Annotated in this window: 53 protein-coding genes and 1 other annotated feature (2 of these 54 cut by a window edge); of the genes, 8 read left to right on the top strand and 45 right to left on the bottom strand. The window is 54.8% G+C overall.

All coding sequences use genetic code 11. From position 1 onward, the window contains the following. Together COHPA_RS0121595 and COHPA_RS24700 are read right to left on the bottom strand one after the other, a co-directional pair. Nucleotides 1-56: the start of a homocysteine synthase gene (locus COHPA_RS0121595; RefSeq protein WP_027088230.1), read on the bottom strand. The gene continues 1,237 nt to the left of window position 1, outside the view; only the first 56 of its 1,293 coding nucleotides appear in the window; it begins with the start codon at nucleotides 54-56; its stop codon lies beyond the left edge, outside the window. A gap of 91 nt (nucleotides 57-147) precedes the next feature. After that, on the bottom strand, nucleotides 148-651 hold the full coding sequence (locus tag COHPA_RS24700) for a ComEA family DNA-binding protein (RefSeq protein ID WP_027088229.1): 504 nt from the start codon (nucleotides 649-651) through the stop codon (nucleotides 148-150). A 115-nt stretch (nucleotides 652-766) separates the two neighbouring features. On the opposite strand from COHPA_RS24700, the gene comER reads away from it, so the two are divergent. Continuing rightward, nucleotides 767-1,597 carry a late competence protein ComER gene (comER, locus tag COHPA_RS0121585; RefSeq protein ID WP_027088228.1) on the top strand — a complete coding sequence of 277 codons (831 nt, stop codon included), beginning with the start codon at nucleotides 767-769 and terminating at the stop codon, nucleotides 1,595-1,597. Nucleotides 1,598-1,772: 175 nt separating this feature from the next. On the opposite strand, the gene COHPA_RS0121580 is transcribed toward comER, so the two are convergent. The 4 genes from COHPA_RS0121580 to COHPA_RS0121565 form a co-directional block, all read right to left on the bottom strand. Further along, nucleotides 1,773-2,066 (bottom strand): hypothetical protein, encoded by a 294-nt coding sequence (locus COHPA_RS0121580; RefSeq protein ID WP_027088227.1) that lies wholly within the window; start codon nucleotides 2,064-2,066, stop codon nucleotides 1,773-1,775. 84 nt (nucleotides 2,067-2,150) lie between these two features. Then, nucleotides 2,151-2,447, bottom strand: a complete 297-nt coding sequence (locus COHPA_RS0121575) for a hypothetical protein (protein ID WP_156926720.1) — start codon at nucleotides 2,445-2,447, stop codon at nucleotides 2,151-2,153. A gap of 135 nt (nucleotides 2,448-2,582) precedes the next feature. After that, the gene (gene leuS, locus COHPA_RS0121570) at nucleotides 2,583-5,018 is read right to left on the bottom strand and encodes a leucine--tRNA ligase (RefSeq protein WP_027088225.1); all 2,436 of its coding nucleotides are present in this window, start codon (nucleotides 5,016-5,018) and stop codon (nucleotides 2,583-2,585) included. Nucleotides 5,019-5,070: 52 nt separating this feature from the next. Beyond that, nucleotides 5,071-5,321, bottom strand: a binding site (T-box leader). 55 nt (nucleotides 5,322-5,376) lie between these two features. Then, nucleotides 5,377-6,000 carry a TetR/AcrR family transcriptional regulator gene (locus tag COHPA_RS0121565; protein WP_027088224.1) on the bottom strand — a complete coding sequence of 208 codons (624 nt, stop codon included), beginning with the start codon at nucleotides 5,998-6,000 and terminating at the stop codon, nucleotides 5,377-5,379. A gap of 125 nt (nucleotides 6,001-6,125) precedes the next feature. Here COHPA_RS0121565 and COHPA_RS0121560 point away from each other — a divergent pair, with 125 nt between their 5' ends. After that, the gene (locus COHPA_RS0121560) at nucleotides 6,126-8,351 is read left to right on the top strand and encodes an MMPL family transporter (RefSeq protein ID WP_027088223.1); all 2,226 of its coding nucleotides are present in this window, start codon (nucleotides 6,126-6,128) and stop codon (nucleotides 8,349-8,351) included. 75 nt (nucleotides 8,352-8,426) lie between these two features. Here the strand turns inward: COHPA_RS0121560 and COHPA_RS0121555 are convergent, their stop codons facing one another. The 16 genes from COHPA_RS0121555 to spoVAC form a co-directional block, all read right to left on the bottom strand. Next, the gene (locus COHPA_RS0121555) at nucleotides 8,427-10,373 is read right to left on the bottom strand and encodes an ATP-dependent DNA helicase (protein ID WP_027088222.1); all 1,947 of its coding nucleotides are present in this window, start codon (nucleotides 10,371-10,373) and stop codon (nucleotides 8,427-8,429) included. Nucleotides 10,374-10,502: 129 nt separating this feature from the next. Beyond that, nucleotides 10,503-11,288, bottom strand: coding sequence for a class I SAM-dependent DNA methyltransferase (locus tag COHPA_RS0121550; protein ID WP_027088221.1), 786 nt, complete (start codon nucleotides 11,286-11,288; stop codon nucleotides 10,503-10,505). A 30-nt stretch (nucleotides 11,289-11,318) separates the two neighbouring features. Then, nucleotides 11,319-12,236, bottom strand: a complete 918-nt coding sequence (locus COHPA_RS0121545) for a CvfB family protein (RefSeq protein ID WP_027088220.1) — start codon at nucleotides 12,234-12,236, stop codon at nucleotides 11,319-11,321. Then, nucleotides 12,233-12,577, bottom strand: coding sequence for a ribosome silencing factor (rsfS, locus tag COHPA_RS0121540; protein ID WP_027088219.1), 345 nt, complete (start codon nucleotides 12,575-12,577; stop codon nucleotides 12,233-12,235). Before rsfS ends, COHPA_RS0121545 begins: the two co-directional genes overlap by 4 nt. 3 nt (nucleotides 12,578-12,580) lie before the next feature. Next, nucleotides 12,581-13,180, bottom strand: a complete 600-nt coding sequence (gene yqeK, locus COHPA_RS0121535; RefSeq protein WP_027088218.1) for a bis(5'-nucleosyl)-tetraphosphatase (symmetrical) YqeK — start codon at nucleotides 13,178-13,180, stop codon at nucleotides 12,581-12,583. Further along, entirely contained in the window at nucleotides 13,170-13,757 is a 588-nt protein-coding gene (locus tag COHPA_RS0121530; protein ID WP_027088217.1) for a nicotinate-nucleotide adenylyltransferase, read from the bottom strand. Before COHPA_RS0121530 ends, yqeK begins: the two co-directional genes overlap by 11 nt. 20 nt (nucleotides 13,758-13,777) lie before the next feature. After that, complete coding sequence (gene yhbY / locus COHPA_RS0121525) at nucleotides 13,778-14,071, bottom strand: ribosome assembly RNA-binding protein YhbY (protein ID WP_027088216.1); 294 nt, start codon at nucleotides 14,069-14,071, stop codon at nucleotides 13,778-13,780. 26 nt (nucleotides 14,072-14,097) lie between these two features. Continuing rightward, nucleotides 14,098-14,937, bottom strand: coding sequence for a shikimate dehydrogenase (aroE, locus tag COHPA_RS0121520; RefSeq protein ID WP_027088215.1), 840 nt, complete (start codon nucleotides 14,935-14,937; stop codon nucleotides 14,098-14,100). A gap of 47 nt (nucleotides 14,938-14,984) precedes the next feature. Then, the gene (yqeH, locus tag COHPA_RS0121515) at nucleotides 14,985-16,121 is read right to left on the bottom strand and encodes a ribosome biogenesis GTPase YqeH (protein WP_027088214.1); all 1,137 of its coding nucleotides are present in this window, start codon (nucleotides 16,119-16,121) and stop codon (nucleotides 14,985-14,987) included. A 2-nt stretch (nucleotides 16,122-16,123) separates the two neighbouring features. Continuing rightward, nucleotides 16,124-16,654, bottom strand: a complete 531-nt coding sequence (locus tag COHPA_RS0121510; RefSeq protein ID WP_027088213.1) for a YqeG family HAD IIIA-type phosphatase — start codon at nucleotides 16,652-16,654, stop codon at nucleotides 16,124-16,126. A gap of 118 nt (nucleotides 16,655-16,772) precedes the next feature. Next, the gene (locus COHPA_RS0121505; RefSeq protein WP_027088212.1) at nucleotides 16,773-19,007 is read right to left on the bottom strand and encodes a DUF4129 domain-containing transglutaminase family protein; all 2,235 of its coding nucleotides are present in this window, start codon (nucleotides 19,005-19,007) and stop codon (nucleotides 16,773-16,775) included. Beyond that, complete coding sequence (locus COHPA_RS0121500; protein WP_027088211.1) at nucleotides 19,004-20,242, bottom strand: DUF58 domain-containing protein; 1,239 nt, start codon at nucleotides 20,240-20,242, stop codon at nucleotides 19,004-19,006. The genes COHPA_RS0121505 and COHPA_RS0121500 overlap by 4 nt, the downstream gene beginning before the upstream one ends. Nucleotides 20,243-20,244: 2 nt before the next feature. Then, nucleotides 20,245-21,198 carry an AAA family ATPase gene (locus tag COHPA_RS0121495; protein ID WP_027088210.1) on the bottom strand — a complete coding sequence of 318 codons (954 nt, stop codon included), beginning with the start codon at nucleotides 21,196-21,198 and terminating at the stop codon, nucleotides 20,245-20,247. Nucleotides 21,199-21,380: 182 nt separating this feature from the next. Continuing rightward, nucleotides 21,381-21,731: a stage V sporulation protein AE gene (gene spoVAE, locus COHPA_RS0121490; protein ID WP_035121648.1), complete on the bottom strand. Its 351-nt coding sequence runs from the start codon at nucleotides 21,729-21,731 to the stop codon at nucleotides 21,381-21,383. 46 nt (nucleotides 21,732-21,777) lie between these two features. Beyond that, a complete protein-coding gene (spoVAD, locus tag COHPA_RS0121485; protein WP_035119722.1) occupies nucleotides 21,778-22,791 on the bottom strand; it encodes a stage V sporulation protein AD in 1,014 nt (337 codons plus the stop codon). Beyond that, nucleotides 22,775-23,287, bottom strand: a complete 513-nt coding sequence (gene spoVAC / locus COHPA_RS0121480; protein ID WP_027088207.1) for a stage V sporulation protein AC — start codon at nucleotides 23,285-23,287, stop codon at nucleotides 22,775-22,777. Before spoVAC ends, spoVAD begins: the two co-directional genes overlap by 17 nt. A gap of 254 nt (nucleotides 23,288-23,541) precedes the next feature. Here spoVAC and sigK (COHPA_RS0121475) point away from each other — a divergent pair, with 254 nt between their 5' ends. Beyond that, on the top strand, nucleotides 23,542-24,243 hold the full coding sequence (gene sigK, locus COHPA_RS0121475; protein ID WP_027088206.1) for an RNA polymerase sporulation sigma factor SigK: 702 nt from the start codon (nucleotides 23,542-23,544) through the stop codon (nucleotides 24,241-24,243). 168 nt (nucleotides 24,244-24,411) lie between these two features. Here the strand turns inward: sigK (COHPA_RS0121475) and COHPA_RS0121470 are convergent, their stop codons facing one another. The 5 genes from COHPA_RS0121470 to COHPA_RS25900 all read right to left on the bottom strand — a co-directional run bounded on the left by COHPA_RS0121470 (nucleotide 24,412) and on the right by COHPA_RS25900 (nucleotide 31,581). After that, nucleotides 24,412-24,612 carry a hypothetical protein gene (locus tag COHPA_RS0121470; RefSeq protein WP_027088205.1) on the bottom strand — a complete coding sequence of 67 codons (201 nt, stop codon included), beginning with the start codon at nucleotides 24,610-24,612 and terminating at the stop codon, nucleotides 24,412-24,414. 238 nt (nucleotides 24,613-24,850) lie between these two features. Next, nucleotides 24,851-25,525 carry an HNH endonuclease gene (locus COHPA_RS24690; RefSeq protein ID WP_027088203.1) on the bottom strand — a complete coding sequence of 225 codons (675 nt, stop codon included), beginning with the start codon at nucleotides 25,523-25,525 and terminating at the stop codon, nucleotides 24,851-24,853. Nucleotides 25,526-25,626: 101 nt separating this feature from the next. Then, a complete protein-coding gene (locus COHPA_RS0121455) occupies nucleotides 25,627-30,477 on the bottom strand; it encodes an AAA domain-containing protein (RefSeq protein ID WP_027088202.1) in 4,851 nt (1,616 codons plus the stop codon). Between the two features lie 350 nt (nucleotides 30,478-30,827). After that, the gene (locus tag COHPA_RS0121450) at nucleotides 30,828-31,412 is read right to left on the bottom strand and encodes an ATPase (protein WP_027088201.1); all 585 of its coding nucleotides are present in this window, start codon (nucleotides 31,410-31,412) and stop codon (nucleotides 30,828-30,830) included. Beyond that, nucleotides 31,405-31,581: a hypothetical protein gene (locus COHPA_RS25900; RefSeq protein ID WP_169733289.1), complete on the bottom strand. Its 177-nt coding sequence runs from the start codon at nucleotides 31,579-31,581 to the stop codon at nucleotides 31,405-31,407. The genes COHPA_RS0121450 and COHPA_RS25900 overlap by 8 nt, the downstream gene beginning before the upstream one ends. A 154-nt stretch (nucleotides 31,582-31,735) precedes the next feature. Between COHPA_RS25900 and sigK (COHPA_RS0121440) the strand changes: the two genes are divergently transcribed. The 3 genes from sigK (COHPA_RS0121440) (at nucleotide 31,736) to COHPA_RS0121430 (ending at nucleotide 33,503) form a co-directional block, all read left to right on the top strand. Beyond that, on the top strand, nucleotides 31,736-32,245 hold the full coding sequence (gene sigK, locus COHPA_RS0121440; protein ID WP_245590362.1) for an RNA polymerase sporulation sigma factor SigK: 510 nt from the start codon (nucleotides 31,736-31,738) through the stop codon (nucleotides 32,243-32,245). 107 nt (nucleotides 32,246-32,352) lie between these two features. After that, nucleotides 32,353-32,697 carry a helix-turn-helix domain-containing protein gene (locus COHPA_RS0121435; RefSeq protein ID WP_027085583.1) on the top strand — a complete coding sequence of 115 codons (345 nt, stop codon included), beginning with the start codon at nucleotides 32,353-32,355 and terminating at the stop codon, nucleotides 32,695-32,697. Beyond that, entirely contained in the window at nucleotides 32,619-33,503 is an 885-nt protein-coding gene (locus tag COHPA_RS0121430) for an IS3 family transposase (protein ID WP_084760875.1), read from the top strand. The genes COHPA_RS0121435 and COHPA_RS0121430 overlap by 79 nt, the downstream gene beginning before the upstream one ends. An 80-nt stretch (nucleotides 33,504-33,583) precedes the next feature. Here the strand turns inward: COHPA_RS0121430 and COHPA_RS0121425 are convergent, their stop codons facing one another. The 4 genes from COHPA_RS0121425 to COHPA_RS0121410 all read right to left on the bottom strand — a co-directional run bounded on the left by COHPA_RS0121425 (nucleotide 33,584) and on the right by COHPA_RS0121410 (nucleotide 37,205). Next, nucleotides 33,584-35,386, bottom strand: a complete 1,803-nt coding sequence (locus tag COHPA_RS0121425) for a GmrSD restriction endonuclease domain-containing protein (RefSeq protein WP_027088197.1) — start codon at nucleotides 35,384-35,386, stop codon at nucleotides 33,584-33,586. A gap of 201 nt (nucleotides 35,387-35,587) precedes the next feature. Further along, complete coding sequence (locus COHPA_RS25895) at nucleotides 35,588-35,881, bottom strand: acyltransferase family protein (RefSeq protein ID WP_027088196.1); 294 nt, start codon at nucleotides 35,879-35,881, stop codon at nucleotides 35,588-35,590. Between the two features lie 11 nt (nucleotides 35,882-35,892). Beyond that, entirely contained in the window at nucleotides 35,893-36,243 is a 351-nt protein-coding gene (locus tag COHPA_RS25890) for a hypothetical protein (protein ID WP_027088195.1), read from the bottom strand. A 233-nt stretch (nucleotides 36,244-36,476) separates the two neighbouring features. Then, nucleotides 36,477-37,205 carry a PP2C family protein-serine/threonine phosphatase gene (locus tag COHPA_RS0121410; protein WP_027088194.1) on the bottom strand — a complete coding sequence of 243 codons (729 nt, stop codon included), beginning with the start codon at nucleotides 37,203-37,205 and terminating at the stop codon, nucleotides 36,477-36,479. A 122-nt stretch (nucleotides 37,206-37,327) separates the two neighbouring features. Here COHPA_RS0121410 and COHPA_RS0121405 point away from each other — a divergent pair, with 122 nt between their 5' ends. Both COHPA_RS0121405 and COHPA_RS0121400 read left to right on the top strand, forming a co-directional pair. Then, nucleotides 37,328-38,902, top strand: a complete 1,575-nt coding sequence (locus COHPA_RS0121405; RefSeq protein ID WP_027088193.1) for a hypothetical protein — start codon at nucleotides 37,328-37,330, stop codon at nucleotides 38,900-38,902. A gap of 64 nt (nucleotides 38,903-38,966) precedes the next feature. Continuing rightward, nucleotides 38,967-39,770 carry a hypothetical protein gene (locus tag COHPA_RS0121400; RefSeq protein ID WP_156926719.1) on the top strand — a complete coding sequence of 268 codons (804 nt, stop codon included), beginning with the start codon at nucleotides 38,967-38,969 and terminating at the stop codon, nucleotides 39,768-39,770. A 63-nt stretch (nucleotides 39,771-39,833) separates the two neighbouring features. Here the strand turns inward: COHPA_RS0121400 and COHPA_RS0121395 are convergent, their stop codons facing one another. From COHPA_RS0121395 to COHPA_RS23965, 14 genes are all read right to left on the bottom strand, one after another. Then, nucleotides 39,834-41,501, bottom strand: coding sequence for a hypothetical protein (locus tag COHPA_RS0121395; protein WP_027088191.1), 1,668 nt, complete (start codon nucleotides 41,499-41,501; stop codon nucleotides 39,834-39,836). Nucleotides 41,502-41,803: 302 nt separating this feature from the next. Next, nucleotides 41,804-43,897: a phage tail protein gene (locus COHPA_RS0121390; protein WP_027088190.1), complete on the bottom strand. Its 2,094-nt coding sequence runs from the start codon at nucleotides 43,895-43,897 to the stop codon at nucleotides 41,804-41,806. A 36-nt stretch (nucleotides 43,898-43,933) separates the two neighbouring features. Further along, nucleotides 43,934-46,153, bottom strand: coding sequence for a putative baseplate assembly protein (locus tag COHPA_RS0121385; RefSeq protein ID WP_027088189.1), 2,220 nt, complete (start codon nucleotides 46,151-46,153; stop codon nucleotides 43,934-43,936). 35 nt (nucleotides 46,154-46,188) lie between these two features. After that, nucleotides 46,189-49,293 (bottom strand): baseplate J/gp47 family protein, encoded by a 3,105-nt coding sequence (locus COHPA_RS0121380; protein ID WP_027088188.1) that lies wholly within the window; start codon nucleotides 49,291-49,293, stop codon nucleotides 46,189-46,191. Between the two features lie 18 nt (nucleotides 49,294-49,311). Next, nucleotides 49,312-49,713: a GPW/gp25 family protein gene (locus COHPA_RS0121375; RefSeq protein ID WP_027088187.1), complete on the bottom strand. Its 402-nt coding sequence runs from the start codon at nucleotides 49,711-49,713 to the stop codon at nucleotides 49,312-49,314. Nucleotides 49,714-49,737: 24 nt separating this feature from the next. Continuing rightward, a complete protein-coding gene (locus tag COHPA_RS0121370; protein WP_084760871.1) occupies nucleotides 49,738-50,466 on the bottom strand; it encodes a phage baseplate assembly protein V in 729 nt (242 codons plus the stop codon). Further along, nucleotides 50,466-51,575, bottom strand: coding sequence for a phage late control D family protein (locus COHPA_RS0121365; protein ID WP_027088185.1), 1,110 nt, complete (start codon nucleotides 51,573-51,575; stop codon nucleotides 50,466-50,468). The genes COHPA_RS0121370 and COHPA_RS0121365 overlap by 1 nt, the downstream gene beginning before the upstream one ends. Nucleotides 51,576-51,583: 8 nt before the next feature. After that, complete coding sequence (locus COHPA_RS0121360) at nucleotides 51,584-52,210, bottom strand: CIS tube protein (RefSeq protein ID WP_027088184.1); 627 nt, start codon at nucleotides 52,208-52,210, stop codon at nucleotides 51,584-51,586. 27 nt (nucleotides 52,211-52,237) lie between these two features. Beyond that, the gene (locus tag COHPA_RS0121355; protein ID WP_027088183.1) at nucleotides 52,238-55,570 is read right to left on the bottom strand and encodes a hypothetical protein; all 3,333 of its coding nucleotides are present in this window, start codon (nucleotides 55,568-55,570) and stop codon (nucleotides 52,238-52,240) included. Between the two features lie 337 nt (nucleotides 55,571-55,907). Continuing rightward, a complete protein-coding gene (locus COHPA_RS0121350; protein WP_027088182.1) occupies nucleotides 55,908-56,360 on the bottom strand; it encodes a phage tail protein in 453 nt (150 codons plus the stop codon). A gap of 6 nt (nucleotides 56,361-56,366) precedes the next feature. After that, nucleotides 56,367-56,621, bottom strand: coding sequence for a DUF6760 family protein (locus COHPA_RS26360; RefSeq protein ID WP_211237911.1), 255 nt, complete (start codon nucleotides 56,619-56,621; stop codon nucleotides 56,367-56,369). Next, nucleotides 56,561-56,941 (bottom strand): hypothetical protein, encoded by a 381-nt coding sequence (locus COHPA_RS0121340; RefSeq protein ID WP_027088181.1) that lies wholly within the window; start codon nucleotides 56,939-56,941, stop codon nucleotides 56,561-56,563. The genes COHPA_RS26360 and COHPA_RS0121340 overlap by 61 nt, the downstream gene beginning before the upstream one ends. A 98-nt stretch (nucleotides 56,942-57,039) precedes the next feature. After that, nucleotides 57,040-57,474 (bottom strand): phage tail protein, encoded by a 435-nt coding sequence (locus COHPA_RS0121335; protein WP_027088180.1) that lies wholly within the window; start codon nucleotides 57,472-57,474, stop codon nucleotides 57,040-57,042. A 66-nt stretch (nucleotides 57,475-57,540) separates the two neighbouring features. Next, nucleotides 57,541-57,671, bottom strand: the 3' portion of a protein-coding gene (locus COHPA_RS23965; RefSeq protein ID WP_027088179.1) for a phage tail sheath family protein. 1,009 nt of this gene lie beyond the right edge of the window; only the last 131 of its 1,140 coding nucleotides appear in the window; the start codon falls outside the window, past its right edge; its stop codon occupies nucleotides 57,541-57,543.

Raw genomic sequence — 57,671 nt, 5'->3', positions numbered from 1 at the left:
TGCTGTCCTGCGTGTACGGCCAGTGTTTCCAATGAGTACGAGTTTTCCTTCGTCATTTGACAAGCCTCCTATATTTGAGAAATCAATGCCATCTCTCGTATTCTCTCACATTTTCCCGCAAGTGCAAAGCCTAGTTTATCGCTCGGATTAAGGGACATAAACCTCGGGCAGCAATTTCTCCAGCATTTTCGGGCCGATCCCTTTAACGTCAAGCAATTCGTCGACTGAACGATAACCTCCGCGGAGGTCTCGAAAAGCGATAATCGCTTTGGCTTTCGACGGTCCGATGCCCGGCAGGCTTTCCAGTTGAGTCGTCGTCGCTTCGTTCAAATTAAGCCGGGTTTCGAGTGTCGATACTGCGTCGCTTGGTTCGGACTGTTCCGGGGAGGGCGCCGGGCTGGGCTGTACAGTGTCAATAGTTGGTTCAGGTGTTGGCAGGACGGTTGCGGGAACGGATGCAGGTTCGATTTCAGGTTTGGCCGGATCTGTTGCGCTCAGTGATTCCAACGCATCGGTCAGTTGCGAGTTGATCGGCTGCCATTGTCCCGACAAAGAATCAGGCTTGCTTGCCATGTACCATCCGACCGCGATCGACGCGATTCCAATCAACGCCAACCCTATCGCCAGACGAGTTCGCATGTTGCGTGTCATCCGTTATCACCCTTCTCTCGGAATTTTGTTAGCGGCTTCGAAAACCGTCATGTCGGCCAACCTTATCTTCATACAATGAGGTGAAGATCAGAGGTGCCGGAGGAGGTCTGCGGAAATGAGAATCGGATTTATCGGCGCGGGAAGCATGGGAAGTCTGCTCATGGGCGCCTTCATACGCAGCGGCGCTTTGCAGCCAACCCAAATCGTAGCGAGTTCCCGCACCCGCTCCAAACTCTCGGCTCTCGCGGAACGCTATCCGGGTTTGCAGCTTGCAAGCTCCAATCGGGGAGCCGTAATGGACTCCGACTTTGTCGTGCTCTGCGTGAAACCTATGGATTATCGGAGAGTCATCGAGGAGATTGCCTCTTCGCTAACGCCGGACCAGATCGTCATCTCGATCACGAGCCCAGTGAAGCTGTCTCAACTGGAAGAACTTCTCCCTTGCAAAGTCGCCAAGATCATCCCCAGCGTCGTGAACGGCGTTGGAAGCGGAGCTACGCTGTTCATGTGGGGTTCGCGGCTGAGTGCCGGCGACAGGGAAGAGCTGCTGCGCTTATTCTCTTCGATTAGCCGTCCGATCGAGATCGAAGAGGAAGAAGTCCGCGCGGCATCGGACTTGTCGAGCTGCGGGCCGGCGTTCCTCGCTTACTTGCTCGATGATTTCATCCTCGCGGCCGTATCGATGGGCATGGACCGTCAGACCGCGACATCGCTGGCCAGCGAGATGATGCTCGGGACGGCCCGGTTGCTGCTGGAATATCCTTGCACCCCCGCCGAGCTTCAAGCGAAAGTAACCGTCCCCGGCGGCATAACCGAAGTCGCGTTGGATGTACTCCGCAAGTCGACGCGCGGCGCCTTCATGGATGTGCTGAACACCACCCACGAGAAATTCGCCGAAGACCTCGACCGCGTCGAAGGCTCCTTGTTCCCTCGGGAACGAACATAGAGGAGAGAGCATAGGCTCTATCGCTTGCGATAGAGCTTTTTTGTTGGACAGAAACTCGGTCTCTCCGCGCTATTTCGTGCATCGCCGCCACTTACGTTCCAGTAACTCGGTCTCTCCGCGCTATATTCGTGCATCGCCGCCACATAGGTCTTTGTAACTTGATGGGATCGCACAATCACCCGAATAGGTAATCCTTTGCTAGGGGCATTATCTGGTAGGCATGATTTCTTTGCTTACCGGCGCGAATTGGACTGAGCAATTTTTTGTCTACCAATGCTCTGACTATCTTTCTAGCAAACTCATGAGCGCACCCCAAACAATACTTCACGTCCTCCAGCTTGAGCGGGCGCATCAATCGAAGGCCGTAGCGGAGCACTTCGCGTTCGTAGACCGAGAGCTGTTCCATCGCCCGGCTGCCAGCGACACTTCCATGAATACCGATGATTTCGCGCAGGTCTTGACGACACATCTCGGGCTCGTTGTCCAGCTCGTCTTTGCTGAACGGATAGTAGACGATCCGAAGCTTCGCTTGTCTGCGAACGCGGCGCCTTTCCTAAGAAAACCTGCGTCTCGTGATCGTCTCCGCGTGAGGGACGAACCCTTCGCATTCGAAGCCGATCGCGAGCGGTTCGTAATACACGTCAATGTAGTTGCGCTCGCCGTTCGCTCCGACAAATTCGTACTCGAGCGTAATCCCCTCGAATGATACCAGAACCGTCCACAAATGCTCGAGCAATTTCTTCGTCCCGGTCAAGTCGCGTTCCAGCAACTCCTTTCTCTGCCCCCGCGCGCTTGCGCGCTGTTCCTCAATATACTTGTCAATGATTTCCTCCAGCACCGCCAGACCCACTCTCCCTACGCCAGAAAATAAAAACGCCGCCTGCCCCGACAAGGGACAAACGGCGTGTGCTTCACGCAATGCCAATATGCGATTGAATGTTCCTCAGGTTTGCCTCAGCAACGCGGCTTGCAGAACTGCCTAGCCTCAGTTAGCCACGATGTTAACGAGCTTGCCTTTGACGGCGACGACTTTGCGGACGGTTTTGCCGGCGATGAGCGCTTGCACCTTCTCGCTGTCCATCGCGATCGCTTGCATCCCCGCTTCGTCGAGGTCGGCTGCGATGCTGACGCGGTCGGCGATTTTGCCGTTCACTTGCACGACGATTTCGACTTCGGCATCGACGACCAAAGACGGATCATACTCCGGCCACGGAGCGTAGGTGACGGAGCCTTGCTCGCCAAGCTTCTCCCACAGCTCTTCGGAGATATGCGGCGCGATCGGCGACAGCATCTGCACGAAGTTCTTCAACGCTTCCTTAGGAAGCACTTCCGTTTTGTAGGCGTCGTTGACGAAAATCATCATCTGGCTGATCGCCGTATTAAAGCGAAGCGCCTCGTAGTCCTCGCCGACTTTCTTCAGGCTCTTGTGCCACGTGCGGCGGAACGAATCGTCGCCCGGTACGTCTTGGATCCGCTCGTTCAGCTTGCCGCCCTCGTCCACGATCAACCGCCAGACGCGAGCGAGGAACCGGTAAACGCCTTCCACTCCGTTCGTGTTCCACGGCTTCGTCGCCTCGAGCGGGCCCATGAACATCTCGTACATCCGAAGCGTATCGGCGCCGAATTCCCCGACGATGTCGTCCGGGTTAATGACGTTGCCGCGGGATTTGGACATTTTCTCGTTGTTCGTGCCGAGGATCATGCCTTGGTTAACGAGCTTATGGAACGGCTCCTTCGTGTTCACGACGCCGATATCGTACAGCACTTTATGCCAGAAGCGCGCGTACAGCAAGTGCAGGACGGCGTGCTCCGCGCCGCCGATGTACAGGTCGACCGGCAACCATTCCTTCTGCTTCTCCGGCGAGCAGATCGCGTCCGCGTTCTTCGGATCGATGAATCGCAGGTAGTACCAGCAGCTTCCAGCCCATTGCGGCATCGTGTTCGTCTCGCGGCGGCCCTTCTTGCCCGTAACCGGATCGACGACGTTCAGCCATTCTTCAACGTTCGCAAGCGGCGATTCGCCCGTGCCGGACGGTTCGATCGCATCGACGTCCGGCAGCAAGAGAGGCAGCTCCGACTCGTCGACCGTGCTCATCGTGCCGTCTTCCCAGTGAATGACCGGGATCGGCTCGCCCCAATAGCGTTGGCGGCTGAACAGCCAGTCGCGCAGACGGTAAGTGACTTTGCCTTTGCCCTTGCCGATCTTCTCGAGGTGCGCGATCATCGCGGCAATCGCGTCCGCCATGTTCTTCCCGTTCAGGAACTCCGAGTTCACCAGCGTGCCATCGCCTGTGTACGCCGCTTCCTCGACATTGCCGCCCGCCACGACTTCCACGATCGGCAAGCCGAACTTCTTCGCGAACTCCCAGTCGCGCTCGTCATGGCCCGGTACGGCCATGATCGCGCCCGTGCCGTAACCCCCGAGGACGTAATCAGCGATCCAGATCGGGACTTTGTTGCCGTTAACCGGATTTACGGCATAAGCTCCGGTGAATACTCCGCTCTTGTCCTTAGCCAGATCCGTACGCTCGAGATCGCTCTTGCGCGCTGCCGCTTCCACGTAAGCATCGACCGCGGCTTTCTGCTCGGCCGAGGCGATGGCGCTCACGAGTTCATGCTCCGGAGCCAGCACGCAATACGTCGCGCCGAACAGCGTATCCGGACGAGTCGTGAACACCGTAAGCGCGGCGTCATGGCCGTCGATGGCGAACGTAACTTCCGCGCCCGTCGATTTGCCGATCCAGTTGCGCTGCATGTCCTTGATGCTCTCGGACCAATCGAGCTCCTCGAGATCTTCGAGCAGACGCTCCGCGTATTCGGTAATCTTGAGCATCCATTGGCGCATCGGCTTGCGGATAACCGGATGGCCGCCGCGCTCGCTCAGTCCGTCGATGACTTCCTCGTTCGCGAGCACCGTGCCCAGCGCCGGACACCAGTTCACCGGCACTTCCGCGACGTACGCCAATCCTTTTTTATACAATTGAATGAAAATCCACTGCGTCCACTTGTAGTAATCCGGATCGGTCGTGCTGAATTCGCGGTCCCAATCGTACGAGAAGCCGAGCGATTTGATCTGACGGCGGAAGTTGTTGATGTTCTCCACCGTTATTTCGCGCGGATGGCGTCCCGTCTGCAGCGCGTATTGCTCGGCGGGCAAGCCGAACGCGTCCCATCCCATCGGATGCAGGACGTTGAAGCCTTTCATCCGTTTGAAGCGGCTAACGATGTCGGTGGCCGTGTATCCTTCCGGGTGGCCGACGTGCAGCCCCGCTCCGGACGGATACGGGAACATATCGAGCGCGTAAAATTTCGGCTTGGCAGCATCCTCGGTCGTGCGGAACGTCTTATTCTCATCCCAATACTTTTGCCATTTCGGTTCAATGGTCTGTGGCCTGTAGCCTTGCTGATTATCCTGTGACATGTGCGTAAACCCCTCTCGAAATGTAAAAAAACCCCGCGTCGCTAGCGTTATCGCTAGGGACGAGAGGTTAAGTTCCCGTGGTACCACCCTAGTTGACGAGCACCCTGCTTGGGCGTCCGTCCACTCGTTCCTCTTAACGCGAGGCGTACGTCCGGCCTACTCGAATCCAAGCGCAACGCGCGCCGATCCTTCTCGGTCCGGAAGCTCCAAGGCGAGTTCATCGTCCGCGTTAACCGGCTTGCACCATCCGCCGGTTCTCTAGGTAACGCGTTGTCGATTACTGCTCCTTTTCTCAGCCAAAGTATGCCATGATTATAGCTAATCGAATCGATCGATGTCAAGCCGGCGAAGCGCCCGCCTAATGCCTCGCGGCCCCGTTCAGGAACAGCTCGACAAGCTCCGAGGATAGCTCCTCCGCAGTCGGTTTCCGGTCTCCGAGCCGTTCCCGGTTTCCGAGCATCAAGAGCGCTGAGAATGCATGAGCCAGCAGCATCGAATCCCCTTCCGCCAGCTCCCCCCTAACCATTGCCGCGCGGAACGCCTCGTCAAGCGCCCCGTGCAGTCCATGCTCGGCTTGCCGAATGCCCTGCAACTGAATCTCGCTTAAGGATGGCTCGGCTTCCCGCATCATGCTCTCGAAGTCCGTATGCGAGGCTGACAGCTTAACCCGGGCCAAACGAATCAACCGTTCCTTCAAATCGCCGTCCGCGTCTAAAATGGCTTTCGTCCGCATCCGGATGCGGACGAACATCTCGATGACGGCCGTCGCGAACAGCTCGGCTTTATTCGAAAAGTAGTAGTACACCGACGCTTTCGTGACGCCCGCGCGACCCGCGATCATCTTGAGGGAAACCGGCTCGTACCCGAGCTCCATGAATAATCGGGAAGCGGTGTTCAAGATTGTTTCCCGCATCGGCGTGCCGTCGGTTTCCTGCTTAGGCCGGCCTGGCGATCGCTTGAGCTTACCTTCTGTCGGACTCATGATGAGGACCTCCTGCTAACTTCACAATTTGTCTATTTGTATAATTAACCTTCCGGTATATATAATAAGTCGTATACCTGTATTATATCTTATTCCGTTAAAAATGCCGAGGAGGAAACACGAGCATGAACGATAACGCCGGAATTTCGAAATGGGTGGCCGGAAAGCGTTCCAGATGGGCGACGCTGCTCATCTGGATCGTCGCTGCCGGGCTGCTGAGCGCGCTTCTTCCCAGCGCAAGCAGTCATGAGAACAACAACGCGCCGAACTTAAGCCAGGGCAAGCCATCCGTACAGGCGGAAGCGGTCGCGGATCGGGAGTTCTCGAGCGGGGCCGACGTGCCCGCGCTTTACGTCTGGCATCGCGAAGGCGGTTTAACCGACGAAGATCTCGCAAGCATTGGGCAATGGGCCGCCAAGCTGACGGAGACGAAGGCTCCGTATCAAACCGCGATGCCTCCGCTGCATCAACTTCCGCCAGAGGCTTTGAAGGCCGAGCTGTCCTCCGATTCAAGCACGATCGTCGTTCCCGTTCTCTTCGATAAGGAAGCGGACGCCGAGCAGTTGAAGGAAGGCATAGAGCATATTCGCGATACGACGGCTGCTCTCCTCGGCACAGATCCGTTCGAAGCACCGACATCGGAGCCCGGCAAGCTGAGCATCCGCGTAACCGGCCCGGTCGGCATCCAGATCGACGCGACGGGCTTGTTCAAGAACGCCGACGTCTCGCTGTTGATCGGAACGGTCTTGCTCGTGCTCATTCTCCTCTTGCTGATTTATCGCTCGCCGATCCTTGCGCTTATCCCGCTTGTCGCAGTCGGCTTCGCCTATGGCGTCATCAATCCGGTGCTCGGGTGGATGGCAAGCGAAGGATGGATCGTATACGATTCCCAAGCGCTGTCGATCATGACGGTATTGCTGTTCGGCGCGGGAACGGACTACTGCCTGTTCCTCATCTCCCGGTTCCGCCAGCTCCTTAAGACGGAGGAAAGCGCCGGCAAGGCGCTTCTGTCGGCCATCACCGGTTCGTCCGGCGCGATCGCGATGAGCGGACTGACCGTCGTTCTCTCATTGTTCGCGTTGCTCTTCGCCGAATACGGCGTTTATCACCGATTCGCCGTGCCGTTCGGCATCGCGATTCTGATCATGGGCATCGCCAGCCTTACGCTCGTGCCCGCCCTGCTCGCCATTATCGGCCGAAGCGCTTTCTTCCCGTTCGTCCCCCGCACGCCGGCGATGCGCGCCGAGCGCGCGAAGCGCAAAGGTCTGCCTGCGCCGGTCGATGCGCCTGCCCGCGAGCCGCGCAACTGGGCAGGACGCTCCGTCGTCGCGAAACCCGGGTTGATCATCGCCATCTGCGTCATCGTACTTGGCGGCTTCGCGGCGTATGCGACTCAGATTAAAGTCACTTACGATATTCTGTCTTCTTTCCCGAAGGATATGGCTTCGCGTGAAGGATTCGCCTTGATCGGCGACAAATTCTCGCAAGGGGAGCTCGCGCCGGTCAAGGTCATCGTAGACACGCAAGGAAAAGACGTCGCGCTCGGGGACAAATTGGCCGGGTTGCCTTACGTGGATCGCGTATCCGAACCGCAAGTCGGGACGAACGATCCGAATATCGTGCTCTACGAGGCGCAATTGTCCATGAATCCTTACTCCATCGAAGCGATGGATTTGATTCCGGATTTGCGCAAAGCCGCCGAGCAAACCTTAGTCGAGGCAGGCGTAGCGGATGCCGCCGACCGTGCATGGATCGGCGGACCGACCGCGGAGCAGCACGACGCCAAAGCGGCAGGCGATCGGGATACGGTGCTGATCATTCCGATCGTCATCGGACTCATTACGCTGCTGCTGCTCGCCTACCTCCGCTCCGTCGTCGCGACCGCCTATTTGGTGCTGACCGTCATTCTGTCCTACTTCTCGGCGCTTGGCCTCGGTTGGATCGTGCTTCATTACGGCTTCGGCGCGGATGCGATCCAAGGCTCGATTCCGCTGTACGCATTCGTCTTCCTTGTCGCGCTCGGCGAGGACTACAACATCTTCATGATATCGAGCATCTGGCAGAAAAGAGGAAAGATGCCGCTCGGCCAGGCGATACGCGAAGGCGTGGGCGAGACGGGCGCCGTCATTACGTCCGCGGGTCTCATTCTGGCCGGAACGTTCGCCGTACTCGCGACGCTGCCGATCCAAGCGCTCGTTCAATTCGGCCTCATTACCACGATCGGCGTACTGCTCGATACGTTCGTCGTCCGTCCGTTCCTCGTCCCCGCCATCACGATGAAGCTAGGGCAATGGGCGTTCTGGCCAAGCAAGCCGAAGCGTACGGCCGACGCCGGGCAACAATATGAATAAATAAGAAACCATAGAAAAGGATAGCGTTCAGATTATATCTGAATGCTATCCTTTTCTATTTCAGGCATCTATTCCTCATTGTTCTTGCAACGCAACCCCTTGCGGCAATATTTCCGCAATCGCCTGACGAAGCTTCGCGTCATGATGGATTTCCTCGCTTAAGACGGCGACGATGCCGCGATCCTCCCGCGAACGAATCAATCGTCCCATCCCTTGCTGAAGACGGAGCAGCATATAGGGCAGATCCACCTCGTCGTACGCATGGGACGCCGCCTCCCGCTTGGCCGCAAACACCGGGTCTTGAGACGGAAAGGGCAGCGACCACACGATGACGTTCGAGAGAGAAGGACCGGGTATATCGAGCCCTTCCCATAGACTTATCGCGCACAGAACGCTTGCCTCATCCCGTTGAAAAGCGCTAATGAGGTGGCTGATTTCGGCGTCTCCTTCAAACCGGATTCGCAAATCCGCGCAATCCGGATAAGACGGGAGTAACTCCTTAAACTTATGCAGCTCTTCTTTATCGTTGAATAACACCAACGCTCTGCCTTCCGTTCGTTTCAGCAGGCTCGCTGCAACTTTCATTTTCTCCTCGAACGATGCCCCATTCGGCCATTCAGGAGCCACAACCTCCATTTGATTCTTATAATCGTACGGGGATTTCGTGCTGAAGGACAAATAATGATCAATGCCCAAGCTGCTTGCCATATAATCGAACGATCCGTTCACGGATAATGTAGCCGACGAAAACACGACCGGCATATTCAGGGCGAATACCCTTTCTTTCAACACTTCTTTAACGGCTCTAGGCATGATGACCAGGGTCAGCCCATCCTCGTCTTCGGTTACCCAACTGATTAATCCTTCCGAGCTCTGGAACAGGCTTAAAGCTTTCTGGATCATCTCCAGATGCTCCTCGACGATGCGCAACTGGTACTCGTTCAACGTATACAGCTCGCTCTCGAACACGAGCTCTTCTTCGATCCCTTCGATAACTTGGCGGAACAACCGTACTTCTTCAAGCAAAGGCTTGCCCGGAACTATCCGCTTCCGGTCGGAGCCTGGTATCCTTTCGCAATGTCCTTGCAGGACTTCGAACAAAGATTCGCTGCGGTCGATGGCTTCGTCTATGAGTACCGCCAACGATTCCCGAATCTCGTTTTGCAACAGCCGACTGATCAATTGTTCGAACGCCGAATGCTTTAATCGGTAGGTGAGCGCTTTCTGAGCGGCCGATTCCAGCAGATGCCCCTCGTCGAATACGACGGCGCAGTGATCCGGCAATAGCGGAAGCTGCCCCTCTCGCTTTCGACCTTCATACGTCCACACATGCTCCATGTAGAAATCATGCGAGCAAATGATCAAATCGCCGGACTTCCGATAGTATTCGCGCGATAAAGTCTGTCCGCAGCGGTGCCTTTGTTCGCAAGTAAAACAATCCTGAAACGAGTCCCAACTGATCTTGTCCCACTGTCGATCGTTCAATTGCGGATATTGCTTGCGATCTCCGTAAGCATGGAACGACTGCATCGCTTTGTATTGATGAACGAACGCCGGCAGTTCCGCGTGTACCGTTCTGAAAGCATCCGAATGTTCGTCGGAAGTCAGCGCCTGATCCAGCTTCATTAAGCAAAGATACCGGTCCGCGGACTTCGCCAATCTAGCGTCGATCGACAGGCTCAGATGCCGAGCCAGCTTGGCAAGATCGCCTTCCGGCTTGGCCAATTGCTCGATTAGGCTTTCGTCGGCGCAGGCAATGATCGCCGGCTTTCGGGTAAAGCGAGCGTAACAGATCGCGTACAGCAGATACACTAGCGTTTTGCCCATTCCTACGCCTGCTTCCGCGAAGATGGTCATCTTCTGGGCGAACGCTCTTTCCAATTGATAAGCCATATAAATTTGCTCGTCGCGAACTTCGAATCCGGCTTCCGGCAGGATATCGTAGAACACGTCCGCCACCCACTCGCCGACTTGCGCGAGAAAAGGGCGTGAATGATCGTATTCGAAAGGGTAGCGATTCAATGTAGGTTCTGCCTCCGGGAATCATGTCTTGTCGTAATGATTAATTTTGCAAAAAAGAATGAGCAATATAGAGAGCTTCTCCCCCTACATTGCTCATCAACTATGACGTCCAACATTCGCGTCCGATCGTTATTCAGGCTTCCGCGCAACGTAGAACAATCGCTGGGACGACTCGTTAGGCGCGTCCCACTTGAAATCCGCGGCCCGATGCAGCAACTCGAAGCCTACGGCCGCCAACTGCTCGGTTATCCATTCCGGATCGTAAGCCCTCTGGGAGTGAGACTCCTCGAAACGATGGTAGACGGCATCGGACCCGCTCGGTCCTTCGTCGCGCACGAAAAACGTGAGATCGTGATCGATCGTATGCGTTGCCTCGTCGTAATCGCATGTCCACATATACGCGACGTCCTTGTCGTCCAATACGAACGGCTGCTCCTCCGCATACCGCTCGAACGTAATCGGCGCATGGACGTCGAACAGGAACAGTCCGCCCTTCGCAAGTCCGGCGTACGTACATCGGAAAGCCGCAATGACGTCGTCCGGTTCGGTCAAATAATTCAGACAATCGCAGAAGCTGATGACCGCATCGACCGGCTCGGGCAGCTCCCAATCGCGCATATCCTGCTGAAGCCACCGAACCGCTCCCGAGTCGCGGCGTCCTCCTCCGGCGCTCGGCTCGTCCCACTTGTTTCGGGCGATCGACAGCATTTCCGCGGAAAGGTCGATGCCGAACACGGCGAATCCGGATTTCGCGAGCGGAATCGCCATATTGCCCGTACCGCACCCGAGATCGACGATCGTCTTCGGCGTGCCGTATTGCTGCCAGCACTTACGGGCGAAATGCATCCACTCCGAATAGGGCATGTCCTCCATTAACCGGTCGTACACGGACGCAAACTGCCGATAAGAACGCATAACTGTCTCTCCAATGTTATTTATTACTCGTTACTCCGCGCGATCCGACTCCTCATTTTTGTTCACGAGGTGGGTCCATGCGCCTTTCTGCGTAACGAGTCCGTCTTTCATCAGTTTGCCTAACGCCCGCTTGAAAGCGGACTTGCTCAGACCGAAACGCCGCTGGACATCTTCCGCGCTCGTCTCGTCGGAATAAGGCATCGCTCCGCCCGGACGCTCCTTCAGGAACGCCAGCAAGCGGTCGGCGTCTTCCTCGCGTCCCGTCTCCTTCGCCGCGCGTACGCTTAGGCTGACTCTGCCGTCATCGCGAACCTGCGTGACGCGGGCTTTGAACTTCTGTCCGATCCGCAGCGGGTGGATCATCGCGGAATGATGAATATAGCCGAGCGAGCCGTAACCGAGAACGCCGCCATCCACAAGCGTGAATACGCCGTCCTTGAATACGTCGGTCACCCAGCCTTCCTTCCACTCGTTGTTCCACGAGGACGGCGCCCGGAACACGTAAGGCTCGAAATCGTCGAGCTTCGCGAGGCGAGCGAGCATTCGCCCTTCCTTGTCGTGCTTCATAACGATATGTACTTCGTCTCCCGTCTGAGGCCATACGTCCCTTCGTCCTTCGGGCAACTCCTTAAGCGGCAACAGCAATTGACGGCCGATCCCGATCTCGAGGAAGTATCCGAAACGCGGATTGAAGTCGGCGACTTCCACGCGGGCCATCTCGCCCGCAACGAGATACGGCTTGCGCAGCGTAGCGGTTAAACGTTCCTTATCGTCATGGAAGAGGAACACCTCGATCTCCGCCCCGATCTCGTGCTTCTCACCGACAGACTCTCCGTACGGCAGCAGCACCTCGGCGCCCCCGTCTTCATCGTCTCCGAGAAACCAGCCGTACGGGGACACTTCGCGGTTCACGCGCAGCGTCCTAAGCGTTCCGGCGATTAGGCTCATACGATCTCAACTGCCTTCGCGTCCGACCATAGACGCTCCAGATGATAATACTCGCGTTCGTCGCGATGGAAGACGTGCGCGACGACGTCGCCCATGTCGATCAGCACCCATCTCGCCGTATCCATGCCTTCCAGTCGTACGCGCATTCCTTCGATTTCCGCGCGTTTCTTGATTTCCGTGGCGATCGCCTGCACTTGCGTATCCGAATTCCCGTGGCAAATGACGAAGTAATCCGCAACGAGCGAGATGCCCTGCAGATTCAGAGCGACGATGTCGTTCGCCTTCTTGTCGTCCGCGCCTTCAATTACCGATTTGAGCAGCTTTTCCGAGTTTCCTGCCATGCCTCAGCCTCCGTTAACGTTAGATTGTTGCGATTCATTAGCTTCAAGTTGTTCTATGAGTCCATTGCGAGCGTCTATCGTAAGCGGGAAAATGCGCCTGCCCTTCTCGAGCAGCAGCGTAATCGTGGAGTCGAAACCCGCGATTAGCGCCTCTTCCATGCTTTTCTCCGCCAGCTTGCGTATCTTCTCCACGCCCGGGAAGTCCCGACCCGGTTCCGTATAGTCTGCCAAACAGACGATTTTATCAAGCTTCGTCATCCGCGCGCGCCCCGAGGTATGATACCGAATCGCGTCCAGCACCTCATCGTCCGCGATGCCGAGCTCGGCGTGAACCGCCCATGCGCCGACGTGCGCATGCCAAAGCTCTCTATCGTGTTCGAGCAATTCGCTTGGAAGCCCTTGCTCCCGAATGATTTGTTCCATTCGGCTAATCGGCCACGCCTTCGAATAATCGTGCAGCAACGCCGCGAGCTCAGCCTTGCGTATGTCTCCGCCGAACCTCTCCGCCAGCTTGATCGCCGTCTCGACGACGCCGAGCGTATGCTTCCATCGTCGGTCCGGCATTTGGCCGCGCGTCGCCTCCCTAAGCAAGTCAAGATCCATAAACGTCATTCCCCCGGATATAATCGTGTACCGCTTCCGGTACGAGGTAACGAATCGAGCGGCCGTTCTTCAGCCGGCGGCGAATGTCCGTCGACGAGATGCCAAGCGGAGGCATCGCCGCGCGCAGCAGGCGCCGGCGCAAGAACGAAGGCAGCGCCGCATCGTTGCCGGGTTGGTCGGGCCGTTCCAGTCCGATGAAGGTAACGCGTTCCGCGAGCTCGTCGATCCTTCGCCAGTTCGGCAAGTCGCCCACCATATCCGAACCGATGATCCAGTAGAACTGCGCATCGGGTTCCCGAGCTTGCAGCTCGGTAACGGTGTCGATCGTATACGACGCCCCTTCGCGTTCCATCTCGATCGTCTCGAGACGGAATCCGGGATTGCTTGAGATCGCGGCCTTCAGCATCTCGCACCTGGCTTGCGAATCCGTGTCCGGCTGCGGTTTATGCGGAGGTATGGAGGTCGGAACAAACCATACTTCGTCCAGTTTAGCCGCTTCTTTGGCGGATTCCGCGGCGAGCAAGTGACCGATATGCACCGGATCGAACGTGCCGCCCATGCAGCCGATTTTTCTCATCTGCTCCCGCCTTTCGCGAATTATCGTGGCAGCTTGATTTGTTTATTGTCTCGGGATTCCTTGTACAGAACGATCGTCTTGCCGATCACTTGCGCGAGCTCCGCTCCGGATCGTTCCGCGAGTTCCGCGCCGATCTCTCTCGGATCGTCCATGCAGTTGTTGAGCACCGAAACTTTAATCAGCTCTCGCACTTCGAGCGCTTCCTCGATGTGGCGGATAAGGTGGTCGTTCGTGCTGCCTTTGCCGACTTGGAATATCGGCTTCAAATGGTGGGCGAGCGCCCGCAAGTGGCGTTTCTGCTTGCCAGTCAACATGTTGTTTCCCGCTTTCTTCGGTTCGATTAGTTGAAAGACGCCATGACGGCTTCCCGCATGACGCCGACCGGAGCCGATTGTCCGGTCCAGTATTCAAAGGCATATGCGCCTTGGTAAATGAACATGCCGAGTCCGCCGTGTCCGCGGCAGCCGCCGGCTTCCGCTTCCCGGACGAATTTCGTCTTGAGCGGATTGTAGATCAGATCGCTTGCGACCGCTCCCGGCTTCAGCCATGTCGGATCGATCGGCGTCTCGTCCGCGTTCGGAGACATGCCTACGGATGTCGTGTTAATGACGACGTCCGCGCCGCGGCAAGCTTCGCGAAGATCCGACCATGCGACGGGTTCGATCTCGAACTCCGAAGCGAAGGCGCCCGCAAGCTCCCTTGCCTTCTCTTCCGTTCGGTTAGCCAGCATGAGCTTCGCCGGGTTCTCTTGCGCAAGCGCCCACAGGATGCCTCGCGACGCGCCGCCGGCGCCGAGTACGACGATTCGCCGTCCGGCCAAGTTCGGCTCGGCTTCTTCCTTCAAGGACCGGACATATCCGATCCCGTCCGTATTATAGCCGATCAACCGTCCGCCTTCGTTCACGATCGTGTTGACCGCACCTGCAGCCTTGGCGCCCGGATGAATGTCGTCGAGGTGCTTCATGACCTCTATTTTGTGCGGGATCGTGACATTAAGTCCTCTAAAGCCTAGCGCCCGAATACCCGCGATCGCTTCCCCTAGTTTATCCGGCGTTACGTGAAAAGCCGCATAAGCTCCGTTAATGCCTGCTTCCCGAAACGCGCGATTCAACATGACCGGCGATTTGGAATGGCGAATCGGATCGCCGATTACGCCGTAAAGCACGGTGTAGCTATCCATCTATCGATTGCTCCTCCCCAGAGCGGTTAGCGATGGCATGCGTCGCCTTAGTTGCCGTTGCCGAGTATGCTGTCCCGAAGCATCACTTTAACGCCTTTCGGCGCATGAATGTCGACGGTCGCTCCCGACTTGCCGTTCGCTTGAATCCAGCCGAGACCGGATACGAAGACGTCTTGAGACTTGCCCGGCTGAATGCGAAGGCGGTGCCTTGTCCACGCGGGCAGCGAAGCCAAGCCCTCCTCGTCGGGCGGGCTAAGCAGCGTGCCCTTGTGCTCGGCATATAGCTCATCCGCTCTGTCGAGCTTCGTACGATGAATTTCAATTCCGCCGGAAACGAAGGCCGTGAACGATTGCCTGTCCCCTTCGATGAAGTCGAATCTCGCCATCGCTCCGAAAAACAGCGTCTGCTGGGCGTTCAGTTGGTACGTCATCGGTTTCAGAGGCTTATCAGGCATTATCGCGCCTAGATCCTTACGCGAGACGAGCTCGGTGAGCCGCGTGGAATAGACGATCCCCGGCGTATCGATAATGCTGCGTCCGTCGTCCAGCGGGATCTGAACGGCATCGAGCGTCGTACCCGGATATCGGGACACGGTCAGCTCCCGCTTCAGATCGCTGTAATCGGAGATGAGACGGTTGATGAGCGTGCTCTTACCGACGTTCGTCGCGCCGACGACATAGACGTCGCGATGGCCGCGAAGATTCGTAACCGCCTCGACGACTCGGTCGAAGCCGATATTGCGGCGCGCGCTGCACAGCACGACGTCGGCGACTTTCAAGCCGTTCTCGCGAGCTTGCTTCTGCACCCAGTTACGGAGCCGGTTCCAGTTCGTCACGCGAGGCAACAAGTCGATCTTATTCACGACGAGCAGCACGGGGTTGGTGCCGACGAATCGCTGCAAACCGGATATGAGGCTTCCCTCGAAATCGAATAGATCGACGATATGGACGACTAAGCTTTCCGTCGATGCGATGCTGCCTAGCAGCTTCAGAAACTCGTCTTGATCGACCGTGATCGACGAGGCTTCATTATAATGTTTAATGCGGAAGCACCGCTGGCAAATCGCGTCTTCCTTATGGATCGATGCCTCCGGCACAAAGCCGGGGGTTTCCATGTTCTCGCTCTGCAGCGCAATGCCGCAGCCGGAGCAATGCGAGGAGCGCTCCAAGTTCGCGTTTGTCACGTTTAGCGTCCCCCTTTATTATCGAAAGGCCAATGCCCTTTGCGGCGAAGGCTGCGAAGCGCGATCCTCTCGATCATCCGGTTAATCCGCGTGCCCCAGCCTTCTTCGCCCCGCGCGATCGGGGTCACGAGTATCGTCTTCAGGCCCGCTCTGCGCCCGCCAAGCACGTCCGTCATTAATTGATCGCCTACGACGACGGCTTGTTCCGGCTTAAGGCCGAGCTGTCGCACCGCTTCGTTGAACGCGCTGCTCGTCGGCTTGCGCGCCGCGGGAATGTAAGGAATTCCAAGGGGGGCGGCGAAGCTCTTCACGCGACGGCTGTTATTGTTGGATAGGATGATGACCTTGAAACCCATATCTCTAACGGAATCAAGCCAGGCTACCAGCTTCGGCGTAGCGAGCGGAGTCCTGGCGCTGACCAGCGTATTATCCAAATCGGTAATAATGCCCTTCACGCCTCGGGCTTTCAATGCTTTCAGATCGATATCGTATACGGTATTCACGATCTGATCGGGAATCAAACGCTTGAACATCTAGGTAATTACTCCTGTCTCTATACGGCTAATCTTCCTCAAAATATACCACACCGCATCGTATGAAGTAAAACGGCTGACGCCCCGATGAGAGGAGCGCCAGCCGCGTGATTGCGCCTTATAACGCCTTGCGAATATTCGTTGCCGCGTCTGTGAACGCTTGCAGCCTCTGTTCGTTGCCGCTGTTCTGGCCGTACCTCGCGTGCTCGAAATGGTACAGCGCGTTATCGAAGTCGGCCCGCAGCGACGAGAACTTGCCGCCCCAGCGCGTAACCGATTCCCTCATCGTCTCGTTCGCTTCTCTGCGCAGTCCCCTGCGGTGAAGGAAGACGACCAGTCTCTCCATCTCCCTGATGACGCGCTGATCCGGCGTCGATCCGTAGAATCTGAATTTTCGCCATGCGAATCCGGCTCCGCCGTCGCGAAGACGCAACAGCAGGTAGACGATGCCGCCTGCGACGAGCAATGCTCCGATCGCCGCGGTCGTTATGACGATCCAATTCGACTCTTCCTTGCCTTCCGCTTCGTCCGTCGGCTCGGCGATGGCTTCCGTTGCCAATTCTTCGGGCTCCGGAGCATTGTCCGGGTAGATGACCGGCAAGCTGAAGCCGCCGGTCGGCTCGAAAGGAATCCAGCCGTAGCCTTCGAAATACACCTCGGCCCACGAATGCGCATCGGCATTGCGTACCGTATACGTGCCCGCACCGTTCTTATCTTCGCGTCCGGGACCGAAGCCTCTGGGTCCGCTGCGTTCCAAATCGGAAGGATCATAACCCGACGCGTATCCTTTAACCCAACGCGCCGGAAGCCCGACCGAACGGGCCATCACGACGAAGGATGTCGAGAAGTAATCGCAATAGCCTTCCTTGATCTCGAACAGGAACGCGTCCACGACGTCTTTGCTCTGCTGCTTGCTTACGTCGGGCGTATTCGAATAAGGATACGTCTCCCTTAAGTAAGTCTCAAGCGCCTTCGCTTTGTCGTAGTCGTTCGCGAATGCCGCGGTCTGGGCTTCCGCCAAATCGCGCACCCGCTGGGGCGTGCCGTCGGGCAGTTGCAAGTAAGGCTCGATATTCAGCTCGCTGTCTTGCGCCGCGGCAGGCAACTGGCGCAGCTTCGCTTCGTCGATGACGGCAACCTGCGATACGACGGTGTAGCTTTCGACTCTCGCCGGTTTATTCAGCTTGACTTCCCATTCCTCCGGATTCCATTGCAGGGCCGGTTTAGCATCGCTTGTCAGCTCGGAAATCTTGGAAGCCGGGCCGGCCGAGAACAGCACCGAAATTTTGTCCTTGCGCTGTATGTTGACCGTCTGTACGACTTCCTTCGTCTCCACGCCGCTTGGGCGTTCGGGCAACAGCGGCAAGCTCGTCTCGTTGCTAGGATGATAGGGCTCGAACGGCGTGCCGCCCTTCACGTCTCCCCAGCCTTTGCCGGTATAGACGGCTTTCGTCTCCCCTCGCCAGTAACTCCGCTGGGATGTCGTGATCGTCATGACAGGAGAGTAGTCGAACTGGAAGCCTCCGCCGATCTCCTTATCGTCGCGGCTATAACCGGACAGCGACGAGCCTTTGTTGCCGGAACTGCCCGAGGAGCTGATCAGCACGCCGCCTTCGCCGCCCGCGTTCGCCACCTTGTGTCCCTGAGCTTCCATGAGAATCGTATAGGGATCCTCGAGCAATACCGGAACGCGAGGCATGATAATGCCCATGACGAGCACGACCCCGATGATGAGGGTTGCCGGAACGATGAGTTCGAGCGGTCTTTCGGCCAGATGATCCCAGCTGTCCGGATGTCTTGCTTGAAGCTGTCTCAGATGGACGACGACGAGCCAGACGAGTCCCGTCGCCACGATCCAAGCGATATTGTGCCATAGCGAGAGCGCGAAGTACGAGTCTACCGTCGCCATCGTCAAGATCGAAGCCATGATGACGGAAATCGTACCCGATCGGTTTCTGCCCGCCCACGCCAAGACATGTGCGGCGAGCAACGCGCCTAACGTAAGCTCGTAGAACGGATGAAGCTGATCGACATGGAAGGTCAGGAAATGCCGTACGGCGTCCCAATCCCGCCAACTGACCGGCCAGCCGCCCCAATCGACGGGAGCCTTGTACCAGATGAAGACGAGAGCGGCCACGATCTGCACGATGAACCGCCACAGAAATCCTCTCGTAAAGAGCAGCTCCGTAATCGCGGCAACGGTCAACGTTCCGTAAATAATGGCATACGTCTCTTCCCACCAAATGTCCGCGAAGCATTGAATAAGTTGAAGAACGACAATAATAGCAAGCAGCCGATGAAGCCGTTCAATGACGAGCCGTTGCAGGAAAAGAGCGGTTTTGTTGATTCTCATGCGTTGCTCACCCCCAATGCCTTAGGGAGCTGCTCCAATTGAGCGACCGAGCAAAATTCCCATTGCTTGGACTGACAGAGCCATTGCCAATGGCGAAGCTTGGCCGCGTCTTCGGGATGCGCATGCTTATCCGCGATATGGATGACGCTCGGCAGCATGCGCCTGCTCTCGAGGGCGGTAATCGCCGCGGCCGTATCTTCTTGGATCGAAGCGGTCACCATGACGATATGGACGCCCGGCTCGTACCTCTCCGCGACTTGAGCGAGCACGTCGCTCAGCGCGGCTTCGCCATCCGCCTCGACGTCGATGAGATGCTTGAGCACCTCGTCGCGGGACACGAACGTCTGGCCCGCTCCGAACCACATCGCGATCAGTCCCGCCGATGCGAAGCCGATCGGCATTCGTTTCTGAACCGACAGTTCGATGAGCGAGGCGACGACGGATACCGCGAGTTCGAACTGCTCCGCGCCGCGATAGTTCGCTTTGTTGCGATCCAGCACGAACACGATGCGCGGAAGCGCTTCGCGTTCGAACTCCTTCGATTTCCATTGCCCCGTCTTAGCGGTGGCGTTCCAATGAATCCGTGACAACCGGTCTCCGTGAATGTATTCGCGGACACCGTCGATCTGGGTCGTCTCTCTTGCGTAATGCGAAGTGTACGTTTGATGGAACACGCCTCTCCGGGCACGCCTGAACAGCTTCCAATCTTTGAGTTCGACCGTGCGCGGCAGCACCTGAAGATCGTGCGGCTGCGAGAAAGTTCCCTTATGCTCGAACAATCCGAATATATCCCGCGTCGAGCAATCGGTCGCCTGAAACTCGTATTGCCCCCTGCGCAGCGGCGCCGTCTCGAATCGCACCTCTCCGCGCCTGCGGTAATCCGGAACGAAGGACATCTCGTAAAGCTGGCTCTCTCCGCCCGATCGGCGTACGAGTTTCTCCCTCACGATCACGTAGGGCAGCGGCCAGAAGCCCGGAATTTGCATCCGCAGCTTGACGCTGAGCCGCATGCCGGCCATCATGTAAGCCGTGTTGCCTCCCTGCGTCTCGATCGTTCTTGCGCCGTTGACGCCGCCGATGCCGCTCCACCGCCCGAGCATCAAGTAGACGCCTAGAACGTTCAGGATCACGAACAGCATGAGAGAGGTTTTGCCGCCTTGGAAGAGGACATAGCACGCGGCCGTGACGTACAGAATGCTGCCAAACCACCATGTCCGCGACAAATTCCGAATCATGATTAACGCTCCATTCCGACGGGAACCGGCAAGTTCCTAAGCACGTCCTGTAGAACGTTCGCGGTCGTGGAGCCTTGCATCCTCGCTTCCGAGCGCAGATGGATTCTATGGCTTAGCACGAGCGGAGCCATCGCCTTCACGTCATCCGGAATAACGAAGGCGCGATGATGCAGGAAGGCGTAAGCCTTGGCCGCGGACGCAAGGGCGACCGCCGCGCGCGGGCTTGCGCCGAGCAGCACGCTCTGGTGATTCCGCGTACCGCGAATGAGAGCGATAAGATAATCGGCGACGCTCGCGTCCAAGTGAATCGCTTCCGCCAGCCTCTGCATGTGCGCGATATCTTCCACGGAGGCAACCGCTTTCAACGATTCCGCGGCGCGGCTTGCATTCGGCTCCAAAATGAGGCGTTTCTCGGAAACTTCGTCCGGATAGCCTAGCTTTATCTTCATCAGGAAACGGTCTAATTGCGCTTCCGGCAAACTGTACGTGCCTTCGAAATCGATCGGGTTCTGCGTCGCGAACAGCATGAACGGCTGCGGAAGCTGATGGGTCTGGCCGTCGACGGAAATCCGTCTTTCCTCCATCGCTTCGAGCAACGCGGACTGCGTCTTCGTCGTCGCGCGGTTAATCTCGTCGGCGAGCAGCAGATTCGCCATGACGGGGCCGGGACGGAATACGAACTCCTCTTGCTTCGGATGGTAGATGGATACGCCCGTAATATCGGTAGGCAGCAGGTCAGGGTTGCATTGAATACGATGGAATACGCCGCCGACGGATAAGGCAAGCGCTTTAACCATCTGGGTTTTGCCCGTCCCCGGGACGTCCTCGATTAACACGTGCCCGCCGGCCAGCAGGGCCGTAAGCATCCAAGCAATCTCGTCTTTCTTGCCGTAAATGCAAGATTCCATATTGCGTCTGATTTGATCCAACAATTGCATCGCGCCTTGATGATCCATTGCCGTTGTCCTCCTATGGAATCTACTTTGATCGCTATTTATTTGTGCATTTCCATTATACCGAAATATGGATGCCTTTGTAATTTTAGATTTTTACAAAATTCAATAGAAAAACAGCCAAACCTGTAAGGGTCTGGCTGTTCATTATACGTTGCGAATCGCGTATGGGTTTGATGCTATCTTTACCCTTTCGGGCGGACGACAAGCGCGGCGAGGAACGAAAAGACGATCGCCGACGAGATGCCCGCGCTCGTGATCGAGAAAATGCCCGTAATGACGCCGATCCACCCGTCCTGCTGCAGCTCCGTCAGCGCGCCGTGCACCAATGAGTTGCCGAAGCTCGTGATCGGCACCGTCGCGCCGGCGCCGGCGAAATCGACTAGCGGATCGTACAAACCGACCGCATCCAGAAATGCGCCCAATACGACCAACAAAGACATCGTGTGCGCCGGCGTTAGTTTAAAGACGTCGAAGCAAATTTGCCCGAAGACGCAAATGCCTCCCCCGACGATGAATGCCCACACATAGGGCATCATAGGCATGCCCTCCTTCTCGTTTCCTTATAATGGATCGCTCGACTTAACTTGGAGCTTCAATGGCGACCGCGTGAGCGATGCACGGAATCGTTTCGCCTTGCTGGTAGGACAGCGGACTGAGCAAAGCGCCGGTTGCCACGACGAGTATTTTCTTCCACTCGCCTTTAGCGATGCGTTTCAGGAGGTGAGCGTAGGTAACGACGGCGGAGCAAGCGCAGCCGCTGCCTCCCGCTTGCACCTTCTGCTTATCGACATCGTAGATCATCAAGCCGCAATCGAGAAACTGCGTCTGCTGCATCGGTACCCCGTTGCGTTTAAGCATATCGGTTGCGATCGGGTGACCTACGCCGGCGAGATCTCCCGTTACGATGGCGTCGTAATAGCCGGGAGACCGGCCCGTTTCCTCGAGATGGCTCTGAATCGTATCGACCGCTGCCGGAGCCATGGCCGCTCCCATATTGAAAGGATCGGTAATGCCCAGATCCATAATTTTGCCGATCGTGGCCGCCGTTACGACCGGTCCGTCGCCCTTCTGTCCGACAACGGACACCCCGGCGCCGGTAACCGTATATTGAGCGGTAGGCGGCTTCTGCGAGCCGTATTCCGTCGGATAGCGGAATTGCTTCTCCACCGTGCAATTGTGGCTGCTCGTTCCAGCCATGACATGCTTGCCCGCGCCGGAGGAGACGATCAGCGAAGCGATCGCCAGCGACTCCATCGACGTCGAGCATGCGCCGAAAACGCCCAAATACGGCACCCCGAGCGTACGCGCCGCGAACGTGCTGCTAATGATCTGATTCAACAGATCGCCGCCGACGAAAAAGTTAATTTCGCCTTGCTTCAAGCTCGCATGCTGAAGCGCGATATCGCCGGCTTGCTCGAGCAGCGCCCTCTCGGACTTCTCCCAGCTGGGCTGCCCGATCTCCAGATCGGGGTGCACGAGATCGAACTCGGAGGCGAGCGGTCCTTGTCCTTCGTCCGGTCCGACGACGGTTCCGGTAGCCAAGATAACCGGCGGATTCTGGAACACCCATGAACGATTACCCTGTAGTATCATGCCACGCTCCAATCCCGAACAGCCAGTAGACGACCCCTACGATGAACGCGGCTACGACGCCGTATACGATGACGGAGCCCGCCAGCTTGAACATATTCGCGCCGACGCCGAGCACGAGCCCCTCGCTTCGGTGCTCGATGGCCGCGGAGCTCATCGAGTTCGCGAAGCCCGTAACCGGCACGGCGCTGCCCGCGCCTGCACATTGGGCGATTTTATCGTAGACCCCCATGCTCGTTAAGATGACGGCCAGCAGAATCAATACGGCGACCGTCGGGTTGCCCGCCTGTTTGGACGTCATATCGAACGCCGCCATGAAAAATTTCTGTATGCCTTGGCCGATCGCGCATATAAGCCCCCCGACCAAGAAAGCCCTCAAGCAGTTCGTCCACACCGACCGGGAAGGCTCTTTGGTCTGGGCGAAAGCCTTATACTCCTTCGCGGACATCGAGACCGGCTTGTAACCCTTCGAGCCGCTGCCCGCGCTTTTCACTGCCATCGTGAGCACCTCCCTTGTTTGAATTGGCTTCTCGTTGTCGCGTTCATTATTTCCCAAAGGGGCGCCGCGTCATTCGGAGACGAATCGGAGACGAATCGGAGACACATCGGACATCATTCGGAGACAATTCGGAGGCGCTTGGGAGGTTTCGCGATATACTTCGAGGCGGTACAGGCACGGATGGGCATTTAACCACATACAATGGTAATGCTCATTTCTCGCGCGCAGACCCTACAGTCGGAGGTGGCTTTATCGTGCCTGGTTTTATCGCATCGATTGCCTTGTTCCTAAAGCAGTTATCTTTACTCGTCTCCTATGTCAAAAATAACGCTTTTCCGCAACCCCTGACCGACGAAGAAGAAGCGCTGCATCTGAATCGGCTCGCGGAAGGAAATCCGGTATCCCGCAATTTGCTTATCGAACATAACTTGCGGCTTGTCGCTCACATCGTCAAGAAGTTCGACAACACCGGCGAAGACCTGGAAGATTTGATCTCGATCGGCACGATCGGCCTGATCAAAGCGATCGAAAGCTTCCAAATGGGCAAAGGGACGAAGCTGGCGACGTTCGCGGCAAGGTGTATAGAGAACGAGATTCTCATGCATTTACGGTCTTTGAAAAAGACGAAAAAAGACGTGTCGCTGCATGATCCGATTGGAACGGACAAAGAGGGGAACGAGATTACGCTTCAAGATATACTGGGGACCGAACCCGACGAAGTCGTGGAGAAAGTCCAGCTGAAGATCGAGAAGAGCAAAATTTACCGCAATCTCGATATTCTGGACGACCGCGAGCAGGAAGTGATTCGGGGAAGGTTCGGCTTAGACGGAGGCGGAGACGAACGGACGCAGCGCGAGATCGCGCGGGAGCTCGGGATTTCGCGGTCGTACGTGTCGCGCATCGAGAAGAGAGCGCTGATGAAGCTGTATCACGAGTTTTATAAGGCGAAGCGGTGAGGTACCAATACCTTACAAACCGAGCCAGCACCTGTGGTCATCAGAGAGCTGGCCCGGTTATTTCTACTCTAAACCACACGTTGTTGGCTTCAAGTTAATAAGCAATCAGGTACTTTTCAAATCAATATTATTTGGAAATTTAATATGACATCACGATTTCAACTATACTTAATCTTCCTCCGAGTCAACCTCCACTTCCTCATCAAACTCAGCTTCATCTGACTCACTTTCATTCTGTGCATCGAGACTCTCATATATTTCTGAGGCGGCTATTATCGCATGATTCTCCAATACCTTAACAAGATAGCGATCGTTACTAAGTCTATTGGGAAAATTTGCTAGAATAACTTCTGTGGATGAAGACTTCATTGTACCTTCTCCCGTATCCTCATTCCAAGCCAGTACCCCTGAAATGATTCGCTTCTCATGGATTCGAAACTCACGGTCAGCTGTTGATTTTTCGATACCAGGATTTTGATAAAGATTATATGAGCTATTATAAACACTAGTGCTTGTTGGGCTACCAGTTCATGATGATGCATGGTTATCAAATAGATTCTCGCGATGCCATTTAATGTATACTGCTTGGATTGGATTCATGTTGATCTTAATAGAAACATCCAGATTCAAATCGGACCAGGATGTTTCCCCTAATGAAGAGGCCTTCATGATCAAAACTAATATACCCTTTGTCGAAAACCATATCGTGATTGGGACAAAGCAGAAATCCGTTATCTACATCCAACCGCTCAACATTATTCGACTCGCGCCATGGCTTGATGTGACTAGCGATCAGCAGCCGAGGATCGGAAATTCCGCACAGTTCACACTTGGGCGATCTTCTGATCAGCTTGTTTTTAAATGTCGACTGTCCGATCCGGGATCTAACCAGCACATCCCTTTCGGTCTTGTTAAGCATAGGTTCGTCGATATCTCTCAAGATATCGACGACCTCTTCAGCTTCTGCCTCATCTATTTCGTATGCGATGGATCCATTCTTGCTGTAATTAAGTCCAATTGCTAGGTTGGTCCCCTTCAGCACAATGATAAAGCCCCGTATGATAAGAAAATTATTCGACTGATCCCCGCCCGAAAAACCATCCAGCCATTCGCCATTAGCTTCCATGTTTGCGTAACGGAGAACCTCCTTTGGAGGGTACCTCCTGCCTGCGTGGAATAAATCATAACCTGTTGACGAAGCTAGATCGCCATCCTTCAAACGTTCCATTTCTGCTAAGGCCGCGAGAATATGTGAAGAGTCAATGTTGCCCGGTATCGCCAATAGAATTTCCCCCTTTCAGTTCTTCGATCATCTTGTTTGATCCGATAATATCTTTTGGAGTCAGCGTCCGACATGGTATAGCCAACAACTTTGTTGATTTGTTAGCTATTTTTCGTATACCATCCCGGCTTGTTCTTTGTCGTTTGACTCCCTTTAGGAAGATAGGAAAATTTGAACCCCTGCTTAGCAAGTGGTCCAAGAGTGCTCCAAATCTCTCGATCACCTACAACCCAGAGAGCGCCTCCCTTGTTCCGATTATCGATGAACTTAAGATCTTTCTCTTTAAGATATGATAATAGTTCAAACGGTGCGGACGGTTGATCCATCTTAATATCAATCGTTTGTTGTTGAGACTCCGTTGGCTCGACCTTAAAAGAGGTTGGTTCTTCCCCTACATTAGCGTATTTCGTTTTACGTGTTCGAGATCCTCTATCCCCGATTGTAATTTCATCTTGGTTGTCTTCCCATTCACTGCGAATCTCCTCTGCTCTTTGCACGATTAGTTTCTTCAGACTTTCGTTGTCCCCATGACTCATTTCAAGCAGATTATGAAGTTCACGGGTAACTCCTTTATTCTCTAATGTCCGGATCACATCTTGCATTGTTGCTTCTGGGCTTCGGAAGTAGGCACTGCCACGAATACGAATAAAAGTCCAACCAAGACGCTCCAGAATCATCTGCCTTGCGATGTCATCATTTAGTTTTTCGATAGGATGCCACCGTTCTCCATCACACTCAATAGCAATTCGTTTTCCTCCGCCCTCGACAACCAAATCTATGCTATATGCACCGATTCTCCATTGCGAGACCACATGATATCCTTCGTGCAAAAGCCTTTCCATGACTCGCTTCTCAAACTCCGATTGCAAGTGCGGTTCCGCCTGTTTCAATACCTCGGTTGCCGCTGAAGGATTAATCATATGTTGAATAAGTTTTTTACGAAGATCGCCGTCTTTAAGATCGACGGACTCGTTCAATGAATAAACAAGCCACATTTGATCTCTTGCTCGACTGGCTGCAACGTTATATCTTTTCTTGGTCCGCTCAAGTGGATCTGCAAGCATCGACAATGGCCCGTCGCCTTTAGAAGTATGCACCATGGACAGGAACATCACATCTCGTTCGTCCCCTTGGAATTGAGCTGAATTTCCACAACGGACTTTTCGCTTCTTATACTCCACTGGGTCCATGTGCTTTTGCAAATATGTATCAATCAATAGGGCTTGTTCATCCCCCAATAAAGAGATGACACCGAACGAAGCATCACGATAACTATCCTGTTCAGATGCAGCAATCAAGAGAGAAGCAATCACCTGAGCTTCTACTTGATTCGTATTTCCTGCTTGTACCGCTTCCACCCGATATGCAATCGTGTGTGGACGGCGATTCACCCCACTTCGATCACGAAGAGGCTTAATGCTACCTTTATAAGAAAGTGAGTTGCTAAATTGAATAATGGGCTCTACGCATCGGAAATGCTCCCGAAGTTGTGTCTTCCCCGCGAATGACATTTGGGCAAGATCGTAGATAGACATCTGGCCATCGTACAAGCTAGCATTCGGAATGTCCATTAACATCGTTTCAATTAACCTCTGAACTTCCATTTGCTTCTGTCCTACTGCGTCCGGACTGACCTGGTTGTCATCACCAACCACAATCACCTGTTTGCCTAAGTATAGTGCTGTTAAGCCCATGACATCGGCCTGGCTTGCTTCATCTATTATGACGACATCGAACTGATTTCGAGATGGATCAAAACTTTCCATAACTCTACTGATCGGCATAATCCATACGGGAACGGCAGTCTGGCACAACGGCATCAACTTTCTTGCTTCTGCAAGTCGAAGTGGAGCCAGCTTACCGGTCGCTTTCCCAACGCGCTTCATTTGTTGCTTCCAACCCTGCAGAGCGATCTGCTGCTTCAGAGTCGTCTTTTGCTTGACTGCCAACCAAGATTTGCTTTCTACGAGTTCTACTGTGATTTGCTTAAACGTCTCACGAGTATCGATCAATTTCTGCTGTAGTCGCACAGGAGACAGCCCTTGTCTTCGGTCTAACTCACCTTCAAGTTGCTTGATGAGCCAAGCTTTATGAGCTTCAAAAAATAATTCAGCAGAAGCGTGTATTCCCTCTCGGTTTCGAATCGCTTTCGCCCAATTCGGCGCTGCTTCTTCTAACTTTATTAACGAATGATTCCGCTGGCGCCAGACCTCAACCTTACCCCATAAATAGGACAATTGATTATAGCAAGAGGTATAAGATGACACATCCTTGTTCTTTATGGCCTGCAAAATGCCATCGATGGTTGGACTGGTTAAGGTTTGATAATCGACAAGGAGTTCAGCCAGCCTCGTCCATTGATTCTGGATCGACTGCCACTTCCATTCGTTAATTACGGATTCAACAATCGCCGGCAATTCCGATTCAATCATTGATTTCAGATGAAGAACTTCCGCATAAGGAATCAAGTCCATATCTTTGGACGCGATGAACCTATCCCAGTAGAATCCTATCTGTTCCCACTGAGATTGAACGGTCTCACGCATGGTTTGTTTCCAAGTCAAGAGCTGCTCCAGTTGTATTTTAAGCTGAGGAAGTAGTAACTCCGGCTCATTACCGAATGCACCTACAGGCATTCCTCCAACAGCTGACACTTGTCTTTCCCAACGTGCTAATAGTAATTGTTGCTTGATCCGGTGCCGTAATATGGAAAGAACTGCTTCAAGCTGCTCTATATCTGCTGGTGCGGCTCCGTTGACCTGGATATGCTTCGTCGTACGGGACCATTTGGGATGGAGAAGAAACTGGATCTTACCCAGTTTTCTACCCGCTTTCAAATAGGCAATCATTTCGATCACGGTTTCTTCGAGTTGTTGCAATTCCTGACTCTCTTCGGATATTGATATCGCGTATCTGTAGCCAGCCGTTTTGGCTTCCGCATATCGTTCCATGAGTCCCTCTATTTCCATGAGGAGCTCTTGCCATACAGATGATGGATTATCTTCTATACCACCATTCGCGATGATAACCAACTTCCAAACTTCCCCCGCGGAAAACTTACTTACCTGTGCAATAGTTACTCTTAACAACTCGGATAAGAACTCATTGTCAACAGCCATAAAGGTGTTCAAGAATGGTTGATGTAATTCTTTGGGACTTGAAGAAAGTTGGTCATATTCAGTGACCCATTCGGCAAATTGATTCGGATCAGGAAGCAGATTGAGAGGTAATGTTAATGAAGATAGTTCCGCCTCCTCATCCAAAGCGATTACCTTATTACTAAGATATAAGGCTCCTAACTCCTCTTCATTCAGAGGCAACCCAACACCTAATAAAATATCACCCGGGATGAATGCCAGGAGCTCCTCTTTGTCATGGACCAACCTCGCCGCGTCAGACGGGTTAAACGATTGCCCCTGAAACACAATAGGTGCATATTCATTTTCCCGTATAGTTCGTAAATCCTGATTAATCTGACGGATCTCTGTGAGAAGCTGTTTACGAAGTCCGCCCAACCTCAAGATTCGTTCAGCAAGAGAGGACGGATTAATTGAACTGAGTCGCTCGGTAATCACATCAATCGACTGGTCCATCTGCTGATTCCCAATCTCTTCTTGTATTACACTTACGCATAGCCCTTGTAAAGGCTCGACTACTTTATCCCGAAGCACTTGAAGCGCTTTTGAAGTATGGCTGGTTACGAGAATGCTCTTCCCTTCGGCAAGTAGATGCCCAATCAAGTTTGCAATCGTGTGTGTCTTGCCAGTACCTGGAGGACCTTGCACCAAGACCGAGCCGTACTTTCGAATCTTAAAGGCTATGTCCAGTTGTTCGGAATTCGCCTCCTTGGTAAAATAGATTTCCTCATCTTCACCATTAACATCAAGCGATGGAGTATCCCAATTCTTCTCAGCAGGTTTATCCTGGAGATCGATCCCTGTAATGCCTGTTACCGCTTCAGGAAGCGATTGAGTTCCCTCAAGATGGATTAGTATACTTTCCAAAGCCTGAGCAAAACCTAGCGATCGCCTCCGCAGGAACAATACAGGATTGCGGGTAATAATCGGATTTTGAAGGTCTAGTTTATTCGGCGCATGTTCACCAAATGAGAAAAACCTCCCGTTGGCTGACAGCAAGCTCGCGACACGGGTCAAATACTCATCTGTAGGCTGTTGATCCAAAGGGCCACAAGACGACTGTTCCAGTTCTTCATTGCACGCTCTTACTGTATTGGCACGAACTTCTTCCATATCTCGAAATAGTGCACTGTAAAATACGCCTCCCTCTTCAATTGCGGAGAGAGTAAATTCAGGTATGGAAGGATCAAATGACAACTTCACCTTTTGCAGTAAAATTGGATGGTGAATTCGTTCTGATTTCGAGAATGTCCAATTGAGAATCCCATCACCAAGTATGAGTTCAACTTGCTCTTGCTCACGCTCTATAGTGGCATTGAGGGCGTACAAGCGTTCAAAAATCTTCAAAGTTTCCCGGGCAGGCATCTCCTTCTGCTTCCAGCTCGCCCGTTCCCTAATCCATTCATGGAACATCTCTACACGGTATTCATCATTGTGAAAACGTTCCAGCTGATCTATATTTTCTTCCTCAGCAGGTTCCGTAGGATCGAATAGCTCAGGTTCTCTTTCAAATTTCTGCCATCCAGGCTTTAACCAATCAACCACAACCTCAGGGGGTTCAGGACAAACAGTTAGAATAGGTCTTCTAACCGTCAGATACGTTTCCACCGGTTTCTGCCCGACATCCGCTGCGTTTATATGCTCCATAAAGTCACATTCAATATCGTGATATTTCGGCAGATCACCGAACCAAAGCTTCCAGAGCTGATCATCAATCGATTTCTTCACCGGGTTCCGCAGCTGATTAAGGGATTGCAGGTATGAATAAATTTGAATTAGCTTTTTCTTCGCAGCATCAAAGGTGTTTGTGTCCATGTCTTAAACCCCCAAAAGTCAAACGATATAGATCGAATATCCTATGTTTTCGATAAATCCCAGCATTATCCTGCATAGGAATTAAGTAAAGAATAGCAAAGTTCCCTGACTGGTAATTGTCAGGGAACTGGTGTTTGGTGCATTTATTTGGAATCACTCATTGTTTATCTTTGCAGGAACAGGATTTAATCCTCCATCCTTTTGACTTCGCTGGCAACCTTAATACCGTCTTTAACAAATTGCTTTCTTCCCTTAGGTGTTTTCAAATTCAGCATGTTTCCACAATTAGTTTAGCTGTCTCATAATTAATATGAATAGGTAGATACTCATTTTGCATGTTAATCTACCCCTCATTTTAACTGCTGCTCAATCAATTCAACCCATTGCGGAATGAGTACAGCTCGTGCTGTTATCTTGCCATAGTCAGCCTCAAGCACAATTTCACCATAAGTTTCACTATTGTCAATAACGATTAGGTGGTCAATCAAATGAAGATGAGTAAGTAAATTCCGAAGAGACGTCTCATGCCGCCTTATTATGTCTTCGGAAGCAATGTGATGCCCACCATTCTTAACGCGAGCTGCAACTCTCTCTATATTCAATCGATAATCACCAAGTCCGACATAAAACATGGTGATTTCAAACCCACTTGCCTTAGCTTCTTGCATATGGCGAATCGCGTTTCCGCCAGCCAATGTTGTTTCGACTGAAAAATCACGTTTGTAACGAATGCAATCCCTGGCTAGCTTAATGGCTTCTTTTCCCGCCGATACTTTCCGACCTTCTGGATTAACAGAATCGATTCTTCTTGCCAAAGCATCGGGATCTATATTAACGCCGATCCCAAGTCGATCCACAATCAAATTACGGATAGTACTCTTTCCGCTTCCGTTGTTTCCAGCAAATACAAACATGATTGCTGAAGGATCACTCATGGGTGAAATCCTTATCTTCGATGGGAATAATATCTCCGTTGTTGTACTCTTTGACAATTTGACCTTGATCCGTTTTATAGACGATATAGGTACCATTAGCTTTAGCATCAAGCTTCGCGCGATCACCTGTGAGTTTGATTAATTTTTTCAGATCTTGAATCTGATTCATGGCCAATCACCGTCCAATCCTCATCCATGTTATCGTCAATTATATCACAATAACACTACACCAAAACACGTCCACAATCGTTCAGACAGCCTCACCGCACCAACACCCCCGTAAACACCAACCGCACCCCCTCCTTACATCGGTTCGTGTTTACATCGTCAAGAAGTTCGACAACACCGGCGAAGACCTGGAAGATTTGATCTCGATCGGCACGATCGGCCTGATCAAAGCGATCGAAAGCTTCCAAATGGGCAAAGGGACGAAGCTGGCGACGTTCGCGGCAAGGTGTATAGAGAACGAGATTCTCATGCATTTACGGTCTTTGAAAAAGACGAAAAAGGACGTGTCGCTGCATGATCCGATTGGAACGGACAAAGAGGGGAACGAGATTACGCTTCAAGATATACTGGGGACCGAACCCGACGAAGTCGTGGAGAAAGTCCAGTTGAAGATCGAGAAGAGCAAAATTTACCGCAATCTCGATATTCTGGACGACCGCGAGCAGGAAGTGATTCGGGGAAGGTTCGGCTTAGACGGAGGCGGAGACGAACGGACGCAGCGCGAGATCGCGCGGGAGCTCGGGATTTCGCGGTCGTACGTGTCGCGCATCGAGAAGAGAGCGCTGATGAAGCTGTATCACGAGTTTTATAAGGCGAAGCGGTGAGTAGCACATGAAAGAAAGCCACCAGCCTTAATATAGAGTGCACCCCTTAGAATGGACATTGGAAAAACCCCTGGTTTATCCGATGAATTCTAGGGGGTGCATTTTTTATGGCTGTTAAGGGGCAGAAGTTCAAGCGATACACGCATGAGGTTAAAGTAGAGGCAATTCGCCTCCATGTTGAGGAAGGTTGGACTTATCGTCAGATCAATGAACATTTGGGGATTGCAGATCAAGATCGCATGAAAAAATGGATGCGGAAGTATCGGAACTTGGGGCAGTTCGGGTTATTGGATCGGCGTGGCCGAAAAACAGAATACATCAACCAAGATCGACACTTACAAAGCTTGATACGGGAAAATGAAATGCTAAAAAAGTGTTTGGAAATCTGGATGCGGGAGGTGTGCGTCGAAAGTACAGGGCCATTGAGCAGGCGTCAGAGTGGTATGCGGTAAGTGAGCTTTGCAAAGCATTTAAGGTTTCGCGCAGTGGTTACTACGCCTATTTAGCGCGTAAGGGGGCTAGTCGAGATAGGGATCTCAAAGCAAGAATCCAGGCCTTATATACGAAGTATGACGGTAAATACGGGTATAGGCAGCTTCAGCTTTTCCTTTTTCAAGAACAGGGAATATGGGTTAACCATAAGAAAGTTCTACGTCTAATGCAGGAGCTCGGGATACGTTCTAAAATCCGGCGTAAGTACCGCTGTAACTACGGGTCAACAGTCGGTGGGCGCGTCGTGGAGAATCTGTTAAAGCGAGACTTTCAAGCCAACATGCCCAATCGAAAATGGGTCACAGATGTCACTCAGGTTCGAGTGGCGGATACCTGGCTATATTTATCGGTCGTTAAAGATTTATTCAATAATGAAATCGTCGCTCATCATATGGACTTACGTAACGACAACCAACTCGTCTTGCGGACATTCGAGAAGGCCTTTGAAAAGCAAAAGGACATGTCTGGATTGATCGTTCACAGCGATCAAGGATTCCAGTACACGTCCTATGCATACCACGACATGCTGCCAAAGGTTGGCGCCCAAATCAGCATGTCACGCCGAGGCAATTGTCATGACAACGCCTCAATGGAGAGCTTCTTCTCGCATCTCAAAACGGAAGGGCTCTACCTCTATGATATACGAAGCGTTGAAGAGGCACAAAGGCGAATCGAAACTTATATTGCGTTTTATAACCATTCTCGACCGCAAAGAAGACTTAAAAAAATGACGCCGGTTGAGTACCGACGCCAGTTTGTTGCTTAGGTGTTTTTTCATTGTCCGCTAAATGGGGTCTTGACCAAATAAGGGGTGGTGGCTTTCGACTGTTCACATCATTGCGAGTTCTACAAATTGAAATAATATTTTTGTATTTTCTTTGCCATAAGTATGCGGCGTTGTTTCAAAAAGTCCGGATAATCTTGAAGACTCATAGTCATAATGTCCGGAGGGACGCAACTTGTTTCCAAATTGGCCAGCAACTCATTGCGATCTTGAATGCCACCGTACTTTAGCATTCCTGTCGTACATTGCTGTTCAACCTCTCGCAAATATTGACTCGGCGGCTTATTACCTACCTTAATATTGATTTCGGATTGCATATAAACATAATTCGCAATTTGGTTGTATTGAATTTTACTTAATCCATTCTTTTTCAAGTAATCACGAGGGAATATATGATGAATATCTCCTTTGTGATTGATCATGTCCGCAACAGTAATATCTTTAGATAGAAAACCTTTGTCCGCACCTTTGACTTGCGCCGCCAAGAAAACGTTAAAATAAGGGCTGCTAGCAACTGAAGTCTCTAGCTGTTGCACTAAAGTAACTTCCCAAAAAGCAGAAGAAAGTCGCCCAGCCTCTTCAGCCTCGATAACTTCCTTGAACGGCCTACTCGCGATTTGACGAATATCATAGTCGAATGAGCTTTCCGGAGATCCCGAATATCTGCCGGTCAATATTGACATAACAAACCAACGGCGAACGTAGGATTCGATATCCGCAGGATTATGCCCTAACCGTTTCAATTTCAAATATAGAATGTAAGCGAAATTGATTGCGTTCTTAGAACGGATAAGATCGGGAGAAATAAACCCGGCTGATTTAATGATCATGATAAAGGATTTGAAGTTGTTCTCATTGACGAAGGAAACGATCCCTTGTTCCAACTTCTCAAAAGACTGTTTGGCAATTTCATCTTCGTATGTTCGGGTCTCGAAATTCCGTCCCGACAATAAACTCACCAAATCCGCCAGCTTACCCCTGTTAAATTGTGAAGTGAAAGCTACTCTTAGCAAGTCGGTATAGTCAGGGTCGTATAAATCATCTTTCTCCTTGCTCATCCAACTGATTTTATGAAAATATGGAGAGGCAGCAAAATCATGATCCGTCTCTTTGATTTGCGTCCAAAATTCCGGAGCGATCGCAAGATGACAGAAGTAATCAATGCATTTCCGCAGAATGGGGCCGTTGTATTGCTCATTAACCGAGATCTTTGACATCGCGAAATCGGCTTGGCTCAACGCGACTCCTTTAGAGTTAATTCGTATGAATATTTCCGTAACGGTTTCGATGTCCAAATCGGAGTCCAATTCAATCAAACCGATTTGCTTGGAAATAATCTTTTTTAAATGGTCGAACTTCTTGAAGATTTCGCGATTAACCGCATTCGGGTTTCGTTTGCAATAATCTTCGACGAAATCATAAAGGTCGACGGATGAAGAGAATATTTCGGAAATATCGGGTATCCAGACGGAATCTTTAGCAATAGCCGTATTGAAGACTTCGAACTTCCCATTTTCATCCATTGGATTAAATGCGATTTTTATTTTTACTTTCCGATAATCCTGGTTCACGACCGGCTGTCCTAATATCGCCGCAGTTAAAGCTGTTACCCTCTGTTGTCCGTCGATTAATATCTTTTTGCCAGCGGATTGCGAACCGTCTTTTAATTTAACATTAGGATTTCTCCATGCGATAATATACCCCACTGGATAACCCTGGTATAAGGAATCCATTAAATCGCGTACTTTGGTCGCGTCCCAAACGAATGGACGTTGAATTTCCGGAATGGCGATTTCACCGGACTTTACCCAGGCCAGAACCGTTTCGATCAGATGCTGATTTACGCTGTACTTTTGTGTTTTCAATATCTATCTCTCCTATCCGTATGATTACTCCTGAGCTACTAGACAGCGTTCTTGCTGCGGGCTAAGTCATCACCTATTTTCGCCAGATATAAGCATTTATCCTTCATACGTCCTAATCAACAATATGATGAGGCGAATAAAAAGGACGCCAAAAGGTTGGCGTCCGATTGTTACGCGTCGAGCGTTCGCCCGCGACTTCCATCACAACACGCGCTTAGCGCCCGGTATAGCGCGAATCAAGCTCGCGGCCGCGAAACAAACGCAGACGCTTAAAACCGACACGATCACCCACTTGACGAACGGCGGGAGTCCGACTCCGCGAAAAAATACCGTCCAGCCGACGATGGCGGGCGGATGAATGAGATAGACGGTATAAGCATGGTTAGACATCCACTTGCCGAATCGACCGGTCGAATTGAACTGGCGTTGAAACCAAGCAAGCAGCGCAATGACGATGCCGATGCAGACCAGAGGCTCCCAAAGCGCATAACTCAACGCTTGGAGATTTACTCCGCCTTCGAAGCGATAATCCCTGCGACGAATAGCGCGATGTAAGAAGGAAAATAGCCGAGTTGCAGATCGAGCGGTCCTTCGCCCGTCGGGTAGACGAGCCGCAAACGGGCTCCGGACGGAAACGGGAGGAGTTTCGGTTGGCGGGAGACTTTGCCGGCGATCAGTCGATAAAGCGCATAGAACAGCGTGAAGTAGATCGAAGCCTCCAGAAACCAAGCCGGACCGAAGAACGTTCGCTTGAAGCTCCAGACATACTCAACTTCGCCGCGCCCTTGCGATCGTACGAAGCCGGGATGAAGTAGGCTGTCAAGAAGAAGAAAAGGCCCATGAAAAAGGCTTGGCAAACCGCCGTGAAAATCGTAAAGAGGATGATCGTCGCATTCAGTTCGCTTTTATCGACGTCCTCGAGAATCCATGAACCCGCTCCCCCGTATGCGATTGAAGTGTGGAATACAAGAACTAGAACCGTGAGGGCGGTTCTAAGATGGTCTAAATAATCGAGCCGATGTCTCATGATAGCGTCTCCTTAAGAAGTTATCGGCATCTTCAATTCTATGAAAATTCGGATCTTGGGAGATTAAGGTTGCACGAAAATCGCAAGCGACGTGTAGTTGTCATGTCCCGCCTTAGCCCTCTGTTGCAGTCGTCGCTCCATGTGCCGAATCCAATCCTGCGGCGTGTCGGATTTCGCGAGGTCCGTCTCCATCTCTTGCTCCGTTACGTATCCCCATAGGCCGTCCGTGCACAGCAAGAACCGATCCCCTGGAGCGATCGGGACGTTCGCCCTAACGTCGGGACGGGCTGCCCCTTCCGCGCCAAGAACGCGCAGCAATCTTCGCCGCTCGGGATGCCGGCGGATTTGTTCCCGCGTAATCGCCCCTAAGTTGACGAGGCTTTGGCATACGCTATGATCCAGGGTTTCATTCCATATCGTGCCGCCTCGAAAATGATACAAGCGAGAATCCCCGATATGCGCCCATGAAGCCGTCTTCTGATCCGCGGCCAACACGACGACCGTCGTCCGCATGGCGGCGAGCCTCAATTCTTGTTTCTGCCTAGCATGCAATGCCTCTTGCGCTTCTTGAACGTAATAGCGCAAAACCCCTTCCGAATGGATGGACTTACGCGCGGCCGCTTCGACGATTCGGGAACCGGCGATTAAAGACGCGAACTCTCCTCCTTCGTGGCCGCCGAGCCCATCGGCAACGACCCAGCAACCGAAGCGCTCCGTTTGAACGAAATGGCAGTAATCCTCGTTCGTTTTCCTGCCGCCCGGCTCGCAACTTGAAGCCGTAATGAATTTCATCGTTGGCTCCCTCCCGCCGATCTTACCGTCAATTTGTGATGTCGGATTCCGGCGACCCTATTGCGTAAAGTGTCGAACCGTAATACGATGTAACTAACTTGTTAAAATTGGAGACGATTACCATGGGTAGAGGCCGTTCCAACGCAATTTCGTCCAAGTCGCCGTCCACGTGGGGCGGCGGCGGGAAGGTAAAGCCTTCCGGATCCGGACCAGCGCAACCGATTATCGGCATGCAACGAGCCATCGGCAATCAGGCGACGCTTCAGACGATGGCGGACAATCCGCCGGAGACGCTCGGATACGAGGAAACCCATACGTCCGGCGGGTCATCGGGATCGATCCCTTATACCGCTATGCCCGCACCCGAGACACCGGCGTACAACAACGTGTACGATGAAGTCGAGGAAGAATCGGAAGAAGCTTCGGGCGGCTCCCAGCCTCTAGGCTACGGCACGTATGCGGAAGTTTCTTCCGCGGAGGATGAACCGGCGTACAATAACGTCTACGACGAAATCGAAGAACAAGCGGCGAAATCGGAAGAAGCTTCGGGCGGCGGTTCCCAGCCCTCTGGTTACGGCGTGTATACGGATGTTTCTTCCGATGATGTAGCGCCGTACAATAACGTCTACGACGAAATCGAAGAACAAGCGGCAGAATCGGAAGAAGCTTCAGGCGGCGGTTCAGTGCCTTCAACCTATACGATGTACACTGGAGTTCCTGCCAGCGAGGAACAAGCCTCCGGCGGCGGTTCCGCGTCCTCCGGCAATTCTCAAGACGCGTATACCGCTCCAACAAGGAGTATGCTCGGCGGCAATGCCTCGCGCGATACGGCTGCATCCGCGCCGAAGCCGAAGCCGACGGCTCCCTATGTGAACGAGAACGGCTTCGAGATGAAGCCGATGAACCCCGGGATGGAACAATTCGACACGCAAGTTCAGCGCCGAGGGGTAGCATTCGCGCCGATGCAGTCCACGACTCATTATATGAAGAACGAAGAACAGCGTAAAGACTACGCCCGCGGCTTCAATGAGCAGGGCCTCATGACCAACGCCTCCAGCGGCGAAGCCTTGAATACGATCGGAGCGCTTCAAGCGCCTGCCCACGGAAGCAAGGCCGACCGACACATTTTCACGATGGACGGCGAGGGGCAATTCCATTCTGCGGACGCGGTGAGAGAGACGAGATCGCGCGGCGCACAGGCCATGGCGGAGGGCAGGGATACGCAGGAACGGTTTCACCACTCCTCCTTCAACGCGGGAGAAGCCGTCGCCGGAGCGGGCGAGATGCAAGTACGGGACGGACAAGTCGAGCTCCTCTCGGATACGAGCGGTCATTACTTTCCCGGCTCGAAGCAAATGGTGCAGACGGTTCAACAGCTCGAACGAAATAACGTATCTATGGAGAAACTCGGCGTCGAATTCAACGGAAAGGGCAGAGGCGAGAACATGCAAGCGTCCGCGCTCGAGCTTCTAGGATATGCCGATCATAGTCCCGAAACCGCCGAGCAGCAAATGCGCGCCATGCATGGCAAACGGGATGACGTTCTTGAAGAATTACGCGATTCGGCAGACGGACTCGACGAGAACAGCAATCTCACCCCCTCCGAAGTCGTGAAGCAACAAAAAGCGAACAAACAAGCTTCGATGCAATCCGGCGGAGGAAACAACCAGCCAGTCGTAGGCTTCTACGCGGATTAACGAACGGATTCGCGATCGAGCCTGATTACGATCTGGCTATCCTGTTGTACTGGAGACGGTTACCATGTCTAAAGCCCGATCCCCCGTCATGTCCTCGAAGCTTGCGGCTCTATTGAGGCGAAAAAGAAGAATGCGTACGGCCGAGGACGAGCATCCGATCATCGGCATGCAGAAATCCGTAGGCAACGAAGCAACGATGCGGATGCTGCAGGATGAAGCGCAGCCCCCTAAGGAGCAGAAGGAGCAAGACTCGAAGCTTGACGCCGGCGCCATGGCGATTGCCGCTGCCCTCGCCTTATTGGATTTCGAAGACGCGGAGGAAACCGAGTCGCCTGCCGCCTCCGAATCCGAATCGCAGCCGCCGGTTGATACCGAAGTCGAGACCCATCCGATGGACGATCTTGCCATCGATGCGCTACCGAAACTAACCGCAGCTATCGAGCCCGCGAGGACGCCGGATTATGAAAAGTATATGTCCCCCTATTCTCAAGAGCATGATTCGCAAGGGGGTTACGGGGGACTAGAGTCCAGCAGCGCGTTGCCGTCGATTGCCGAGCTGACGTCGTTGTTCGGATACGATCTTGCGATTCCGGGCGAAGCCGACAAGGAAACGAAGCAACGGGACGATAAGAAGGACAGCGTATTAGCGGAGCTGAACGCCCCGTCTATCGACGAAGAGCTTGCAACAGGCGAAAGTCCGGCTAACGATGAACGCGATTCCGAGCAGGGCGACCGTGAAGACGCAGGCGCATTCTCCGAACACCCGGGTAAAGAGCAGGAACAATTGCAGCGAGCTAGGGAGACGAACGCTGCTCGCATCTCGAAGCAGCAGAAAGCAAGACGACGATTGGAACTCCTCGAACAATGATGCCAAGATAACAAGGTTGAGCGGCCACGATTCCTGCCGCTCAACCTTGTTTGTATCTAAGCCTTATTCCTGGCTCGCCGCCGCCTCGCCTAGACTGGCTTCCAATGCCTCGAGCGCATCCGCTGGCAATTTCGCAAGGTCGTCGTCCAGCTTCTTGAACGCCCACCAGCGAACGCGCAAAGACGCGGCCTCGGTCGGTTCCTTCAGCTTCATGCCGATGCGGAACGTGCCGCGGTCCGGATCGACGACTGCACCGAATACGACATTCGGAAGCTCGGCTTCGAACTCCGTTCCCTTGAATACTTCCGACGAGCCGTAGTACATCTTCCGGGATTTACCCGGCTGAACGACCGCTCCTTCGATCGGAGGCTCTTCCAAACCGACGATGACCGTTACTTGCCCCTCTCCGAGTCCGTGTTCGATCGCATCGGTAACGAAGTTCTTCTTGCCGCTGAAGAAGAAGCGCATGCCAGGCTTGGCGTTCACGTCAAGAGGTACCTCGATCGTGCCCGTCGCCATCTCGTCTTTGATCGTCTGCGGCTTCGGAATGCCCATCTTGAAGCTGAACGTATTGCGGTCCGGATGGTAGGCGACGTCCAGCTCCGGCTGGCTTCCGTAAGTCAGATCGTACGCTTCCGATTCGGCGTAAAACTTGTGCAAGGAATTCGACGCGTCCGCGAGCGTCAGTTTCTGCAGCAGCGCCGCGTTCGGAATGTATTCGCCGAACGGCACCCGCTCCACTTTCTCGATCATGTACGTCGGTCCGAGTTGCAACAGCCCGATCCTCGCCAAGCAGACGTGTTGATCCGCATAGCCGTCCGCGGCTTGGTCGAGCGAACGCTCGTGCCAATCTTGCAGCACCCGGCTGATGACCGGCTGCTCGATAATGTCGACCGACTGCTTAACCGACACGTCGATCGGAATGCGGTTGTCTCCGAGATACAGTTCGATTGCATCGCCCTGAACCGACAGCTTGGCGGCCGTTCCCGGGTTCTCCGCCGCTTTCAGACTGTAGCTGTACCGATATTCGGTCTCTTGACCGTCGCCCGGGTCCTCGAATCTCACTTGGGCTTCTTCCTTGCCTACCGGTCTAAGACCTTCCGTCTCATAGGGGAACGACAACTTTACCCTCGGAGCTTGCAACGTCTTCTCGATGATGATGGTTACGTCGATGACGTCTCCGGGATTGACGTATTTCGGCATCCGTTGCGTAATACGCACTTGGGAATCGTAATACAAAGTCGTTACTTCTTCCGTTAGCGCCGTGTGCTCGAGCGACATCGGCGCCGGCGCTTCTTCCTTAATGAAAAGGCGGAAGCTTTCGAGATAACGGTTATATTCGCTGACTTCTTCGGCGCGGACGGAAGAGTTGCCCACCGAATGGACCGGCTCCCGACCCTTCTCGTCGTAGGCGACGTAGAGGTAGACGTTCTTCTTGTATTCGTTGTTCGTGAATCCGTCGATCATCGACAGCTTCAGCGTAACCGGCGCGGGAATGACGATTTCGCGGCCGATATAATCGATCGCGACGCCCATTTCCACCGTAATCGTCTTATCGTCGACGCCGATCACTTGCATCCCTGCCACGACTCCGCTGCCGAACAAGAGACGATTGAGCAGCCTTCGCTTGTCGTTGAAATACTTTTGCTCCGACTCGAAATCCCGCACCGTCAGAAGCTTCCCATAGAAATAGCGGTTTCTCTCGAACGGGTACATTCTCGCTTTTTTCACCTGATCTCCTCCTCGATAAATAAAATCTTCGTCGGGCTCGATCTAACTCACCCTCGATAAATAAAATCTTCGTCGGGTTCGATCTAACTCACCCTCGATAAATAAAATCTTCGTCGGGCTCGATCTAGCTCACCCTCGATAAATAAAATCTTCGTCGGGCTCGATCTAGCTCACCCTCGATAAATAAAATCTTCGTCGGGCTCGATCTAGCTCACCCTCATCGGCTTGTCCGCCTATCGCCTTCCGCGGCGTTCGGCCGGATCCTGTACGGTTGTGCTAGAAGTCCGCGCTGTCCCGGACCGTCACTCCAACTCCGAATCGATGCCTAGCCGCAAATGCGCGTCGAGTCTGCCATCCATATCCATGTCGACGATCAGCGTATCGTTAGGCATGCTTCTGTCCGCGTGAATCGTGAACAACGAAGGTTCCGCAAGCACGGTATTGATGCCGAGGTACGTATGTAAATCCAGAAACACCCAAGGTTGAATCCAGACGATTCTCACTTCCGTATATGCCGGTTTATGCTCCTCCACGAGTCCTCTGAGCAGCACTCGTTCCTTGTCGGATCTCGCTTGACCGGGATGCAGCAGCAGCGTGAACGTGTGGGGATCGTCGGTGTACAGCCTCTCCGTCAATTGCCTGAGCTCGGCGTTGTCCCGCATTCGTTGGAATTGGAAAGGCTCCACGATGACCGGAGTCGTGCCCGTTATCGTCTCGACGAGAAGCTCGATTCCTCTTCTCGTTCCGCGGTACCGGTACAAGTCGGGCGCTGCCCGAAGCAGCTTCCTTACCCACTCGTCCGACCAATGCTCGTCGCTGTCGATGCCGATCCATGAAGCTAGCCATCTTAACCGGCTTCCGGATATAAGCTCCCGGTCGAAGCTTCGGGACATCTGATCGATCGCGTTCTCGACGCTATCGAAGAGCGTACCGTACAAAGCCAGGAACCGCTCCAGGAAATCCCGACTGTCTTCCTCTTCCTGATAGACGGCCGGCAAATAGGATAGGAACGTCTCTCTCGGATAATAGACGCGAAGCCGGTCCAGCTTCGGCGTTCGGCGTTCGCTGCCGATCCATTCGAGCTTCAGCCATAGATATCGTCCGCTGGCGCCGAAGAACAAGGCGTCCACGGGATTGATCACCGGTGCGGACCAATAAGTCTTGAGGCCTTCCGCCCGTTCCTTCAAGGACAAGTCCTCTCTGGCGATCCACTCGTCAACCTTCCAGGCGCCCCCGTTCGCCGTCACCCATTCCGAATCGGAACTGAAATAGGAGACGCGGATTTGCGTGCCGTCCGGTATACCGGCGTCTAGAGTGAACTTATGCCAGATCGTCTCCGTTTGGCCGCTGTCGAACGCCTTGGAGAGCCATAAGCCTTCCGGTGCTCCGGCGTCTTCCCAGCCTCTTGTCATCGCTTGCAGCTCCAGCACCGTAATCGTGCCGTTCTCTCGGCTTCGAACGTAGATGCGATCGTGCGAGTCGATGAGCAAACCGTCGGTTTTGCCCCGGAAGCCGGCCACCCTTCCCTGCAGGTCGCCTTCTTGTCCGAACTGCAACAGGAACCGGTCGTCCTCGCCGACTTCCTCCATCGCCCTTGTATCGCCGATGTAGATCCGATTGTCGGAATCGACGCCGAGACCGGCGAGCGGGAGCGCCGGAAGCATAAGCCGGTTCGTCAGGCTTCCTCCCGGATCGAATACGAATAACGCCTGCCCCCGCGAATCCAGCGCGTATATGCCTCCTCCCGGCGATGCGGCGAGATAGTAGCTGCCGCTCCGCCCGGATAAATCAGAAGAAACGAACCGTTCGTCCGACACGATCGATTCCACGTTGCCGGATAACGAGAGCCGAACGATCGCCAGCTTAACGGTGCCTTCCGGCGAGCGTATTCGTTCCTCTTCCGGCTCTTGCGGCGTAAGGACGTACACGCCGCGTTCATCCGCCGCGATCGCAAGCGGGTCGATCGTAACGTCGTCGACGAATCCGCCCGCGCGACTCCATCTCAATTGCCCGTTCGCCAGATCGATCGCCGACAACGTCGCCGCGCCCGACCGATCGGCGACGAATAACGTATCGCCTGACACGGCCAACAATGCGGAAGCGCCGAACAGTCCGTGTCCGGGCACGAATAGTCGCTCGTGATGTCTGCTTCCCTTATCGTAAGTCCATAAGTCGCCCTGTTCGTCAAGCAGGATCCAGCGGCCTATCGATTGGACGGCGAAGTCCGAGATCGTACCGACGCCGTCCAGCTCGGCAAGATGAATCGTTCCGGTTACGCCGTATTTGGCGTCCGAACGAAGCGATACGCCGTCCGAGTCGTCCAAATTCCGTCCGACGCCCCGTTTTCTCCAATGCTCCGATCGGCTAAGCGAATAAAACTTAACTTCGTCCGTCATCCCGGTACCTCCTTTCCCGCGAGGCTGCTCTCGATATTAGATTTGCGTGCGGCTGACCAATTGAATTTGATGCATTCCGGATACGACGATGCCGTTCGGCGGAAGAACGATGTCCCCCGCGGCATTCTTGCTCGCGCTTTGTCCCTCCGCGTCCAGCCATAAATCCTGTGCGTACGCAACGCCGGTCAAGCGGCTAATCGCGCTGTAGACGTCGCCCTTCTGCACCGTTCGCCCGAACGGCCATCCCTGCACGGCGCCCGGACCGTCAACCGGCGACAAGAGCAAGTTGAGCGCCGTGACGATCCGATGCGCCTCTTCCATATAATGAGGCTCGACGACGACGGTGGCATGAACGGTTACTTGCACGTACTCCGGTCCGATGACATGTACTTCCGTCGTAATGAGACGCCGATCGTCGAGATGCCTGGCAACGGTATCCAGGAAGCCCTTGCTCGGTTTCGGCGCGGTACCTAGTCCCTCGGGTACGACGACAACGGTAACCGCCCCGGGCGAATATCCGCGTCCCGGCGCGTATTGCGGTATCACATGCGCTCTCGCGATCCGCAAACCCGGCGTCTCGCAAGCGATTCGCGCGTAATCCTCGTTCGTCACGGCGGCGTAAGGAGTCAGCCATTGCTCGCTCGCTCTTCGCGTCGCGGCTTGCAGCGTCTCCGGTTCCGCGCCGCCGGCGCCATAGCCCGCGTTCGTCACGGTCAGGCCGAGTCGTTCCTGCTCGGGTTGAGCGAATCGGGTGAGCAGGTTCGGCTTAATGTTCCCTCGGCTTCCGCCGCCTGTCACGCAGGCGAGGATAAAGACGTTATCCGCGGACGAACGGTCCGGAATCGCTCCGTTCTCGTCGTCTCCGAACCGGATTTCCATCGTGTCGGAATCGAGGACGAAATGTTTGTCGAGCGGGCCCGATCGGTCGAATTGGTCCACCATCGTCCAGTCCTCGAACAACGGGGCCGTCTCTCCGTTCGGATCGGGAACGGCCACCTGAATCAGCAGCTCGCCTAGCAACGGACCGCCCAGCGGCGGCAAAGCCATCTTCATCCGGGGCAGTCCCCCGCTTCTGCCCACCGTTCGCGCGGCGGCGAACTTCCAGGAGGAGCAGACGACTCTGACGTTGCCCGCGCCTGCCGGTACGAGCGCGCCCTTCGTCCCTTCGCCGAACCGCACCGTAACGCTGCCGCGCTGCGGATCGCCCCTCTCGACCACATAAGCGCGGTCATTCGGCCCGCTATCTGCGAAGCTCGTAATCTCTCGCCATTCTCTCCATCGCCCGTCCGATTCGCGGACTTGAACGCGAACTTCGCCGTAATAAGCGAGGAACCTCTCCAATGCGATTCTAAAGCCGGGCTGCCCCGTCCCGTCATGCAACGAATACTCGGCGAGGGTGTTCTGCTGTCTCGCCTTCACCGTATGCAGCAAAATTCGCTCGATACGCGGAGGACGTTCATAGCCGGGCTCTTCCAGCGAGCAACAAATCCAATAACGCGGCCGATCGCCCGCAGGATGGACGACGACCGGCTCCATCGGCGCATGGAGAGCGAATGTGATCGACCCGCTGTACGTCAGTTGCAGCGTATCGTCGCTCGCAAGCTCCAGCGGTATCCACGCTTGCTCTCCGTTCTCCCCGATGCCGTAATATTTCCAGACGACCCGAGCGGAAGGAGTCACCTTCGGAAGATCTTCGGGCGGTTCCCCGTCATTCAGCCGAAATCGGACCGAGACGCTCTCGCCTTGAGGCGGCGCTCTGTCGAACGCGATGTATAGCTTGCTGCCTGCCCGCGCGTTACGTCCGAAGGCGTAGAACGCCACGTTGCCGTCCGCGTTGAAGGCGCTCATGTCGCTCGCTTCCCTCTCCGTACGCGTCACGATCCGTTCGATCTCGAGCGGAAGCAGCCAGACGGACTCCGCCGTTTCGAAAGCCTGGTCCTCCGCCTGGAGCTTCGAACCTCCGGGAACGAACACCGCTTCCCGCACGTTGCCGAACGTCGCGTCTACTTCGGCCGGAATCGCTGCGCTAGGAGCGACGCCGAGCAGATCGAGGAACTTGCGGACGTTGCGTTCAGGCACCCTGCTGAGGTAATACTGCTGCATTTCGCTAAGCCAAGCGAATAGCTCGAGCATCGTGACGCCTGGATCGTGGGCGTTCTCGTCCGTCCATTCCGGCAGTTGTTGCGGAATGCCTCTGCGTGCGTCCTTCACCATACTCTCGAACGTTCGGTCGTCCAGCGGTAGCCTCGGCAGCATCTCGTATCCCTCCTTCTATCTGCAATCGTTCGTTATTATGAACCTAGTACGACGGTAATGCGGTGCTTGCCTCCGGTAATGATGCCGTGCAGCACCGCGCGCATATCGTCCGGTACGATCTCTTTTCGAATCCCGTTCTCGATCCGGACGACGCTCAAATGCAGCTTTTCGACTTTGCGAACGCCAGGCACGGATTGGAGCAATCCGTAGAACGCCGACAGGTGAGTCGTCTCCCCGATGTCCCACCCCTGTCCGTCCAGCTGACCGGCGTTCGTGTCTAGATAACGGTCCAGTCGATCGGCGCAAGCCGCTTCGACAGGGATGATCTCCTCCGGCGCGTTGGCCGATATCGTCGCGATGACGGATACCTCCAGGAATGCCGGCGCCATAACGTGCAGGCGTCCTCCCGCGGTCAATACGTTCGGCACCAGCGAGAGAAGTTCCCGCTCCAGTCGTCTTCTAGCGGAGGCGAATCGGTTCGCTCCTTCCGCTCCGCCCGGCGGCAACGCGACGACGGCAATCGAACCCGGACGATAGTTCAGCTTAGCGTCGCGGTTCGTCAAGCACCTCACCTTATCGATCCCGGGCTCCAGCTCTCTGACGATCCATTCCGCGTCCGCGGCAGACAATACCCGCCCCCGATGTTTAAGCGCTTGCGGACCTCTGACCAGCGCGCGTTCCAAAGGCTCCGCATTGCTCCCTCCGGTTGCCGCCGATGCGTTGATCACGCGCTCCACGAACGCGATCGCGCCCATGATGCCGTTAATCTCGCCTGCTTCGACGTTGCCGCGAGCTCCTTCGGTAACGCGGTAATTCGCCCGTACTTTGTCTCCGCCTTCAAGCGGAGGGGCCATTCCCCGTACGCCGTCGCCGAACGTAATGACGCCCGAAGCCGCGTCGACGGTATAATGCCGATCGCGCGTTCCTGAGCCCGCGAGCGTCTGCGCTTCTTGCCAAAGCACCCATAACCGCTGAATTTGTCCGTCGCTGTCCCGATACACCTCGCAACGACCAGGCTGCTCTTCGTTCATTCGAACGAGCTCGTGCTCGTCCATGCAGCCGGTCTCGTCTACCCATATCTCCTGTCCGATAACGGGGGTGCTGGACAGCACGTAACCGTTGCCTTGCTGCTCCGGATATTCTTGCCTTATCGACAGCTGCTGCACCGCCGTGACGGTATTGCGACGGATCGCCGCCACGCCTGGCAGCGGCGCCCCGGGATCTCCGTATCGGCCGTCCCGGTTTACCGCCCGCAGCCAGACGCGTTCGAGTCCGAACAGCGACGCGATGGCCATGTTAGGCGGGCCGACGAACTGCAGCTCGCCCGAATCGGTGAAGCCTCTCGTTCCGTCGGACGTTCGCAACGTCTCCCATGTCCATTGCCCGCCCGCGGAACGGACGTAGGCTTCCCACTCCACGTGCGGCGGATCGCCTTCCGGCGGTTGTCTGCGCCCCATCGTAAAATACATCCGTATCGGACCCTTCGCCGGCGGAGAATCGAAACCGAAGTAGACGGCCGGAGCCGGGCATGGGATCGGTTCGAACGGCTTGAACGTCTGACCGCCCTGACGCACGGGAGCGCTCACCTCCCGCCATTGCGCATTGTTGAACGCATAGGCGTCCGACGGCTGTAATCGCACGTCGCCGTCATAGCGATAGGTGAAACTCGTCTCTTCGAAGAACGGGCTCATATATTCGACGAGAGGTTCCGTCACCGGATCGGTTTGCAGTACGCGCACCCGCAGCCAGCGGTCTTCCCGTCCGTTCACGAACGTCGTTGCCATATCCGAGGGGCATGGAAATTCCAGCTCGTACCCGGAACCCTCCTCGGGAATATCCGCGAACAGTTCTTCGTGCCGGCTGCTTTCGGGCAGCTTCATCCAATTGTCGCCGTTCCAATATTCCCAGATCGCTTTGCGAATGAATAACCGCTGCGGCGGCTTCTTATCGAAGTCCGTCTTCCTCATGACCATCCGCCAACGGATTTCCGGATCGGGCCCCATCCTTAATTCGTTCGGCACGCTCTTCGCGCGGAAAGACAGCGTAAGCCTGCTGCCCCGCTTCGTGAACGCCTCGGCACAGCCGACGTAGAACACGGAGTACGGCATGAAGTGCTCGCCGAACGGATAGTACCCGGACTTCTCCAATTCCATGTCGTTGTAATATAGATCGGTCGGCTTAATGCCCCCCGGGTCCGCCTTCCGATCGTGCGCGGAATGCATCAGCACGCGGTCCATCGGGGGCATCCCGAGCAATACGTCCAGCTTCGTCGCGGCGTCGAGCTCGGGTCTCAGCCGACAGCGAATCCAGCGCCCTTCAAGTCCGTTCACGTTCGTCATCTGGACGGCGCCCGACGACTTTTTCCACAACTTCACTTCGGTTCCCGACGACGTCGCCCGCTCGAACGGGATCCATTCGCCTTCGTTGCCGGAATACGACCACTCTAACGCGCTCTCGCGAGCTAGAATTGCCGCGATATCGTTCTCCAAATATTGCTTATCGGCATGATGTAATTTAAGCGTAACGACCGCCGGACGATCCATGCAGAACAGCTCGTCGTGCCGAAGATAGAACGCGTGCTCCTGCATGTTCGCGCCTTCCGTTCCGTACAGATTCAGCTCGCCAAGCGTACCGGCTGCGAGCGCGGTCTCGTATTCGGAAGCGGCATGCACGATCGCGTCCCGTTCCGGATGCACGTTCACAAGCTCCGTCAATTTCGCCGGGGTGACGAGCAGCGCACCTTCCGTCTCGAAAGGCAAGTCCTCCCCTCCGTCGTCCGGAGACGCCGTAAGCGCCGTTCCTCCGGGAACGTAGACGGGTTCGTTGACGCCTTCGTTCAATAGGAACGTGACGTTAGCCCGTGCGGGACGCGCGGGTTGCAGTTTCACGCGGAGCATCTCAAGGAACGCGATGAAGTTATTAAGCGGCGCTTGGTTGAGCCGTTTAACGTTATCCCCGAGCATTTGCGCCGCAAGAAAGAACAGCGCCGTTCCCGCATCGGGATCGTCGGGTGAAAATCGCCACTCCGGCGTATAATGCGGCACCATCGCCTTCATTTGGTCGACGAGCGCTTCCAGGTCCCTATCGTCGAGCGCCGGCGCGCGCCGCCCCGCTCCGTATTGCCATTCTCCAGTTCTCATTCCGATCGTCTCTCCCGGCTATTTCGTTCCTTCTTCCAAGTAGAACGGATATACCTGATTAAACAAGTTGTTCGTCGAGCGTACGACATAAGTAATGCCGATCTGCATACGTCCCGGCTTGGAATCGTCTTGCGTCACTTCGACCTCTACGTCCGTCACCCTCGGCTCCCACACCGTGATCGCCTGCCTGATGTCGCTCTCGAGCAGCCTAAGCGTCGTATCGTCCATCGTGCCGAACACGAAGTCGTTCAGCCCGCAGCCGAAGTCCGGACGCATGACACGCTCGCCTCTCGACGTCTTCAGAATGATGCGGATCGCTTCGGCGATATCTTCTTCGCCCTCCGACAGCAGCAACCGCCCGGTCGCCCGGTCCACTTGCACCGGGAACTTCCATCCCCGGCCGAGGAATGATGCGCTCATCGCCCGTTACCCCTTCCATCAACGTTAGTTGATCTTGACCATCGCGCCCTTGATCGTTACGATACCGCTCGATTTCAGCTCTACCGCGGCGTTGCCGGAGAGCGTAAGCTTCGCCGACGCCTCGACGTTGATCTGCGGTCCCTTGATCGTAACCGCCTTCGTCGCGTTGATCGTGATATCCCCGGTTTGCGTGATTTCGATTTTGCTCGTTCCGCATTTGACAATTACTTTGCCGCTCGAACCTCCGGTCACGGACACCTCTTGGTTGTTCGTCGACGTTACCATCTTGATCGTGTCCTTCTGGTCGTCGAACTCGATTTTGTGACCGTCCGGCGTCTTCAGCGTCAGCTTCGCGGCGGAATCGTTATCGTCGAAAATAACCTCGTGGCCCTTCTTCGTCCGGATTTTGCGAATTTTGTTCGTCTGTTCGTAGGTTGGCGGTTTCTTCTGGGAGTTCCACAGCGAGCCGATGACGAAGGGCTGGTTCAAGTGTCCGAGATGGAACGCTACGAGCACCTCGTCTCCGACGTCCGGCAAGAACAGCGTGCCCATCGCGCTACCCGTCATCAGCGATACGATCGGCGCCCAGTCCGTCTCGTGTTCGTTCTCGCGAACCGGAAATTTCAGCTTTACTCTCCCGAGCTTGTCGGGGTCGTTAATGTTCGTGACGGTGGCGACCATGACGCCGTTCACCGTCCCCGCGCTGCCCATCGATGGGGCGGACTCTTGTCCCATTGGGAAAAAGTTAGACATCAGATCGCGTTCCCTTCTACGTTGAATGTCGTCAGGAATCCCCTGTCGTCGATCGTATGGACGACGCCGCTAAGCACAAGCTTCTGATTGAACTTCGGCCCGAGACCTTCCAGCTTGATGTGCCTTCCGGCGCGCATTTCCGGGATACCGATGCATTCGCCTTGACCCGTTACAAGATCCATCGCTTTCTCGTTCAGCATCGAATTGGCCAGCGCCTGCGCCTCGGCTTGCGTCGCGACGTCGCTGTACACCGTCTCGACGAGGTGGCTTGACAGCGCGGCCATGATGTCCTTGCCGGTCTTGCCGTTCGTGCCGATAATGCTCACCGACTGGGAAGTCGCTTGGAAAGGCACTCGCGTCTTCGGATCGGTACCGCGGACGATCACTTGGCTCACCTGGTTCGAGATGTCCACGCTCGTCGAGTAACTTCTCAGGTTTTTGCCGTACATGAGCGTGACGACGTGAGCTGCCGACGGATTCGGTTTGCGAAAATACAGCTTCTGCCCAATGACGAAAAAGTCGTGGTTCGTTTCCTCCGCAAGAGACTTCAAGAAATGGAAGTCGCTCGTCTTTAATTGCTCGATCGTCGGCTTTGGCCTCATCGTATCGTCGACCGCCATTTGCAAGCCGTATTTTCCGCCGATGATCTTGACGACGTCGCTTACTTTTTTGTTCAGCCAAAGGTTGGACTTGACGCTTCTCATCATGAGGAACGAGCGGTCCATTCCTTGCACGGTCGCGGTCGGCATGCCGTCCGCCGGATAATCGAGCGAAATGCCCGTAATGATGCCGTCGAAAACCGTCTCCAGCTTATCCGTATAGCCCATCTTGATCGTGCATGTCTTGCCGACCTCGATGAGGGATCCGATCCACTTGAACTGGCGTGCCACGGCATCATAAGCGTTGTCCACGACGAACGTGAACGAATCCGCGCGCGCTTCCGTCGTCGTATCTACCTTGAGCATCGACACCGCGATGTTCTGCAGGGTGAAGCTCTGACCATCGATGCTGATATCGAACGCCGGAGAGAAAAAATTGCGGTACTTCGTCTCGAGCGCCTGCATCGTATACGTCGTCGTATCGAATTTGATCGTTGCGGAACCTGCCACGGTTAGCCTCACTCCAGCCTAGGAATAGTCAGCTTGCGTCCGACGGGCAGCTTGCGCGGATTATCGATCCCGTTCGCTTCGGCGATCGCTCGCCATTTGCCCGGGTCCTCGTATTCCGCCGTAGCGATCATCCATAGCTGCTCGTCCTGCTTCAGCGTCGTCTGCTTCGTTCGGTCCGCGCTTTGGCGAGGGACGTTCTGGTACTGCTCGGTCATCGACTGCACGGCGCGAAACGTGACGTTCAGCGTCGCGCGGACCGGAATGCCCGTGCCGAGGAACATCGTGAACCGTTGCTGGACTTTCTCCGCGACGCCCTTGAAGTCCAGCGATCCCCAGACGAACCGGCAGAGCGGAGGTGCATGCAGGTCGTTGTCTACGTTCAGCAGACCGGATATTTTGGCCGTATGCGTGCGGACGTCCGTACCTTGCTCGTACGTATCGAAGAACAGATCCATCGTCAGCGTCGTCGCCTCGCCGCTCACGAACTGCGCGATCGGCGATTGCAACCCCGGTATCGTATGCCAGGAGAACGTGTTGCCGGATTGCAGCACGTATTCGTTCGGATTGAACAACACGTCCACCGTCTCTTGCCCATTGCTCTTGATGATGATGACTTTGGCTTTAGTGAGCGACATGATCGCCGAACCTCCTCCCGATTGCCGTTAATACCCGCGAAGACGGCGTTCGAATTTCATCTTCTTCATTAAGGCCGCGTATACCCGATCCGCCAGTTGGTCGGGATTAAGCTGAGGCATCGCCTCGATGGCTTTCTGCAGCTGCTTGGCGTCGATATGCGGCGGCGCTTCTACCGTAACTGCGGCGGTCGCCGGTTCGGCCGGCGCGTTGACCGGCTGGGCAGCGTTACGCCTCAGTTCCATTGCGGCCGGGACCGATGCGAGATTGGGCTTCGCACTCGTCAGGCGCACATCCGATGGCCGCGTGCGGCGCAACGCCGCCGGGACTAGAGATGGTATCATGACGAGCGGATGCTCCTCCGGCTGGCTAGGCGCCGCGCTAGGGAGCGATTCCGAACTTGACAGAAGCTGGCGCGTCATCGGGTGCATCGGATGGGCCATCTGTGTCAATTGCGCCGTCTGTGTCAATTGCGCCGTCTGCACCCCATCTGCCGCTGTCCCATTCGCCGGTGTTCCTGTTCGGTTAGATGCGGACGATTGCGTTCTCGCGGCCGTCATGGAACGCAACGTTCGCGCGGTCCATTGTAGATTGACTTGCCTAGCGTCACCGTTACCGATCGTGGGTGCTGAACCGCGATGATTCGTCGCGGAAGCGAACCGGCTGGCCAATGGCGTAACCGCGCTCGATACGCGGATTGCCGCTGTCGGACGACGCTGAATGTCGCCGCCTGCCCTATCTCCTTGTTCCGGATTGTTCGGCGCGAAAGAACCGATGAGCCGATTCCGGAAAGTAAATCGTACTCTCGGAATTTGGCCCGAGCCGTCGGACACCGCCGGTTCGGCCCGGGAGAGGCGCGTCAATTCGGACGAACGATCCGACGATCCTTGCGCATCATTCTCGAATTCGCGTTTCGCGTGTTCCAACGGATGCATAATCGCCGGATCGGTTACCGGATGAAGCACGGATGACGAAGCCTCGTTAGCCGATATCGTCGGAGAGATCGCTGAGACGTTCGCAACGCTGACGTTAGAAGCGGGGTTCGACCCGCCCGTGTTCGGCCGCGCGGCATTCGGTTGTGTGGCATGCGGCTGAGTAGCGTTCTTCCGTGCGGTATGCGACTGCGCGGCATTCGGCTGTACGTCGTTCTGTTGTGCGGCAAGCGATTGCGCGACATTCGGTTGTGCGCCTTTCGACTGACGGGTCGCCGTTCCCGCTGGGTCTACATCCGTCCGGCTTGCAATCCGCCCGAGTACGGAGAGCCCGCGTCTCGAAGCGTGGACGATCATGCCTGTCGGCATTGCGCGCGACGCGGAAGCTGCGAATCCGCCCGGAGCGCCTAACCGAGCCTTAACGTTCGCGGACAATCGCAACATTCCTTGTCCCGGCGAAGTCCACGGAACGGCGCGCTTCTCCGATTGACCCGCAGTTGGCTTAGGCTTATACGACAAACCCTTGCTTCCGAATGATCCTTTCGCCAAACGCAGGTTTACAAGCGATGCGCTAGCAGACCTCTCGGGTCCGACCGGCTTGTTAGCCGACGAATCGCTCGACGAGACGGGATTCCCCCGAGGTCCGTTGTTCGACATGGAGTCTGCGGATTGACCGTGAGCCGGCTCACGGTTAACTGTCGAAGGATACACGCTCGCCGGAGCTGTCATGGCCTGCGCCAGTTCCCGTACGCTTCGTTCCGTGTCCTTATTCGCATCGTTCCCCGCATTTATTCCAGTCGTTCCGTTCGCTATGCGTTTGGCCGTTATGAACGTATTCGGGTTCGCGGCCGAACGCCTCAGAATCAGCTTGGAGGGGTACGATATACCGGTCTCCGCAGTCCCCGGCTCTGCGCGATTGCGCAGAACGAACGCTGAACCTAATCTTTCCGCTCGCGCGGACATTAGACGGACTGTCAATCCTAAATGATCGATCGTGCGCAACGCAATCGGAAACGCCGTCTCGGCAGGCAGCGCTTCCGACATCGTCACGGAAATGCGATCGATCGAAGAATCGACGCCTAACAGACGCTTGTCTACCGCCAGCTTATCGGTCGGCTCGCTCCCGCGCGCGGTTTCATTCTTACGCGCGAGCCCGGAATCGACCGGTCGAGCAGGCTCAGCGGCCCCCGTCACCGGCTGCTCGGCAGTTCCTGACTTTGATTCCGATTGCCGATGTGCATCCTGCCCCGATGCGGGCTCTCGGTGTAAGCTTTGCGCGTCCCGCGCCTCTTCCGGCTTGGATTGCGCTTCTTGACCGAAGCGTTGAACCTTCAGAGACTCTTGGACGCGATCAGCACGCTTATTCCCTTCGGCTGTTGTCTGCTTACTGGGATTAGGTGCAGCCATACGGGCGCTTACAGACTTCATCCGGTCCATCGTCCTCCGATTGATCAACACGACGGCGTTCCATTGACGCGACGCGTCATCGCGAGAGGAGATGGGGACGACTTGACGGACACCCGGCGACGATCGTTGTTTCTTTATTAGAATAGGTTCGAGAGAACCTCTGTTGGCCATATTCATGTTCCGGTCAGACCGCGAGTCGATAGAGTCGGCATACGATGCGAATTCAGACTTCTCCATAGATGCCGCGGCTTTCGCAATCGCGTCCGTGTTCGGGCTTTCGCTGCTCCGACCCGCTTCGTCTTCCAGCATCCGGAACGCAAACTCTCTTGCCCTCGATTGCCGCTTGAACATCGACTTGACGGCTTCATTGCGAACCCCGCGTTTCGCGAACGTCCGACCGAAGGCCGGCATAGCGCTACTCATCGAATCTCTCAAGGCCGGTGCTTTCGTCTGTTCGCTTTCCGCAATCTTGTTCCGTTGATGCGCCCCTTTCAATGCCGAATCGCTTGCGGGTTTTTCCCGCTCTACGATGAGTTCCCGCACGATCGGTTTCTGGCGTTCTGCGATGCGCTCACGCACGACCGGTTTTTCTCGTTCTACGATACGCTCGCGCACGATCGGTTTTTCTCGTTCTACGATACGCTCATGCACGATCGGTTTTTCCCGTTCTACGATACGCTCGCGCACGATCGGTTTTTCCCGTTCTCGCTCCCGATGCACGGTCGGCTTCGTCACGATTCCGTCCTTCACGACAACGCGTTCTCGCAGTACCCGCGTCTCCTGTAGCTTTACGATCTGCGCAGGTTGCGGCATGACGACCTGTACGCGAACGATCGTTGCCGGCTTAACGCTCAGCGGCTTCTTCTTGCCTGCCATGGACGAGCGATAGACGAGAAAGGAGCGGCCGCCCTGCGCGCGGCGTCGATTGGGTCCGTATTTACCGGCGATATCCGCCGCGAACATTGTTCGAACGATGATCGCGCGCGATCCGTTCGTATCGAATTTCGTATTCAACCGTCGCATGCGCGCTTCTCCTCCGTTCATCCAGATTAAGCATCTATTCGCCTCGGCGAAATAAGGCAAATCCGATCGAATAATAACAACCATTTGCAGTTAAATTACGTCGAATCGAATGCCAGCATCAAATAACGCATATACGCAGTTAATTCATGCTTCAGACAAGAAAAATACTGTTTTTGATTGAAATAAATGCAAATCGTTGTTATTTCTCACTCACTAAAGCCTAATCCCTAAAATAAATGCATATAGTTGTTATTTTTCAAGCTAATATGGATTGCCGGGATGAGGCGCAATGAATCGTATTTCTTGTGCCCGATTTCGGTTGCTGTATATTCCCGGCTTATGGCTTGTAAATCGCTTTGATGCCGTTATGAATAAGCTCAACGGCTTCGACGGCGACTTCGCTCGCCGACGCGTTAAGCGTCGGTCCCGTCCAGCGCACGGGGTATGCCTCGAAGAAATTCCATCGGCACAGCTCGGCGCCGTCCTGCTTATACAGAATGATCGAGCCGCTCTTGCGCGTCACCCTGCCTTGCGAGGATGACTCGTACCAGGACCAGAGCTCCTGCGAGGACGAGACGCCCCTGCGAAGCACGATCGGCGGCGTTCGCACGCCTTTCGGGAGCCGATGAACGTAGCCGTTCACGCCGCCTTCGCGAATTTCCTCGTATTCCGTTTGCGACTCCAACCCGGTTACCTCGGAGAATCCCGCAACCAGCAAACCGTCAAGCTCCACCGCGAATCGGTATGCGCCGATGATGCCGGAATTGCTCGCGTTAGCCGTACCCGCCACCACTCATCACCTCTTCCCGAACACGTCGAACACGTTGGCTTTGCTGTCCGGCTCGTCGTTCAGCTTCTTGTTGATTTTCGAAATTTCGTCGCACCACCTGCGCCGCTCGCGGTGGTCCATGTTCATAATGTCGTCATGGGCCCAATGAAAATAATAGGATATGAAGCCGACTTCCTCGTAGATCCGCTCAACCGGATAACTTACGAGAGGCCCTCCGTTACGGATAAAAAATCGACTTCCACCTCGTACTCGTGATCGCACTTCGGACAAGCGGTATGCAGCCTCGGCGGTTCCATGTCGTTGATATGGCGGTACAAATTTTGCAAGTAAGCAAGATCGGCCGTAAACAGCTTCTCTATCGTTTTCGTGTCTATATGCTTCAAATCTCCCAGACGCGTAACGACCCTTGCAAGCAGGATAATCGTCAAGTAGCCCGGATTCTGCTGTACGCGCGGGTCCTTCATCGGAAGAATTTCGTCCGCGGCGGTAGCCAGACGCATGACGCCTCGCTTATGGAGCGTGCCGTGATCGTCCACGAGGCCGCGGGGAAGCTCAAATTCGTATTCGGTTTCGAAAGCCATTGCGTCCGTTCCTCGCTTCCTGATAGATGTTTATAAACACAGAAAACAAGAGAGAGGGCCTCCCTTGTTCTCTGCATGAATTTGTCCGTACCGATTGCTTACGCCGTGCGGGTCATGCCTTCATGCGCGAGCTCGAGCAGCTCGATCGCGACTTCCGCGCCGGAACCGTTGAAGCTAGGCGCCGTGTAACGCGTAGGCCATGCTTCGATGACTTGCCACGTCGCGACGTCTCCGCCTTCTTCGTCGATCGCGATAATGGTGACGGTTTTGCGTTCGATCGTGCCCTCTAGGCACTCTTGAACCCACTCCCACAGTTCCATCGATTCCGTCGCGCCCCACTTGAGCGTGATGTTGCTATAGCGAGCCAAGCCCGGAAGCTTGCGCGGGGTAATGACGTCGTCTCCCTCGCGATATTGCACCACGTCGAACGAGGCGTCGAAGCCGGTAACCTCGCTGAATCCGGCTTGCTGAAGTCCTTCGATCTCGACGCGGTACCTAAAATTGCGGTATGGATCATTGCGTTCGCCTGCCATGGATATCCCCTTCCGTTCCTATTGTTAGGCCCGTTCATCGGGCGCCGATTAGTTCCGTGAAACCGATTATTCCGATCCCGTCTTCTGCGTAATGCGGAATACGACGAACTCGGCCGGTTTGACCGGAGCGATGCCGATGACGCAGATGAGGCGGCCGTTGTCGATGTCGTCCTGAGACATCGTCGTGCGGCCGATAT

The organism is Cohnella panacarvi Gsoil 349 (assembly GCF_000515335.1).
Classification (GTDB): Bacteria; Bacillota; Bacilli; order Paenibacillales; family Paenibacillaceae; genus Cohnella; species Cohnella panacarvi.
The sequence above is the reverse complement of the archived record's forward strand: the minus strand, read 5'-3'. Positions and strand labels throughout refer to the sequence as shown.

Bases quoted from the DNA above. Each gene is read 5' to 3' on its own strand.
- COHPA_RS24700 (WP_027088229.1), bottom strand. From the start codon at position 651: ATGACACGCAACATGCGAACTCGTCTGGCGATAGGGTTGGCGTTGATT.
- comER (WP_027088228.1), top strand. From the start codon at position 767: ATGAGAATCGGATTTATCGGCGCGGGAAGCATGGGAAGTCTGCTCATG.
- COHPA_RS0121580 (WP_027088227.1), bottom strand. From the start codon at position 2,066: ATGTGTCGTCAAGACCTGCGCGAAATCATCGGTATTCATGGAAGTGTC.
- leuS (WP_027088225.1), bottom strand. From the start codon at position 5,018: ATGTCACAGGATAATCAGCAAGGCTACAGGCCACAGACCATTGAACCG.
- COHPA_RS0121565 (WP_027088224.1), bottom strand. From the start codon at position 6,000: ATGAGTCCGACAGAAGGTAAGCTCAAGCGATCGCCAGGCCGGCCTAAG.
- COHPA_RS0121560 (WP_027088223.1), top strand. From the start codon at position 6,126: ATGAACGATAACGCCGGAATTTCGAAATGGGTGGCCGGAAAGCGTTCC.
- COHPA_RS0121550 (WP_027088221.1), bottom strand. From the start codon at position 11,288: ATGCGTTCTTATCGGCAGTTTGCGTCCGTGTACGACCGGTTAATGGAG.
- COHPA_RS0121545 (WP_027088220.1), bottom strand. From the start codon at position 12,236: ATGAGCCTAATCGCCGGAACGCTTAGGACGCTGCGCGTGAACCGCGAA.
- rsfS (WP_027088219.1), bottom strand. From the start codon at position 12,577: ATGGCAGGAAACTCGGAAAAGCTGCTCAAATCGGTAATTGAAGGCGCG.
- yqeK (WP_027088218.1), bottom strand. From the start codon at position 13,180: ATGGATCTTGACTTGCTTAGGGAGGCGACGCGCGGCCAAATGCCGGAC.
- COHPA_RS0121530 (WP_027088217.1), bottom strand. From the start codon at position 13,757: ATGAGAAAAATCGGCTGCATGGGCGGCACGTTCGATCCGGTGCATATC.
- yhbY (WP_027088216.1), bottom strand. From the start codon at position 14,071: ATGTTGACTGGCAAGCAGAAACGCCACTTGCGGGCGCTCGCCCACCAT.
- aroE (WP_027088215.1), bottom strand. From the start codon at position 14,937: ATGGATAGCTACACCGTGCTTTACGGCGTAATCGGCGATCCGATTCGC.
- COHPA_RS0121510 (WP_027088213.1), bottom strand. From the start codon at position 16,654: ATGTTCAAGCGTTTGATTCCCGATCAGATCGTGAATACCGTATACGAT.
- COHPA_RS0121505 (WP_027088212.1), bottom strand. From the start codon at position 19,007: ATGAGAATCAACAAAACCGCTCTTTTCCTGCAACGGCTCGTCATTGAA.
- COHPA_RS0121500 (WP_027088211.1), bottom strand. From the start codon at position 20,242: ATGATTCGGAATTTGTCGCGGACATGGTGGTTTGGCAGCATTCTGTAC.
- COHPA_RS0121495 (WP_027088210.1), bottom strand. From the start codon at position 21,198: ATGGATCATCAAGGCGCGATGCAATTGTTGGATCAAATCAGACGCAAT.
- spoVAE (WP_035121648.1), bottom strand. From the start codon at position 21,731: ATGCCCTATGTGTGGGCATTCATCGTCGGGGGAGGCATTTGCGTCTTC.
- spoVAD (WP_035119722.1), bottom strand. From the start codon at position 22,791: ATGATACTACAGGGTAATCGTTCATGGGTGTTCCAGAATCCGCCGGTT.
- spoVAC (WP_027088207.1), bottom strand. From the start codon at position 23,287: ATGGCAGTGAAAAGCGCGGGCAGCGGCTCGAAGGGTTACAAGCCGGTC.
- COHPA_RS0121470 (WP_027088205.1), bottom strand. From the start codon at position 24,612: ATGAAGTCTTCATCCACAGAAGTTATTCTAGCAAATTTTCCCAATAGA.
- COHPA_RS0121455 (WP_027088202.1), bottom strand. From the start codon at position 30,477: ATGGACACAAACACCTTTGATGCTGCGAAGAAAAAGCTAATTCAAATT.
- COHPA_RS0121450 (WP_027088201.1), bottom strand. From the start codon at position 31,412: ATGAGTGATCCTTCAGCAATCATGTTTGTATTTGCTGGAAACAACGGA.
- COHPA_RS25900 (WP_169733289.1), bottom strand. From the start codon at position 31,581: ATGAATCAGATTCAAGATCTGAAAAAATTAATCAAACTCACAGGTGAT.
- COHPA_RS0121435 (WP_027085583.1), top strand. From the start codon at position 32,353: ATGGCTGTTAAGGGGCAGAAGTTCAAGCGATACACGCATGAGGTTAAA.
- COHPA_RS0121410 (WP_027088194.1), bottom strand. From the start codon at position 37,205: ATGAAATTCATTACGGCTTCAAGTTGCGAGCCGGGCGGCAGGAAAACG.
- COHPA_RS0121405 (WP_027088193.1), top strand. From the start codon at position 37,328: ATGGGTAGAGGCCGTTCCAACGCAATTTCGTCCAAGTCGCCGTCCACG.
- COHPA_RS0121400 (WP_156926719.1), top strand. From the start codon at position 38,967: ATGTCTAAAGCCCGATCCCCCGTCATGTCCTCGAAGCTTGCGGCTCTA.
- COHPA_RS0121390 (WP_027088190.1), bottom strand. From the start codon at position 43,897: ATGACGGACGAAGTTAAGTTTTATTCGCTTAGCCGATCGGAGCATTGG.
- COHPA_RS0121385 (WP_027088189.1), bottom strand. From the start codon at position 46,153: ATGCTGCCGAGGCTACCGCTGGACGACCGAACGTTCGAGAGTATGGTG.
- COHPA_RS0121380 (WP_027088188.1), bottom strand. From the start codon at position 49,293: ATGAGAACTGGAGAATGGCAATACGGAGCGGGGCGGCGCGCGCCGGCG.
- COHPA_RS0121375 (WP_027088187.1), bottom strand. From the start codon at position 49,713: ATGAGCGCATCATTCCTCGGCCGGGGATGGAAGTTCCCGGTGCAAGTG.
- COHPA_RS0121370 (WP_084760871.1), bottom strand. From the start codon at position 50,466: ATGTCTAACTTTTTCCCAATGGGACAAGAGTCCGCCCCATCGATGGGC.
- COHPA_RS0121360 (WP_027088184.1), bottom strand. From the start codon at position 52,210: ATGTCGCTCACTAAAGCCAAAGTCATCATCATCAAGAGCAATGGGCAA.
- COHPA_RS0121355 (WP_027088183.1), bottom strand. From the start codon at position 55,570: ATGCGACGGTTGAATACGAAATTCGATACGAACGGATCGCGCGCGATC.
- COHPA_RS0121340 (WP_027088181.1), bottom strand. From the start codon at position 56,941: ATGGCTTTCGAAACCGAATACGAATTTGAGCTTCCCCGCGGCCTCGTG.
- COHPA_RS0121335 (WP_027088180.1), bottom strand. From the start codon at position 57,474: ATGGCAGGCGAACGCAATGATCCATACCGCAATTTTAGGTACCGCGTC.